59 protein-coding genes and 2 pseudogenes (2 of these 61 cut by a window edge) are annotated in these 54,298 nt (G+C 63.1%); 32 read left to right on the forward strand and 29 right to left on the reverse strand.

Features of this window, described 5'->3' with window-relative positions; genetic code table 11:
- Window positions 1-745, reverse strand: the 5' portion of a protein-coding gene (zapE, locus tag NKJ55_RS12575; RefSeq protein WP_352450178.1) for a cell division protein ZapE. 458 nt of this gene lie to the left of the window's left edge; 745 of the gene's 1,203 nt are visible here — the first part of the coding sequence; its start codon is at window positions 743-745; the stop codon falls past the left edge of the window.
- Window positions 746-828: 83 nt separating this feature from the next.
- Complete coding sequence (locus tag NKJ55_RS12580; RefSeq protein ID WP_352450179.1) at window positions 829-1,368, reverse strand: protease inhibitor Inh/omp19 family protein; 540 nt, start codon at window positions 1,366-1,368, stop codon at window positions 829-831.
- Window positions 1,369-1,671: 303 nt separating this feature from the next.
- On the opposite strand from NKJ55_RS12580, the gene NKJ55_RS12585 reads away from it, so the two are divergent.
- Complete coding sequence (locus tag NKJ55_RS12585) at window positions 1,672-2,682, forward strand: MBL fold metallo-hydrolase (RefSeq protein ID WP_352450180.1); 1,011 nt, start codon at window positions 1,672-1,674, stop codon at window positions 2,680-2,682.
- On the opposite strand, the gene NKJ55_RS12590 is transcribed toward NKJ55_RS12585, so the two are convergent.
- Complete coding sequence (locus NKJ55_RS12590) at window positions 2,679-3,938, reverse strand: flavin-containing monooxygenase (protein WP_352450181.1); 1,260 nt, start codon at window positions 3,936-3,938, stop codon at window positions 2,679-2,681. The two genes, NKJ55_RS12585 and NKJ55_RS12590, sit on opposite strands and share 4 nt — an antisense overlap.
- A 238-nt stretch (window positions 3,939-4,176) precedes the next feature.
- Between NKJ55_RS12590 and NKJ55_RS12595 the strand changes: the two genes are divergently transcribed.
- The 7 genes and pseudogenes from NKJ55_RS12595 to NKJ55_RS12625 all read left to right on the forward strand — a co-directional run bounded on the left by NKJ55_RS12595 (window position 4,177) and on the right by NKJ55_RS12625 (window position 10,211).
- Window positions 4,177-4,338, forward strand: coding sequence for a DUF1328 family protein (locus NKJ55_RS12595; RefSeq protein WP_031195454.1), 162 nt, complete (start codon window positions 4,177-4,179; stop codon window positions 4,336-4,338).
- A 74-nt stretch (window positions 4,339-4,412) separates the two neighbouring features.
- Window positions 4,413-5,297, forward strand: a complete 885-nt coding sequence (gene dapF / locus NKJ55_RS12600) for a diaminopimelate epimerase (RefSeq protein ID WP_352450182.1) — start codon at window positions 4,413-4,415, stop codon at window positions 5,295-5,297.
- Window positions 5,297-6,598, forward strand: coding sequence for a tRNA (N(6)-L-threonylcarbamoyladenosine(37)-C(2))-methylthiotransferase MtaB (mtaB, locus tag NKJ55_RS12605; RefSeq protein ID WP_352450183.1), 1,302 nt, complete (start codon window positions 5,297-5,299; stop codon window positions 6,596-6,598). Before dapF ends, mtaB begins: the two co-directional genes overlap by 1 nt.
- Window positions 6,599-6,609: 11 nt before the next feature.
- Window positions 6,610-8,199: a signal recognition particle-docking protein FtsY gene (gene ftsY, locus NKJ55_RS12610; RefSeq protein WP_352450184.1), complete on the forward strand. Its 1,590-nt coding sequence runs from the start codon at window positions 6,610-6,612 to the stop codon at window positions 8,197-8,199.
- Between the two features lie 60 nt (window positions 8,200-8,259).
- Complete coding sequence (locus NKJ55_RS12615) at window positions 8,260-8,925, forward strand: septation protein A (protein WP_352450269.1); 666 nt, start codon at window positions 8,260-8,262, stop codon at window positions 8,923-8,925.
- Between the two features lie 91 nt (window positions 8,926-9,016).
- Window positions 9,017-9,636 (forward strand): annotated as a pseudogene (locus NKJ55_RS12620) (pyridoxamine 5'-phosphate oxidase family protein).
- A gap of 41 nt (window positions 9,637-9,677) precedes the next feature.
- The gene (locus NKJ55_RS12625) at window positions 9,678-10,211 is read left to right on the forward strand and encodes an NADPH-dependent FMN reductase (RefSeq protein WP_352450185.1); all 534 of its coding nucleotides are present in this window, start codon (window positions 9,678-9,680) and stop codon (window positions 10,209-10,211) included.
- Between the two features lie 106 nt (window positions 10,212-10,317).
- Here NKJ55_RS12625 and NKJ55_RS12630 read toward each other — a convergent pair whose 3' ends face one another.
- Window positions 10,318-10,527, reverse strand: a complete 210-nt coding sequence (locus NKJ55_RS12630; protein ID WP_352450186.1) for a tautomerase family protein — start codon at window positions 10,525-10,527, stop codon at window positions 10,318-10,320.
- Window positions 10,528-10,559: 32 nt separating this feature from the next.
- On the reverse strand, window positions 10,560-11,477 hold the full coding sequence (locus NKJ55_RS12635; RefSeq protein WP_352450187.1) for an SMP-30/gluconolactonase/LRE family protein: 918 nt from the start codon (window positions 11,475-11,477) through the stop codon (window positions 10,560-10,562).
- Window positions 11,478-11,741: 264 nt separating this feature from the next.
- Here NKJ55_RS12635 and NKJ55_RS12640 point away from each other — a divergent pair, with 264 nt between their 5' ends.
- On the forward strand, window positions 11,742-11,909 hold the full coding sequence (locus tag NKJ55_RS12640; protein WP_023721879.1) for a hypothetical protein: 168 nt from the start codon (window positions 11,742-11,744) through the stop codon (window positions 11,907-11,909).
- Window positions 11,910-11,997: 88 nt separating this feature from the next.
- Here NKJ55_RS12640 and NKJ55_RS12645 read toward each other — a convergent pair whose 3' ends face one another.
- The 4 genes from NKJ55_RS12645 to ccmA form a co-directional block, all read right to left on the reverse strand.
- Complete coding sequence (locus tag NKJ55_RS12645; protein ID WP_352450188.1) at window positions 11,998-12,573, reverse strand: DsbE family thiol:disulfide interchange protein; 576 nt, start codon at window positions 12,571-12,573, stop codon at window positions 11,998-12,000.
- Complete coding sequence (gene ccmD, locus NKJ55_RS12650; RefSeq protein ID WP_352450189.1) at window positions 12,570-12,737, reverse strand: heme exporter protein CcmD; 168 nt, start codon at window positions 12,735-12,737, stop codon at window positions 12,570-12,572. Before ccmD ends, NKJ55_RS12645 begins: the two co-directional genes overlap by 4 nt.
- Window positions 12,738-12,863: 126 nt before the next feature.
- Complete coding sequence (gene ccmB / locus NKJ55_RS12655) at window positions 12,864-13,529, reverse strand: heme exporter protein CcmB (protein ID WP_023679814.1); 666 nt, start codon at window positions 13,527-13,529, stop codon at window positions 12,864-12,866.
- Between the two features lie 37 nt (window positions 13,530-13,566).
- Window positions 13,567-14,166: a heme ABC exporter ATP-binding protein CcmA gene (gene ccmA / locus NKJ55_RS12660; protein ID WP_352450190.1), complete on the reverse strand. Its 600-nt coding sequence runs from the start codon at window positions 14,164-14,166 to the stop codon at window positions 13,567-13,569.
- Window positions 14,167-14,448: 282 nt separating this feature from the next.
- Here ccmA and acnA point away from each other — a divergent pair, with 282 nt between their 5' ends.
- Window positions 14,449-17,139, forward strand: a complete 2,691-nt coding sequence (acnA, locus tag NKJ55_RS12665; protein WP_352450191.1) for an aconitate hydratase AcnA — start codon at window positions 14,449-14,451, stop codon at window positions 17,137-17,139.
- A gap of 53 nt (window positions 17,140-17,192) precedes the next feature.
- Here acnA and NKJ55_RS12670 read toward each other — a convergent pair whose 3' ends face one another.
- Window positions 17,193-17,879, reverse strand: a complete 687-nt coding sequence (locus NKJ55_RS12670) for a ceramidase domain-containing protein (RefSeq protein WP_352450192.1) — start codon at window positions 17,877-17,879, stop codon at window positions 17,193-17,195.
- Between the two features lie 175 nt (window positions 17,880-18,054).
- Between NKJ55_RS12670 and NKJ55_RS12675 the strand changes: the two genes are divergently transcribed.
- Entirely contained in the window at window positions 18,055-18,804 is a 750-nt protein-coding gene (locus NKJ55_RS12675; RefSeq protein WP_352450193.1) for a DUF1223 domain-containing protein, read from the forward strand.
- A gap of 613 nt (window positions 18,805-19,417) precedes the next feature.
- Complete coding sequence (locus NKJ55_RS12680; protein ID WP_031212724.1) at window positions 19,418-19,804, forward strand: DUF2794 domain-containing protein; 387 nt, start codon at window positions 19,418-19,420, stop codon at window positions 19,802-19,804.
- A gap of 4 nt (window positions 19,805-19,808) precedes the next feature.
- Here NKJ55_RS12680 and NKJ55_RS12685 read toward each other — a convergent pair whose 3' ends face one another.
- The 4 genes from NKJ55_RS12685 to NKJ55_RS12700 all read right to left on the reverse strand — a co-directional run bounded on the left by NKJ55_RS12685 (window position 19,809) and on the right by NKJ55_RS12700 (window position 24,747).
- Window positions 19,809-20,378, reverse strand: coding sequence for a GNAT family N-acetyltransferase (locus tag NKJ55_RS12685; RefSeq protein ID WP_352450194.1), 570 nt, complete (start codon window positions 20,376-20,378; stop codon window positions 19,809-19,811).
- A 110-nt stretch (window positions 20,379-20,488) separates the two neighbouring features.
- Window positions 20,489-21,268, reverse strand: coding sequence for a Bax inhibitor-1/YccA family protein (locus NKJ55_RS12690; RefSeq protein WP_352450195.1), 780 nt, complete (start codon window positions 21,266-21,268; stop codon window positions 20,489-20,491).
- A 219-nt stretch (window positions 21,269-21,487) separates the two neighbouring features.
- On the reverse strand, window positions 21,488-24,037 hold the full coding sequence (locus NKJ55_RS12695) for an ABC transporter permease (RefSeq protein WP_352450196.1): 2,550 nt from the start codon (window positions 24,035-24,037) through the stop codon (window positions 21,488-21,490).
- Window positions 24,037-24,747, reverse strand: coding sequence for an ABC transporter ATP-binding protein (locus NKJ55_RS12700; protein WP_031212726.1), 711 nt, complete (start codon window positions 24,745-24,747; stop codon window positions 24,037-24,039). The genes NKJ55_RS12695 and NKJ55_RS12700 overlap by 1 nt, the downstream gene beginning before the upstream one ends.
- A 107-nt stretch (window positions 24,748-24,854) precedes the next feature.
- On the opposite strand from NKJ55_RS12700, the gene NKJ55_RS12705 reads away from it, so the two are divergent.
- The 4 genes from NKJ55_RS12705 to NKJ55_RS12720 all read left to right on the forward strand — a co-directional run bounded on the left by NKJ55_RS12705 (window position 24,855) and on the right by NKJ55_RS12720 (window position 26,991).
- Window positions 24,855-25,499 (forward strand): arylesterase, encoded by a 645-nt coding sequence (locus NKJ55_RS12705; RefSeq protein ID WP_352450197.1) that lies wholly within the window; start codon window positions 24,855-24,857, stop codon window positions 25,497-25,499.
- A gap of 137 nt (window positions 25,500-25,636) precedes the next feature.
- On the forward strand, window positions 25,637-26,233 hold the full coding sequence (thpR, locus tag NKJ55_RS12710; RefSeq protein ID WP_352450198.1) for an RNA 2',3'-cyclic phosphodiesterase: 597 nt from the start codon (window positions 25,637-25,639) through the stop codon (window positions 26,231-26,233).
- Window positions 26,234-26,239: 6 nt separating this feature from the next.
- The gene (locus NKJ55_RS12715) at window positions 26,240-26,536 is read left to right on the forward strand and encodes a 4a-hydroxytetrahydrobiopterin dehydratase (RefSeq protein ID WP_023679826.1); all 297 of its coding nucleotides are present in this window, start codon (window positions 26,240-26,242) and stop codon (window positions 26,534-26,536) included.
- Window positions 26,537-26,628: 92 nt separating this feature from the next.
- Window positions 26,629-26,991: a YkvA family protein gene (locus tag NKJ55_RS12720; RefSeq protein WP_031212728.1), complete on the forward strand. Its 363-nt coding sequence runs from the start codon at window positions 26,629-26,631 to the stop codon at window positions 26,989-26,991.
- A gap of 40 nt (window positions 26,992-27,031) precedes the next feature.
- Here NKJ55_RS12720 and NKJ55_RS12725 read toward each other — a convergent pair whose 3' ends face one another.
- Window positions 27,032-27,640, reverse strand: a complete 609-nt coding sequence (locus NKJ55_RS12725) for a methyltransferase family protein (protein ID WP_352450199.1) — start codon at window positions 27,638-27,640, stop codon at window positions 27,032-27,034.
- A 360-nt stretch (window positions 27,641-28,000) separates the two neighbouring features.
- Here NKJ55_RS12725 and NKJ55_RS12730 point away from each other — a divergent pair, with 360 nt between their 5' ends.
- From NKJ55_RS12730 to NKJ55_RS12740, 3 genes are all read left to right on the forward strand, one after another.
- Window positions 28,001-28,507 carry an invasion associated locus B family protein gene (locus tag NKJ55_RS12730; RefSeq protein ID WP_352450200.1) on the forward strand — a complete coding sequence of 169 codons (507 nt, stop codon included), beginning with the start codon at window positions 28,001-28,003 and terminating at the stop codon, window positions 28,505-28,507.
- A 267-nt stretch (window positions 28,508-28,774) separates the two neighbouring features.
- Window positions 28,775-30,007, forward strand: a complete 1,233-nt coding sequence (gene rlmN / locus NKJ55_RS12735) for a dual-specificity RNA methyltransferase RlmN (RefSeq protein ID WP_352450201.1) — start codon at window positions 28,775-28,777, stop codon at window positions 30,005-30,007.
- On the forward strand, window positions 30,004-30,483 hold the full coding sequence (locus tag NKJ55_RS12740; RefSeq protein WP_352450202.1) for a hypothetical protein: 480 nt from the start codon (window positions 30,004-30,006) through the stop codon (window positions 30,481-30,483). Before rlmN ends, NKJ55_RS12740 begins: the two co-directional genes overlap by 4 nt.
- Here the strand turns inward: NKJ55_RS12740 and NKJ55_RS12745 are convergent.
- Window positions 30,455-31,096: a LysE family translocator gene (locus tag NKJ55_RS12745; RefSeq protein ID WP_023679833.1), complete on the reverse strand. Its 642-nt coding sequence runs from the start codon at window positions 31,094-31,096 to the stop codon at window positions 30,455-30,457. The genes NKJ55_RS12740 and NKJ55_RS12745 overlap by 29 nt on opposite strands.
- Before the next feature lie 168 nt (window positions 31,097-31,264).
- On the opposite strand from NKJ55_RS12745, the gene NKJ55_RS12750 reads away from it, so the two are divergent.
- A complete protein-coding gene (locus NKJ55_RS12750; RefSeq protein ID WP_352450203.1) occupies window positions 31,265-32,488 on the forward strand; it encodes an argininosuccinate synthase in 1,224 nt (407 codons plus the stop codon).
- A 925-nt stretch (window positions 32,489-33,413) separates the two neighbouring features.
- Here NKJ55_RS12750 and NKJ55_RS12755 read toward each other — a convergent pair.
- The 3 genes and pseudogenes from NKJ55_RS12755 to NKJ55_RS12765 all read right to left on the reverse strand — a co-directional run bounded on the left by NKJ55_RS12755 (window position 33,414) and on the right by NKJ55_RS12765 (window position 35,585).
- A pseudogene (locus NKJ55_RS12755) lies at window positions 33,414-34,179 on the reverse strand (IS5 family transposase).
- A gap of 76 nt (window positions 34,180-34,255) precedes the next feature.
- The gene (locus tag NKJ55_RS12760) at window positions 34,256-34,678 is read right to left on the reverse strand and encodes a DUF4279 domain-containing protein (RefSeq protein ID WP_352450204.1); all 423 of its coding nucleotides are present in this window, start codon (window positions 34,676-34,678) and stop codon (window positions 34,256-34,258) included.
- Between the two features lie 106 nt (window positions 34,679-34,784).
- On the reverse strand, window positions 34,785-35,585 hold the full coding sequence (locus NKJ55_RS12765; RefSeq protein WP_352450205.1) for a lytic murein transglycosylase: 801 nt from the start codon (window positions 35,583-35,585) through the stop codon (window positions 34,785-34,787).
- A 185-nt stretch (window positions 35,586-35,770) separates the two neighbouring features.
- On the opposite strand from NKJ55_RS12765, the gene NKJ55_RS12770 reads away from it, so the two are divergent.
- The 7 genes from NKJ55_RS12770 to rpsP all read left to right on the forward strand — a co-directional run bounded on the left by NKJ55_RS12770 (window position 35,771) and on the right by rpsP (window position 42,797).
- On the forward strand, window positions 35,771-37,018 hold the full coding sequence (locus tag NKJ55_RS12770; RefSeq protein ID WP_352450206.1) for a flavin monoamine oxidase family protein: 1,248 nt from the start codon (window positions 35,771-35,773) through the stop codon (window positions 37,016-37,018).
- Window positions 37,019-37,108: 90 nt separating this feature from the next.
- Window positions 37,109-38,203, forward strand: a complete 1,095-nt coding sequence (locus tag NKJ55_RS12775; protein ID WP_352450207.1) for a zinc-binding metallopeptidase family protein — start codon at window positions 37,109-37,111, stop codon at window positions 38,201-38,203.
- Between the two features lie 63 nt (window positions 38,204-38,266).
- Window positions 38,267-38,869: a DUF1236 domain-containing protein gene (locus tag NKJ55_RS12780; protein ID WP_352450208.1), complete on the forward strand. Its 603-nt coding sequence runs from the start codon at window positions 38,267-38,269 to the stop codon at window positions 38,867-38,869.
- 147 nt (window positions 38,870-39,016) lie between these two features.
- Window positions 39,017-39,985 (forward strand): CPBP family intramembrane glutamic endopeptidase, encoded by a 969-nt coding sequence (locus NKJ55_RS12785; protein ID WP_352450209.1) that lies wholly within the window; start codon window positions 39,017-39,019, stop codon window positions 39,983-39,985.
- Between the two features lie 409 nt (window positions 39,986-40,394).
- The gene (gene ffh, locus NKJ55_RS12790) at window positions 40,395-42,011 is read left to right on the forward strand and encodes a signal recognition particle protein (RefSeq protein ID WP_352450210.1); all 1,617 of its coding nucleotides are present in this window, start codon (window positions 40,395-40,397) and stop codon (window positions 42,009-42,011) included.
- Window positions 42,012-42,018: 7 nt separating this feature from the next.
- Window positions 42,019-42,345: a chorismate mutase gene (locus NKJ55_RS12795; protein ID WP_352450211.1), complete on the forward strand. Its 327-nt coding sequence runs from the start codon at window positions 42,019-42,021 to the stop codon at window positions 42,343-42,345.
- 50 nt (window positions 42,346-42,395) lie between these two features.
- Window positions 42,396-42,797, forward strand: a complete 402-nt coding sequence (gene rpsP / locus NKJ55_RS12800) for a 30S ribosomal protein S16 (protein WP_352450212.1) — start codon at window positions 42,396-42,398, stop codon at window positions 42,795-42,797.
- A 73-nt stretch (window positions 42,798-42,870) separates the two neighbouring features.
- On the opposite strand, the gene NKJ55_RS12805 is transcribed toward rpsP, so the two are convergent.
- Entirely contained in the window at window positions 42,871-43,134 is a 264-nt protein-coding gene (locus NKJ55_RS12805) for a YMGG-like glycine zipper-containing protein (RefSeq protein WP_023680734.1), read from the reverse strand.
- Window positions 43,135-43,325: 191 nt separating this feature from the next.
- Entirely contained in the window at window positions 43,326-43,736 is a 411-nt protein-coding gene (locus NKJ55_RS12810) for a DoxX family protein (RefSeq protein ID WP_352450213.1), read from the reverse strand.
- A 260-nt stretch (window positions 43,737-43,996) separates the two neighbouring features.
- Between NKJ55_RS12810 and NKJ55_RS12815 the strand changes: the two genes are divergently transcribed.
- The gene (locus tag NKJ55_RS12815) at window positions 43,997-44,404 is read left to right on the forward strand and encodes an ACT domain-containing protein (protein WP_352450214.1); all 408 of its coding nucleotides are present in this window, start codon (window positions 43,997-43,999) and stop codon (window positions 44,402-44,404) included.
- Window positions 44,405-44,701: 297 nt separating this feature from the next.
- On the opposite strand, the gene NKJ55_RS12820 is transcribed toward NKJ55_RS12815, so the two are convergent.
- On the reverse strand, window positions 44,702-45,736 hold the full coding sequence (locus NKJ55_RS12820) for an aspartate-semialdehyde dehydrogenase (protein ID WP_352450215.1): 1,035 nt from the start codon (window positions 45,734-45,736) through the stop codon (window positions 44,702-44,704).
- Between the two features lie 105 nt (window positions 45,737-45,841).
- Window positions 45,842-45,991: a hypothetical protein gene (locus NKJ55_RS12825; protein ID WP_352450216.1), complete on the reverse strand. Its 150-nt coding sequence runs from the start codon at window positions 45,989-45,991 to the stop codon at window positions 45,842-45,844.
- A 201-nt stretch (window positions 45,992-46,192) separates the two neighbouring features.
- On the opposite strand from NKJ55_RS12825, the gene NKJ55_RS12830 reads away from it, so the two are divergent.
- Window positions 46,193-48,025 (forward strand): DEAD/DEAH box helicase, encoded by a 1,833-nt coding sequence (locus tag NKJ55_RS12830; protein ID WP_352450217.1) that lies wholly within the window; start codon window positions 46,193-46,195, stop codon window positions 48,023-48,025.
- A gap of 88 nt (window positions 48,026-48,113) precedes the next feature.
- Window positions 48,114-48,827 carry a DUF805 domain-containing protein gene (locus NKJ55_RS12835; protein WP_352450218.1) on the forward strand — a complete coding sequence of 238 codons (714 nt, stop codon included), beginning with the start codon at window positions 48,114-48,116 and terminating at the stop codon, window positions 48,825-48,827.
- A gap of 279 nt (window positions 48,828-49,106) precedes the next feature.
- On the opposite strand, the gene NKJ55_RS12840 is transcribed toward NKJ55_RS12835, so the two are convergent.
- The 6 genes from NKJ55_RS12840 to leuD form a co-directional block, all read right to left on the reverse strand.
- Window positions 49,107-49,616 (reverse strand): GNAT family N-acetyltransferase, encoded by a 510-nt coding sequence (locus NKJ55_RS12840; RefSeq protein WP_352450219.1) that lies wholly within the window; start codon window positions 49,614-49,616, stop codon window positions 49,107-49,109.
- A gap of 4 nt (window positions 49,617-49,620) precedes the next feature.
- Entirely contained in the window at window positions 49,621-50,724 is a 1,104-nt protein-coding gene (leuB, locus tag NKJ55_RS12845; RefSeq protein WP_352450220.1) for a 3-isopropylmalate dehydrogenase, read from the reverse strand.
- Window positions 50,725-50,861: 137 nt separating this feature from the next.
- Window positions 50,862-51,215, reverse strand: coding sequence for a VOC family protein (locus tag NKJ55_RS12850; protein WP_352450221.1), 354 nt, complete (start codon window positions 51,213-51,215; stop codon window positions 50,862-50,864).
- A 48-nt stretch (window positions 51,216-51,263) separates the two neighbouring features.
- The gene (locus tag NKJ55_RS12855; protein ID WP_352450222.1) at window positions 51,264-51,647 is read right to left on the reverse strand and encodes a RidA family protein; all 384 of its coding nucleotides are present in this window, start codon (window positions 51,645-51,647) and stop codon (window positions 51,264-51,266) included.
- 298 nt (window positions 51,648-51,945) lie between these two features.
- Window positions 51,946-52,875: an Ivy family c-type lysozyme inhibitor gene (locus NKJ55_RS12860; protein ID WP_352450223.1), complete on the reverse strand. Its 930-nt coding sequence runs from the start codon at window positions 52,873-52,875 to the stop codon at window positions 51,946-51,948.
- A gap of 61 nt (window positions 52,876-52,936) precedes the next feature.
- Entirely contained in the window at window positions 52,937-53,542 is a 606-nt protein-coding gene (leuD, locus tag NKJ55_RS12865; RefSeq protein WP_352450224.1) for a 3-isopropylmalate dehydratase small subunit, read from the reverse strand.
- Window positions 53,543-53,709: 167 nt separating this feature from the next.
- Between leuD and NKJ55_RS12870 the strand changes: the two genes are divergently transcribed.
- Both NKJ55_RS12870 and NKJ55_RS12875 read left to right on the forward strand, forming a co-directional pair.
- A complete protein-coding gene (locus NKJ55_RS12870; RefSeq protein ID WP_352450225.1) occupies window positions 53,710-54,135 on the forward strand; it encodes a GNAT family N-acetyltransferase in 426 nt (141 codons plus the stop codon).
- Window positions 54,136-54,214: 79 nt separating this feature from the next.
- On the forward strand, window positions 54,215-54,298 hold the 5' end (the start) of the coding sequence (locus tag NKJ55_RS12875) for an ArsR/SmtB family transcription factor (protein ID WP_352450226.1). Its footprint extends 228 nt past the window's final position; 84 of the gene's 312 nt are visible here — the first part of the coding sequence; the start codon lies at window positions 54,215-54,217; its stop codon lies beyond the right edge, outside the window.

Raw genomic sequence — 54,298 nt, forward strand, 5'->3', positions numbered from 1 at the left:
ACGCGTCGTCGAGCGCATGGTCGGCGGCGGCATCGGCCGGGGTGACGTAGACCGGCATGCGGCTGAGCTTGTCGAGGCGGTAATCCTTGTCGGCGTCAAGCGCCAGCACCTGCGCGTGGCGCTCCAGGATGGCGACAAACGGCAAAAACAACTGACGGTTCAGGCCGTCGCGGTAGAGATCCTGCGGCGCGACATTGGAAGTGGCAACCAGCACCACGCTATTGGCAAACAACGCCGAAAACAACCTTGACAGGATCATCGCATCGGCGATGTCGGTGACGGAGAACTCGTCGAAGCATAGCACCCAGGCTTCCTCGGCCAGCGCGCGCGCCACCGGCGGGATCGGGTCGTCCTCCTTGGCCGTGCCGGTCTTGCGAGCCTGCCGGTGCTTCTGGATGCGGTCCTGCACGTCGGCCATGAAGTCGTTGAAATGCACCCGGCGCTTGCGCCGCACCGGCAGCAGCTCGAAGAACATGTCCATCAGCATGGTCTTGCCGCGGCCGACGCCGCCATGGATATAAAGGCCCTTGACCGCCTCGTGCACCTCGCGCTTGCGGGCGAACAACCACCCCAGCGCGCTTGATTTCTGCGCCAGCCGCTTTGCCGATATCTCTTCGATCAGCCGGTCGAGCGCAGCGGCGATCCGCTCCTGCGCCGGATCGCGCCCGATGGCGCCCGTCTCGACCAGATGGTCATAGCGCTGCTTGACGGTCGCATGGGTCTGGAGGCCGTCACGCAGATGCATTGGTCACGTCGTTCCGGAGCAATTCCAAGAAAAGTGTGTAGCGGTTTTCTGTCCGGAATTGCGTAACAATGGGGGCCGTTCTCTTACCTTGTAAGCGAGATCGGCAGGCCGTTGGAAGTCTGGCCGTCGAATTTCTCGCCGCCCGAGGAATAGAGCCGTGCCAGCGTGCCGCCATTCTCGTCAAAGAGCGTCAGCTGTTTGCCGGCGACGTTCCAGGATTTGATGCCATCGAGCGGCGCCGGGCAATGCAGCGGTCCGGCGCGGTAGCCCGAACCGAATTTGGTCTGCGGCGTCGCCACCTGACAGCTCTGGCCGGACACGCTTGCCTTCCACACGCCGGCGACGCTGGAGGCGGTCAGGTCGGCCGCACCGGCCGGCGCCGTCCCGTCCGGCGGCAGCGAGGCGACCTGCGTGTTCTGCGGCGCGGTTGGAAATTTCGATGGATCGGCCGGGCCGGGTGTCGCCGGAGGCGGCAGCTGGTTTGCGGTCACCTTGCCGGCGGGCGCAGCTTCCAGTGGCGCCGGCTGTTGCTCGTCCATTGATGTGAACCGTGAGGTTGAACAGCCGCTCGCAACGAGCGCGGCCAGCGATACGGCCAGCAGGCCGGTTTTCGAAAATTTCATTCTTCAACCTCCGTCGGATCGGGCTGGGGGTGCCGTCCGCGCAATGTCCCCCTCACCAAGATGGCGAAGGTGGCGAAATTTCAACCCGATATGGTTAAAATACGGTTTGCGCCGGTAATGTTGCAAATTTGTCGCAAAATGCACATTACCTGAATTGCGTTACGCCTTGGCCGTTTGGCCGACACCTCCGGTTGATTCGATACGGCGCGCTGGCGCCAAATCCTTGGCGTTCACCTCAAATGCTTGTGCGGGCCGGCTCCGGCATTATCTCTTGGGATCAGCAAACTGCAGGGAGCCGTTTTCTTGGCCGCGAGAAAGAGAGCCGCCAACCGCTATTACAGCGGGCCGCCCAGCGATCATTTCGACGGCACCTTGTTCTTCAATCCCGACGGACGGCCGCCGGGTCGCTTTGCCGATCTGTTGAAATGGCAATTGAGCCGCGAGCGCTCGAAATGGCCGGCGGCGGATCCGAGCCCGTTTCCACCGGCAAGACCGGTCGAGCGCATCGATGGTTCTGCGCTGCGCCTCACCATGGTCGGTCATTCCTCGCTGCTCGTCCAGACAGCCGGCCTGAACATCCTGACCGACCCGGTCTGGTCGCGGCGTGTCTCGCCGCTCTCCTTCGCCGGTCCGAAACGCGTCAATCCGCCGGGCATCGCCTTTTCGCATTTGCCGCCGATCGACCTCGTGCTGGTCAGCCACAACCATTACGACCATCTCGACCTCGCCACGCTGAAGCGCCTGAAGATAAGACACGACCTGCTGCTGCTGACGCCGCTCGGCAACGACACGATCATCGGCGCTGCCGTGCCCCGTATGCGGCTTTCCGCGCATGACTGGGGCGACCGGGTCGATATCTGCGATGGCGTCGCCGTCTATGTCGAGCCGGTCCACCACTGGTCGGCCCGCGGTACTCGCGACCGGCGCATGGCGCTGTGGGCGGGTTTCGTCGTCGAGACACCCGACGCAAAGATCTATTTCGCCGGCGATACCGGCTTCCACGGTGGCATCAATTACCGGCTGATGGCGCAAAAGCACGGCGGGTTCCGCCTCGCCATCCTGCCGATCGGCGCCTACGAGCCGCGCTGGTTCATGGCGCCTCATCACCAGGATCCGGAGGAGGCGGTGCAAGGCATGCTTTTGTGCAACGCCGCCTATGCCGCCGGCTGTCACTGGGGCACGTTCCGGCTCACCAACGAGCCGATCGACGAGCCGCCCAGAAAGCTCGGCGAAGCGCTCGATGCTGCCGGCCTGCCACGGCAACGTTTTCGCGCCTTGCGGCCGGGCGAAGTCTGGGACGTGCCGGCGGTCTAGCCCGGCGACCGGCCTGACGGCGCAGGCGAACCCAAGGCTTCCATACACCTGGCTATGTGGGCGGCGTCGCGGCCTACATATGAGAGAAGGCCGGAGCCAAAGGTATGCATCCAATGGAGGCCAAGAAAATACAGGCCAGGAAAAGCCGTCACGCCACGCTGTTGAACGGGTGCACCGCGCGAACCGAAAATTGGCAAATCTATCCAGTTGTAGTCGAAGAGGTATCCCGTCCCCCAGATAACCGAGCTGACGTTCTCGCAGGAGATATCCACTGACCGGGCGCCGCCGACTTCCGCCAGGATTGGCGTTGCTGAGCGTTCATTGCCATCGCTGATGTGATCCGCGACTTCAGGTTTCTCTGCCAACGCCTCTGCAGCGGAGACAAAATCGTCATAGGACCTATCGGCTTCAGCCAATATCTGCGAGGCATCCCCGGCCACCAACAGTTTTCCATCGGCGCATCCGAGCACACGTCCCAGCACCGTTCCGCTATCGCGGGCAAAACGGCGGACGTTCATATCGTAACCGCCATTGACACCGGTTACGACCGTCGAGGGGGGATACCGCTGCTCCGGGAAACTGTCGATGGTGATCTCGAAACGTCCCATTTTGTCGAACCACCACAAAACATCCTTGCCGCGATAGCGCCGAGGCACCCGACGATGGGGGCTGACCGAAAGATAGACATTGCGCCCGGATTGCTGGAGCTCATCGGCTATCTGGCTTCCAGATGCGCCGCTGCCCACCACCAGCACCGCTCCGGGGGGAAGTTCGTCGGGGCTGCGGTAGTTCGAAGCGTGAACCTGGTAAACGGATCGAGGCAAATCCCTTGCGGCCGCCGGTACCATCGAACGCTGGAACGGGCCCGTCGCCACTACTACGTTGCGGGCTCTCATGCTGCCGGTGTTTGTCTCCAATGCATAATCGCCGGTATCCCTGTGCCGGAGCCTCGTGACCTCGACACCCTGGCGAACCGGAGCTGCAATTTTGGCCGCATAGTGCTCGATGAATCGCGTGACAGCGGTGTGATGGGCGAACCCCTCCGGTTCGGGGCCCTGATAAGAAAGCCCAGGAAGCTCTATTGCCTGGTTGATGAATTGAAATCGGAGCGAATCCCAACGCTCCGTCCGCCAGCGTTCGGCAATACGAGCGCGTTCCAACACAACATGCTCACGTTCATGTTGTTGAAGATAGTAGCTCATGGCGAGCCCCGCCTGGCCGCCACCAATAATGATTGTGTCCCAACGCTCGGTCATTGGAAATTTACCAAGCCGTCGAGACTCAAACATGCAAGTCCCGAATTTCCTATCCGCCGGCCGCAGCTCATGTGCCAGCTAACACGTCGTTTGGATCATTCAATACTATGACACATTGCATCCGTAGCTGCATATCCCATCCGGGTTCTCCGACCCGCCCCAGCCACCGCCGGCGGAACCCAAGGCCTCGCTGAAGCGTTTGTACGTGTTCAAACCTGTCGGCTGCGAGGTGTCTCTCATGATCAGGTGGATCATCATTCTTTTGATTATCGCGGCCGCGGCGAGCCTGCTCGGCATGCCGGCACTGGCCGGAGCCGCCGCTACCGGCGCGCGCATCCTCATCGGCATCGTGCTGATCATCTTCCTGCTGATCGTGCTTGGCGTCTTCGCGGTGACCTGAAAATCACGCCGCGCTGGTAATTTCTGCCGCTATCCGCCATATAGGCGCCAAACCGGCAAGAGACCTTTCGATCGATGGCAAGCGCGGCCCCTTTCGCCAAGATGAACGGCATCGGCAACGAAATCATCGTTGCCGATATGCGCGGCCGTGCCGATCGCGTGACGCCTGCGGCAGCCGTCGCGCTTAATGCCGATGCAGCGACCAGGTTCGACCAGGTCATGGCGATCCACGACCCCAGGACGCCGGGCACCGCCTTTTTCATCGACATCTTGAATTCCGACGGCACCAGCGCGCAGGCCTGCGGCAACGGCATGCGTTGTGTCGTCCAGGCGCTCGCCGCCGAGACCGGCCAGAAGACATTTGCCTTTGAAACAGTCGCCGGCATCCTCAATGCCGAGGAACATGCCGACGGAATGATCTCGGTCGACATGGGCGGGCCGCGCTTTGGCTGGCAGGACATCCCGCTGGCCGAGGAATTCCGCGACACCCGCATGATCGAGCTGCAGATCGGCCCGATTGATGCCCCGGTGCTGCATTCGCCGTCGGTCGTCTCGATGGGCAATCCGCACGCCATCTTCTGGGTCGACCGCGACGTCTGGTCGTACGAGCTCGAGCGCTTCGGCCCGTTGCTCGAAAACCACCCGATCTTCCCCGAGCGCGCCAACATCACCATCGCGCAGGTGACCTCGCCGGAGACCATGGCCATCCGCACCTGGGAGCGCGGCGCCGGCCTGACCAAGGCCTGCGGCACGGCTGCTTGCGCCGCTGTGGTCGCCGCGGCCCGCACCCGGCGCACCGGCCGCGGCGTCACGCTGACGACGCCCGGCGGCGGCTCGCTGCATGTTTTGTGGCGCGACGACGACCACGTCATCCTGACCGGTGCCGCCGAATGGGAATTTTCCGGCAGCTTCGATCCGTCGACCGGGGCGTGGGCGCGCGACACCGAAAGCGCCGCCTGATGGCTCCTCTTGGCAACAAGGGTATCGAGGTCGTCACCTTCGGCTGCCGGCTGAACACCTATGAATCCGAGGTGATGCGGCGTGAAGCCGAAAGTGCGGGGCTCGGCGGGCTCGAAGGCGGTGCCATCATCTTCAACACCTGCGCCGTCACCGGCGAGGCTGTACGCCAGGCCAAGCAGTCGATCAGAAAAGCCCGCCGTGAGAACCCGGCTGCCCGCATCATCGTTACCGGCTGCGCCGCGCAGACCGGCCCGCAGGATTTCGTCGCCATGGACGAGGTCGATCTCGTCCTCGGCAATGAGGAAAAGCTGAAGGCGCATTCCTATCGCGCGCTGCCGGATTTCGGCGTCAACGACACTGAGAAGGCGCGCGTCAACGATATCTTTTCGGTGCGCGAGACGGCCGCCCACATGGTCGACGCCATCGAGGGCCGGGCGCGCGCTTTTGTCCAGGTGCAGAACGGCTGCGACCACCGCTGCACCTTCTGCATCATTCCCTACGGTCGCGGCAATTCGCGCTCGGTGCCGATGGGCGCCGTGGTCGAGCAGATCAAGCGACTCGTCGGCAATGGTTATGCCGAGATCGTGCTGACGGGCGTCGACATGACCAGTTTTGGCGCCGATCTGCCGGGCGCACCGAAGCTCGGCAAATTGGTCAAGACCATCCTGAAGCAGGTGCCGGACGTGAAACGCCTGCGGCTTTCCTCCATCGACTCGATCGAAGCCGACGACGATCTGCTGGACGCCATCGCCACCGAGCCGAGGCTGATGCCGCATCTGCATCTGTCGCTGCAATCGGGTGACGACATGATCCTGAAGCGGATGAAGCGCCGGCACAGCCGCGACCAGTCGATCCGCTTTTGCGAGGATGTGCGCAAACTGCGCCCCGGCATTGTTTTCGGCGCCGACATCATCGCCGGCTTCCCGACCGAGACGGACGCCATGTTCGAAAACTCGCTGGAGATCGTCGAGGAATGCGGCCTGACGCATCTCCACGTCTTCCCGTTTTCGCCGCGCCAGGGCACGCCCGCCGCGCGCATGCCGCAGCTCCGCCGCGACGTCATCAAGCAACGCGCGGCACGCCTGCGCGCCGCCGGCGAGGCCGCCTATCGCCGCCATCTTGCCTCGCTCGCTGGAACGCATCAGTCGATCCTGGTCGAGCGTGACGGCCTTGGCCGCACCGAAGGGTTTACGCTGGCCGCGGTCTCTGCCGGCGCTCCGGGCGACATCGTCGAGGCTGATATCGCCGGCCATGACGGTATCCGACTGATCGCCGCGCCGCTTGCCGCCCGCGCCGCCTGAGAGCGCAAGACATGGCTGGTTTTTTCAAGAAGATATTTTCGTTCGGCAAGAAGGAAGTCGTCGAGGAGCGGCCCGACGAGACCGCACCGCTGCCGCCGATCAAATGGGACGCGCTGGAGGCGCTGAAGCCGGCCGCCGAGCAAGCCGTTCCGGAGTTTTTGAAACGCGACGAGTCGCGACCCGAAGTCGAAGCCGTACCTCCACCGCCAGTCGAACCAGAGTTGCCTCCGGCACCCCAACCGGCGCCGGAATCGCAGAAGCCTGAGCCGCCGCCGACCATTCCACCCGAGCCGGAAACGCCTGCTGAGGAACCGGAGGAGATCCGGGCCGAGCCGCAGCAGCCAGAAATCGTCCCCTCCCAGCCAGAACCTGCACCCGTCGAAGTGCCGGTAGTGCCCACCGAGGCTCCCTCAGCAGCGCCAGCGCGCGAAGTCCCGCCCGCCGAAATACCGCCCCCGATCCGCCAGCCAGCGCCGGCCGAGACGAAACCGATCTTGACCGAGATCGCGCCCGAACCGGAGGTCGTGCCGGCGCCCCACCCTCCCATCGAGGGGGAGGTAAAGCCCGAGCCAGAAGCCGTTCCGCAACCATCGCCGGAGCCAAAGCCCGCCCCCGGCAAAGTCACCGTAACCAAGAAGGTCGAGCAGAAAGCCGAGCCGCAGAAGGCGCCCGAACCGGCGCCGAGGCGCTCCTGGTTCCAGCGCATGCGAGACGGGCTTGCCCGCTCTTCCAAGGAGTTGTCGGGCAACATCGCCGGCGTCTTCACCAAGCGGAAACTTGACGAGGACACGCTGCAGGACCTGGAGGATGTGCTGATCCGCGCCGATCTCGGCATGGAGACGGCTTTGCGCGTTACCGACGCGCTCTCCGCCAGCCGCTACGGCAAGGACGTCTCCGACACCGAAGTCCGGGCCATCATGGCGGCCGAGGTGGAGAAGGTGCTGACCCACGTCGCCATGCCGTTGGAGCTCGACCTCAGCCACAAGCCGCATGTCATCCTGGTGGTCGGCGTCAACGGCACCGGGAAGACCACGACCATCGGCAAGCTCGCGGCGAAGCTCACCGATGGCGGTCTCTCGGTGATGCTCGCCGCCGGCGACACCTTTCGCGCAGCCGCGATCGAGCAGCTGAAGATCTGGGGCGAGCGTACCAACTCGCCGGTCATTGCCTCGAAGCTCGGCGCCGATGCCGCCGGCCTCGCCTACGATGCATTCGAGCGCGCGAAGGAGGCCGGCTCCGACGTGCTGATCATCGACACCGCCGGGCGGCTGCAGAACAAGACCGAACTGATGGCGGAACTGGAAAAGATCGTCCGGGTGCTGGGCAAGCTCGATCCGGAAGCGCCGCACACCGTGCTGCAGACGGTCGATGCCACCACCGGCCAGAATGCGCTCAACCAGGTCGAGATCTTCCGCAATGTCGCCGGCGTCAACGGCCTGGTAATGACCAAGCTGGACGGCACGGCGCGCGGCGGTATTCTGGTGGCGATCGCGGCAAAGCACAAATTGCCGGTCTATTTCATCGGCGTCGGCGAACAGGTCGACGACCTCGAACCCTTTTCCGCAAGCGAATTCGCCAGGGCGATCGCTGGAGTGGCTTGACGAGCATGATTCCGAAAAGTTGCAGGCTCTTTGGATTGGATCATGCGTAAGAAGGACGCTATGAACCCACCCATCCTCGAAGGCGACCCGTCCGATCCGCGACGCAGGGCGTTGAACCCCGGCCTGAAATTCCTGCTCGAACTCGGGCCTGGCCTGGTGTTCTTTTTCACCACCATCCGCGGCGCGTGGCTTGTCGGGAAGTTTCCGATCCTCGGCCATATCGGCGAGCCTATCCTGATTGCCACAGCGTTCTTTATGGTGGCGACGGCGCTATCGCTCAGCGTTTCGTGGATTTTGACGCGCAGCTGGCCGATCATGCCGTTGGTCTCGGCCATCGTGGTGTTTGTGTTTGGCGCGCTGGCGCTGTGGCTGCAGGACAAGACCTTCGCTTTCATGAAGCCGACAATCATCAACAGCCTGTTCGGCATCACGTTGCTTGGCGGGTTGGCGTTTGGCAGATCGCTGTTGGGCTATGTCTTTGATTCCGCCTTCAATCTCGACGCCGAAGGCTGGCGCAAGCTCACTTTCCGATGGGGACTCTTCTTCCTTTTTCTGGCTGCGCTGAACGAGGTCGTGTGGCGCAACTTTTCTGAGGAAGCCTGGCTTTATTTCAAGGTCTGGGGCACGATTCCCATTACCCTTGTCTTCACGTTAAGCCAAATGCCGTTGATCCTGCGCCATTCGCTCGAGGACAAGACCGGCAAGGAAGAGAAGGCCGGCAAATAGAGCAATTCCAGGAAAGTGTGTAGCGGCTTTCCCGGGAAAAGCGCGTAGCGCTTTCCCTAGGGAATTGCGTCAAAATAAGAGGAGAGGGGGCATGGAATTCATCACCACACGCGACGAGTTGAGGACGATCTACAAGACGCCTCGGCCGACTGACGGCTCGATCCGCAAGGAACTGACGGCATTGGACGGCCACTGCCGTTCCTTCATCGGCAAGAGCCCTTTCGTGCTGATCGGCTCGTCCGACGGCGCCGGCAATGCCGATGTGACGCCCAAGGGCGACAGGCCGGGCTTCGTAACAGTGCTCGACGAGAAGACCATCGCCATCCCCGACCGGCCCGGCAACAACCGGCTCGACACGCTGGAGAACATCCTTCTCAATCCCTCGGTTGGGCTGCTCTTCCTCATTCCCGGCATGAACGAAACGCTGCGTGTCAACGGCGATGTCCGCTTCACCGTCGATGCGGCGTTGCGTGAGCGGCTGGCGGTCGACGGCAAGGCACCGCAAAGCGTCGTCGTGGTGACGGTCAGGCCGCCTATATGCATTGCGCCAAGGCCTTCATGCGCTCCGAACTGTGGAGGCCGGAGAGCTGGTACGACCGCGCGACGCTGCCGACGCTCGGCCAGATCCTGCGCGACCAGTTGGCGCTCGCCGATTCGGCCGAGGCGACCGACCGCTGGCTGGACGAGGAATACAGGGAGACCATGTGGTAGCGTGATCGGCAACGAATCGCCCAAGCCGGTCTTCCATTCCTTTGCTGAACATCCTCGCCATCTCCGGCAGCCTGCGCGCCGCCTCGACCAATTCGGCCCTGGTCGCGGCACTCGCGCAAAACGCGCCGCCGGACTGTCACGTCTCCGTCTACGATGGGCTTGGGCGGCTGCCGATTTTCAACCCCGACGATGAAGGCGAGCGGACGCCGCCGCAAGCAGCAGTGCTGATCGATGCGGTCACCGCCGCTGACGGCGTCATCGTCTCCTGCCCGGAATATGCCCACGGTGTGCCAGGCGGCCTGAAGAACGCGCTTGACTGGCTGGTGTCGCGCGATGCCGCCGTTGGCAAGCCAGCCATGCTGGTGCATGCCTCGCCGCGCTCGCTGTTTGCCCGCGCCGCACTGGTCGAGGTCATGCGGATAATGTCTTTCGCGCTCCATGCGGAAGCAGCGCTCGAAATAGCGCTGCTCGGCAAGAAGCTGCTGGAGGTGGAGGATATCTTATCGCAGCCGGAAAACCGGCTGACGATGCGCGATGCCCTATCCGCCTTCGCGGAGTTCATCCGCTCGCGGTGAACGCCGGACCGTGCTTTCGTCATCCCAGGGTCTCCGCGACGGAGCTTCGCTCCTGCTCCGCCCTGGGATGACGACGCTAGGAGCTGCGGCCAATCTGTGCCGGGAACTATCCCTTGCCCCTCCGCGTCTCGACGTCGGTCTGGCCGACGAACCAGTCGCGGGCAGCGACCTCCTCGAAGACTATCCAGACATCATTGTTGGTCAGGCCGGTGACGCCGGTGATGGCCGCCGTCACCTGGGCGGCGATCGCGGCCTTTTTGCCGGCCGGGTCATCGGCAATCACCTCCTTGACCAGGCGGATATTCACGAATGGCATGGTTCCCTCCCTTGCATACGTTTGGCGGCCGCTCAGTAGGTTTTGGCGCCGTTGACCATGAGCCGGACCATGTAGAGGGATGTGGTGCCGGCGATGTAGAGGCAGTTCAGCTTGTTGCCGCCGAACACGCAATTGGCGACGACTTCCGGTACCTTGATCTTGCCGATCAGCGTCCCGTCCGGATCGTAGCAATGGACCCCGTCGGCGGCACTGGTCCAGATGCGGCCGGCCGCATCCAGCCTGAAACCGTCGAACAGGCCGGCGGTGCAGTCGGCAAAGACCTTTTCGCCTGAGACCGTCTTGCCGCCCTGGTCGACATTGAACACCCGGATGTGCGCCGGGTTTTGGGCGCCATGGGTGCGGCCGGTGTCGGCGACATAGAGCTTGCTTTCGTCGAGCGAGAAGGCGAGCCCGTTGGGCCTGACCATGTCGGTGATCACCGCCTCGGTCTCGCCGGTGCCGGGATCGACCCGGTAGACATGGCAGGCGCCGATCTCGCTTTCGGCCTTGTCGCCCTCGTAATCGGTATCGATGCCGTAGCTCGGGTCGGTGAACCAGATCGAGCCGTCGGACTTGACCACCGCGTCATTGGGCGAGTTCAGCCGCTTGCCGCGCCATTTGTCGGTGATGGTGATGACCGAGCCGTCATGCTCGGTGCGGCTGACGCGGCGGCCGGAATGCTCGCAAGTAACCAGCCGGCCTTGCCGGTCGACGGTGTTGCCGTTGGAATTGCCGGACGGCTGACGGAACACGCTGACGCTGCCGTCGGTCTCGTCGTAACGCAGCATGCGATTGTTCGGGATGTCGGACCAGACCACATAGCGCCCGGCCGCGAACCAGGCCGGTCCTTCCGCCCATCGGCAGCCGGTAAACAGCCTGTCGACCTGTGCATTGCCGTTGAACAGCCGCGAAAAGCGCGGATCGAGAACTTCGTAGAATTCACTGGCCATGGTTCCTCCCGGTAGCAGTCGCTTGGCAAGGCGCGATCAAGCCAGCCCACGATCGATATGGCAAGATCGATGATGCGTCAGAAGCATTATGGAAGCGACTGCTGGCCCGGACGGCAGGTCACATCCCGTTAACCGGCTATGCGCCCAGCGCAATGGTGCATTGCAACATCTTATTTTTGCAACGCACCATAACTATGTCATGCTCCGTATCGATCAAGGGAGGAACAACTGGCCGCGAAACGCGGCGCAAAAAGGAAACTCGCTATGATCATCGACAGCCTCATGAGCCGCGCTCGCGCCAGCATCGCCAAGCGCCGGCATTACAACCGCCTCGTCGCCGAAATCGACAGCTTCAGCAGCCGTGACCTCGCCGACATGCGCGCCGACCGCAGCGAAATGCTCTACCAGGTCCACAAGCAGATCTACGGCTGAGTCTTCGGTCGACCTATCACGTTCGTCATCCTTGGGCGTAGCGACGCAAAGCGGAGAAAAGACCCTAGCATGACGAAACGGCGGGCCATCAGCCCGGCATGGCCAGCGCCTTCTCGATTTCGGGTAACAGCAGCGTCCGCGCCGAGTCCGGCGTCAGCGGTCCTACATGCTTATAGGCGATCTTGCCATCCTTGCCGATGACGAAGGTCTCCGGCACGCCGTAGACACCCCAGTCGATCGCCGTGCGTCCGGCCTGGTCGACGCCGATCGCCTGGAATGGGTTGCCGAGATCGCCAAGGAACCGACGGGCGTTTTCCGGCTGGTCCTTGTAGTTCAGCGCGGCCATGACGAAACGTCTGTCCTGCGACAGCGCCAGCAGCACCGGATGCTCTTCGCGGCACGGCGCGCACCAGGACGCGAAGACATTGACCAGCGTCACCTTGCCGGCGAACTGTTTTGAATCAAGGCCCGGCAAATTGGTGCCTTCGAGCGCCGGCAAGTTGGTCTGCGGCGCCGGCAGGCCGATCAGCGCCGACGGCACTTCCGACACGTCGCGCCCGGACAAAAGCTGCGCCAGGAACAATCCCGCCAGCCCGAGAAAGACCAGCAGCGGCAGCAGCACGATCAGGCGGCGGCGCGCCGGTGTTTGGGTTTCCGTGCTCATGATTTTACTGCCTTATCGGAGCGCCGGCGCACGCCGGATGCCTCCAGCTCGGCAAGCTCTCGCTTGCGGCCGCGCTGGTCGAGCAGAATCCAGCCGATCAGCCCGGCCAGCACCACGGCCGTGATCGCATAGGCGGCGGTGACATAAAGCGCATGTACGCTCATGCTTTTCGCTCCGCGGCGCTTTCCAACCGGTCCGTCTCACGCCGTTCCAACATGTCTTCTCTTAACGCTGCGCCATCGGCTCCGCAATTGTTCGCCGCGCCGCAGGCATGAGCTGAAGCCAACGCATCAATCCGTTCCGTGCCGTAGCGCCAGCGCCGCCGCCACAGGGCCGAGCACGGCAAGAAACAAGGTCAGCGCGGCAAGAATGAGGAAGGGCTGCAGGAATGGATCGGGGTCCGCCACCGCGCCATAGCTTGCCGATACGCCGAAGATCAGCACGGGAATGGTCAGCGGCAGCACGAGCACCGAGATCAGCAGCCCGCCACGCGGCAACGCCACTGCCACCGCTGCACCGGCAGCACCGATGAAGGTGATCGCCGGCGTGCCTACCAGAAGCGTCAACGCCGTGGCGCCGATGCCGGCCGGCTCCATGTTCATGAACAGGCCGAGCAAGGGAGCGGCGATGACCAGCGGCAGCACGCTTCCCGCCCAATGCGCCAGGCATTTCGTCAGAACGGTCAAGGCCAGCATGTGCCGGTCGTTGCCAAGCACCAGAAGATCGAGCGAGCCGTCCTCGCGGTCGGCCTGGAACAGCCGGTCGAGGCCGAGCAGGCAGGCCAGCAAGGCGGCGATCCACAGGATCGCCGGGCCGATGCGGGCCAGCAGCTTCAGCTCGGGACCGACGCCGAAGGGGATGGTCGCGATAACGGCGAGAAAGAAAATCACGCCGGTAAGCGCCCCGCCGCCGGCGCGGATACTCAGGCGGATGTCGCGCAGGAAGAGGGCTAGCATGATGTGAGATGCTTTCGCCTGTGAAGGAATGCCAACATCAGCCGGTCATCCTCAATTCCTTTCCCTCGATCCCCAGCGGCAAATGCGTCGCCGCAACCACGATCCCCCCACTCTCGAGGTGCTTCCCCATCAATTCGCCGAATCTCTCCTCCGAAGCATTGTCCAGTCCTGCCGTCGGCTCATCGAGCAGCCACAATGGCCGGTGGCTTACCAGCAGTTTTGCAATCGCCGCGCGGCGGCGTTGCCCGGTCGAGAGATAGCCGAACGGCAGATGGCCGATGCCGCCCAGCCCGACGGTTTCCAGCGCCTCTTCAACACCCGCGGAACCGGCGCCCGAAAAATCGCGCCAGAAGCACAGGTTTTCCGTAACGCTCAGCGCCGTCTTCATCGCGTTGAGGTGGCCGAGATAGTGACACGCCGAGGCGGCCGACGGAAAGTCTTCGCCACCACCTTCGAACCGCACACGGCCTGCCGCCACCGGCAACAGCCCGGCGACGATCCTGAGCAGCGTCGATTTGCCGGCGCCGTTCGGCCCGGTGACGACCAGCGCCTGGCCATCCCCCAGCGCGAATTCGATGCCGGAAAATACCGTCTCGCCGCCGCGTTCGCCGCCAAGATTTTCGGCGATCAGCCGCATCCGTTCCCCTTCGCCGAAAGTTCAGGCGCGGCTTCGGTGCGCCGCAGCAAAAATGGCAATTCCGTGTCTAGAACTATTCCAGAAAATTCTCTATATCCGCATCATCCGTGCCAGCGGTCGGCACGGGAACCGAATTTGCGCCGAACCAGCGCGCGTGCCGCCTTGAACGGCCCGGACGCTTGGGAACGGATAGCGGAAATGGCCGTACCCGCACCTTTGCGCGTGATTTGCATGCCCACTGGCGTCCGTTCCCTTCCGGCAACCGACAGTTAGGGATCGCACGTGTCCAAATCACTCGACAGCTTCAATTGCCGCCGCACGCTGACCGCCAGCGGCACCGAGTACATCTACTATGACCTTGTCGAGGCCGAAAAGAACGGCCTCACCGGTATTGCCCAATTGCCCTATTCGATGAAGGTGCTGCTGGAGAATCTGCTGCGCAACGAGGACGGCCGTTCCGTTACCAAGGAGAGCATCCAGGCGGTCGCCGGCTGGCTGACTGACCGGGGCACCGCCGGCGTCGAGATCGCCTATCGCCCGGCTCGCGTGCTGATGCAGGATTTCACCGGCGTTCCAGCCGTGGTCGACCTTGCCGCCATGCGCGACGCCATGGCCTCGCTCGGCGGCGACCCGCAAAAGATCAATCCGCTGGTGCCGGTCGATCTGGTCATCGACCACTCGGTCATCGTCGACGAATTCGGCACGCCACTGGCTTTCGCCCGCAATGTCGAGCTTGAATATGAGCGCAACGAGGAACGCTACAAATTCCTGAAATGGGGCCAGCAGGCGTTCCGCAATTTCCGCGTCGTGCCGCCCGGCACTGGCATCTGCCATCAGGTCAATCTCGAATATCTCGGTCAGGTCGTGTGGACCAACAGCGAAGACGGCGAGACCACCGCCTATCCCGACACCTGCGTCGGCACCGATTCACATACCACGATGATCAACGGCCTCGGCGTTCTCGGCTGGGGCGTCGGCGGCATCGAGGCGGAGGCCGCGATGCTTGGCCAGCCGGTCTCCATGCTGCTGCCTGAAGTCATCGGCTTCCGGCTCACCGGCAGGCTGAGGGAAGGCGTCACCGCCACCGACCTGGTGCTCACCGTCACCCAGATGCTGCGCAAGAAGGGCGTCGTCGGCAAGTTCGTCGAATTCTTCGGGCCGGGCCTGTCCAACATGACGCTGGCCGACCGCGCCACCATCGGCAACATGGCGCCGGAATATGGCGCCACCTGCGGCTTCTTCCCGGTCGACAGCGAAACCATCCGCTATCTCACAATGTCCGGTCGCGACGAAAGCCGCATCGCCCTGGTCGAGGCTTATTCTAAGGCGCAAGGCTTGTGGCGCGATGCCGGCTCGGCCGATCCGGTCTTCACCGACCTGCTGGAGCTCGATCTCGGCAGTGTCGTCCCGTCGATGGCCGGCCCGAAGCGGCCGGAAGGCCGGGTCGCACTTGAAGACATTCCGGCCGGCTTCGCCAAGGCCATGGAGTCCGAATACAAGAAGGCCGCCGAAATCGACAAGCGCTATGCCGTCGAGGGCACGAACTACGATCTTGGCCATGGCGATGTGGTCATCGCCGCCATCACCTCCTGCACCAACACCTCGAACCCGAGCGTGCTGATCGGCGCCGGGCTGTTGGCGCGCAATGCCAACCGGCTCGGCCTCAAGCAGAAGCCGTGGGTCAAGACCTCATTGGCGCCGGGCAGCCAGGTCGTCGCCGAATATCTCGAGAAATCCGGCCTGCAGAAGGAGCTCGACCAGATCGGCTTCAACCTGGTCGGCTTCGGCTGCACCACCTGCATCGGCAATTCCGGCCCGTTGCCGGCGCCGATCTCCAAGACCATCAACGATAAGGGCTTGATTGCTGCGGCAGTTTTGTCCGGCAACCGCAATTTCGAAGGCCGCGTCTCGCCCGACGTGCAGGCGAACTATCTCGCCTCGCCGCCGCTGGTCGTCGCCCACGCGCTGGCCGGGACGGTGACCAAAGATCTGACCACCGAGCCGCTCGGCGACGATCGCAACGGCAGTCCGATCTATCTCAAAGACATCTGGCCAAGTTCGGTCGAGATCCAAGAATTCATCGAGAAGAACGTCACGCGCGAATTGTTCGCCCGCAAATATGCCGACGTCTTCAAGGGCGACGAGTACTGGCAGAACGTCAAGGCGCCGGAAGGCCAGACCTATGCCTGGGACGACAATTCGACCTATGTGCAGAACCCGCCCTATTTCGCCGGCATGAAGTCAGGCTTCGGCAAGATCGGCGATATCAAGGGCGCGCGTGTGCTCGGTCTGTTCGGCGACAAGATCACCACCGACCACATTTCGCCGGCCGGTTCGATCAAGGCGGCCTCGCCGGCCGGCAAGTATCTCACCGACCACGGCGTCGGCGTCGCCGATTTCAACCAGTACGGCACGCGCCGCGGCAATCATGAGGTGATGATGCGCGGCACCTTCGCCAATATCCGCATCCGCAACCATATGCTGGGCGAGAACGGCCGCGAGGGCGGCTACACCATCCATTACCCCTCGAAAGAAGAGGAATCGATCTACGACGCCGCGATGCGCTACAAGAAGGAAGGCGTGCCGCTGGTCATCTTCGCCGGCGTCGAATATGGCAACGGCTCGTCGCGTGACTGGGCGGCCAAGGGCACCAATTTGCTGGGCGTCCGCGCGGTCATCGCCCAGTCCTTCGAGCGCATCCACCGCTCCAATTTGGTCGGCATGGGCGTGATCCCCTTCGTCTTCGAGGAAGGCACCTCATGGGCCTCGCTCAACCTCAAGGGCGACGAACTGGTCGAGATCGACGGACTGAGCAACATCAAGCCGCGGCAGAAGATGATCGCCAGGATCACCTACGGCGACGGCAGCGTCAAAGAGGTTCCGATCATCTGCCGCATCGATACGCTGGACGAGCTCGACTACTTCAAGAATGGGGGCATCCTGCAATACGTGCTGCGCGATCTGGCCGCTTAAGGGAGTAGGGCAATAAGGGAGTAGGGCAGTAGGGTGAAGCAAAGAGAAGCGACTTATTCCCCTACTGCCCTACTGCCCTGTCTTGGCTTGCCAAACCGCGCTGTCGCCGCCAGCAGCACGCCGAGCATCAGCCCGTTGAATATGTGCCACAGGAAATGCGTGCCGAGCGGAAAGCCGCCGCAGACCAGCGGATCGATCATCCTGCAGATGACCGACACGACGAAGATCGCCGAACCCGCCAGATTGTACCAGCCGGCGCGATTGCCGCTGGCCGCCACCCAGGCGCCGAAGAAGGCGAGCGCCAGAAACGGAGGCAGATAGCCGGTCGTCCCGTTCGACGCCTGGCGCAGCCAGTCGGGCACGGCAAAGGTCACCAGCCCGGCAACGGCGTAAAAGGCGACGAAGATGGCGATCGCCCTGCCCCATTTCATGCCGAGAAAACGTCGCAGGTTGAACAGCGTGTAGGCCAGCGTGAACCCTGCAATGGGCAGCACGTCGGCCAGGATCATTGCCCTTGTGGCAAAGGTATGGAACAGCGACGAGCCGATGCCGATCGCCACCACCCACCAGGCCAGCACTTCGGCGAAGGTGCCGGTGCCGCGCTTGCGCACCTGCCAGACACCCCATAGCCCGGCGGCAAAAAAAGCCAGATTGCTCAGCGCATTGAGCGGTTCGGCCCAGAATTCCGGCCCCGTCCGTTCGCAATAGAGGTCGACCGGCGCCAGGAGAGATTGCCACATGCTGATTGCCGCCCGAATCGCTTCCATCGTGAAGTGCAAGTCCACCTATTGCGCCCTTGCCAGCGGTTGCAACGGCAAAATTTCACCGCAACGTGACTTCCCGTTGACTGCCGCTTCTGCCACATATTTCGACAACCAGAACAAAGCCGGCGTCACCGGCGGGATCGGAACGGCCATGCCATCTCGAAGACCATTGCGGCTTGCGGCCCTTGCGCTGGCCCTCTCGGCGTTTGCCGGCAGGGCCCTTGCCGAGCCAACCGACAAGCCATTAGGCGTCGTCGAGCTCTTCACCAGCCAGGGATGCAACTCCTGTCCGCCGGCCGACGAATTCTTCGCCGAGCTTGCCGCCAAGGAGGACATCGTCGCGCTCGCCTATCATGTCGATTATTGGGATTACCTCGGCTGGCAGGACACGCTGAGCCGCAAGGAAAATACCGAGCGGCAATACGAGTATATGCGCGCCTTCGGCAGTCGTTCCGTCTACACCCCGCAAGCCGTCATAAACGGCCGCAGCCATGTCAACGGCGCCAGCCGCGAGGAAGTCGACGGCGCGCTGGCCCGCATGGAGAGGGTCGGCGAAGGCATGCGCGTCGGCATCAAGGTCAGCCGGACCAGCGATCGCGTCATGATCGATGCCGGCGACGCCGTTAGCGGCCCCACCGACGCGCATGTCGTCATCGTCTATTTCAACCCGCCACAGACGATAAAGATCGGCAAGGGCGAAAACAGCGGCCGCAGCATGACCTACTGGAACGCCGTCTCCACCATCCAGACCGCCGGCATGTGGCACGGCAAGGCGCAGCGCTACGAACTGCCGATGAGCGAGATCGCCAAGAAGGGCGGCTGCGCCGTGCTGCTGCAGTCGGTCGGCAAGGACGGCATGCCCGGTCCGATCCTGGGTGCAGCCTTTATCCGCAAGCCTTAAGCGGGGACCTCTCCTTCTCCCCTTGTGGGAGAAGGTGGATCGGCGCGCAGCGCCGAGACGGTTGAGGGGTGCTGGAAGAATTGAGGCGGCGGCGATTTCAAGGAAATTGCCAAGCTGGAACACCCCTCATCCGTCGCCTTCGGCGACACCTTCTCCCACAAGGGGAGAAGGGAGAACCGCGCTCAACCTTCTGATGGCAGCCAATCCGGACGGATCGCACCGCCACGGCTCCGGCCAATAAAAAACCGGCGTCAGCTTGCTTCTGACGCCGGTCATTTAGGTTTTGGGATCGTCGCACCCGATCTTTCCAAGGAAAAACCGAGGTTGGTTCGATCCGACGCAGACCCGTGGGCGGGGGGCTTGGGGTTTACGAGCCGGTGCCGGACCGAACCGTCTCAGGCAACACCGGTAAATTCGTCGGACATTGGGGCATGAGCACGGATAAAAAAAGGCAGGATTGTGGCGAAGCATCACCAATTCCAACAGGCGTTTCGCAAACGTGACTGGACGCTGGAGAAACCGCGCGGTGCTGGCCTTGCCCGGCCGGGCCTTGCAATTCGGCAACGAAAGCGCCAACTTTGGTCGGCGTACGATTCATTGCGAGGATCCAGGCATGACTGATCGCAGCAGCGGGACGGAGGATGGGGACGCATCCGCAATATTGATCCCGCTGCATGAGGCAAGACGCGAACGCCTCGACCAGCCGGTGCGGTTCGACCGGCGCGAACTGGACCAGATCCTCAGGCTCTACGGCCGTATGGTTGCCGCCAACGAGTGGCGCGACTATGCCATCGACCATCTCGCCGACCGCGCCGTTTTTTCCGTCTTCCGCCGCACCAGCGAAGTGCCGCTTTTCCAGATCGTCAAGGATCCGAAGCTGGCGCGCCGGCAAGGCGCGTTCGCCGTCATCGCCGCCGGCGGGCGCATCCTCAAGCGCGGCCAGGAACTCGGCCGGGTGCTTGGCGTGTTCGACCGAACACTGAAGCTGGTCGAGGCGTAACCCTTTATTTTTGCTGGCGGAACTTCCGCTCGGGCAGCGATTGCGGATCAGGCGGGATGGACGCCCCGCCATTGATCGGCAGTTGCATGAACACCGTGTCCAGCCAGCGTCCGTGCTTGTAGCCTGAGCCTTCCAGGCGGCCGGAATGACGAAAGCCGAGCTTCTCGTGCAGCCGTACCGAGGCGCTGTCGGGCCGGCCGTCGCCGATCACCGCGATGATCTGGCGAAAACCCGCCGCCTTGGCCGCCTCGATCAGCCCTTGCATCAAGAGCAGCCCGACGCCTTGCCCATTGGCCTCGGGCGCGACATAGACGGAATCCTCAACGACGAAGCGGTACGCCGGGCGCGGCCGGAACGCTCCGGCATAGGCATAGCCGAGCACGGCGCCGGCCTTTTCTGCAACGAGATAGGGAAAGCCGCCCGCCATCAGGTTGTCGAAGCGCACGCCCATCTCGGTGCGGCTTGGCGGTTCGAGTTCATAGCTCGCCGTGCCATTCGTCACCGCGTCGGCATAGATTTCGGTGATCCGGTCGAGATCGGCCGACGTCGCGGCCCGCAAGGTGATGCTGCTCATAATTTAGGCACGTCGTTCATCTGCCCTATATCACAGCAAAAGCCGGCACAAAAGAAAAGGGCGGCCATTGGGCCGCCCTTTCCAAACTCGCTGGTCCAGGAAAACCGTATTTAGCGACGGTCGCCCATGAACTGCAGCAGAAACATAAATAGGTTGATGAAATCGAGATAGAGCCTCAATGCGCCCATAATCGCCTTGCGGCCGGCGACATCAGTCTCGTCGCCCTCGAAGTACATCTCCTTGATGTTCTGCGTGTCGTAGGCGGTGAGGCCCGCGAAGATCAGCACGCCGATCGCCGAAACGGCGAAGGAAAGCGCCGACGACTGCAGGAAGACGTTGATCACCATCGCGATGATCAGGCCGACCAGGCCCATGACCAGGAACGAACCGAACGCCGAGAGATCGCGCTTGGTCGTGTAACCGTAGAGCGACAGCCCGCCAAAGGCGGCGGCGGTGGCGAAGAAGGTCTGCGAGATGCTGGCGGTGGTGTAGACCAGGAAGATCGACGACAGCGACAGGCCGACGAGGCCGGCGTAGACCCAGAATGTCGTCTGCGCGGCCGAAACGCTCATCGACTGGACGCGGAACGACAGGAACATCACCGCTGCCAGCGGGGCGAAGATCACCAGCCATTTCAGCGGCGAGCCGAAGATCGCGTAGCCGAACGAGGTCAGCATCTCGCCGCTTGGCAACGTCGCGACGGCCGAGGCGGGATCGCTGGTGGTGGCCAGCATGATTGTGCCGACCGCGGCAAGGCCGGTGATGAGGAGGCCAAGCCCCATCAGATTGTAGACCTTAATCATATAGGCCCGCAGGCCCTGGTCGATGGCAGCATCGACGCCGGCGCCGGGCACGGCGCGCGTCTGATAATTGCGAACGGGATCAGCCATGGAAATCCTCATATTGCTTCTGCCCCGTCCGGTGTCAGGTCCTTTTGAACCCAGGCGCCGCTGGCGGGGCTCCAGCATGCCTGCGCCGAAATATGATGGTTCTTGGCGTAAAGGACAAGACCGTAACCAAACGTAATGCTCCGTGAAGTGCCGGAGATACGGTTTTATTGGCCTTCCCGCCCGGAACATTACCGAGATTTAATCGAAACCGGCTCTGGCTCAAAGATTCCGCAGCACCGGCGCCGCCTTGTGGCCCAGCACCCGCCACGTGCCGGCAAGGCCTATGCCGACCGTGACCACCAGCGAAAAGCCGATGGTCGCCACCGCCACCTCCGGCATGAAGTGCGATGGCAGCGTCATGATGCGCGCGACGACGAACCACGCCGCCACACCGCCCGCTGCCAGCGCGAAGATCGCAGTGGCAAGGCCGATCAGCATGTATTCCAGCGAAAACGCGGCGATCAGCGTTTTCCTGGTCGCACCCAGGGTCTTCAGCACCACCGCGTCGTGAATGCGAGCCCGGTTGCCGGCGGCGAGCGCCCCGGCCAGCACCAGCACCGAGGCGATCAACGCCACGCCCGCTGCTGCCCTGATTGCTGTGCCGAGCTGCGCCACCAGCCGGTTGACGATTTCGAGCGCGTCCTTGACCCTGACCGTCGTCACCGCTGGAAAGGCACGCGTGACGGCGTTGAGAAGATGCGCATCGTCGGCTGCCGACGCATTCGTCTCGGTCAGCGTCGCCAACCAGCCATGCGGCGCATCGGCGAATGTGTTGGGCGAGAACACCATGACGAAATTGATGCCCATGGTTTCCCATTCGACCTGGCGGAAATTGGCGATCTTGGCCGTGATGTTGCGGCCGAGCACGTTGACGGTGATGGTGTCGCCGAGCTTCAGCCCGATCTCTTTGCCTTCCTCGGCGGAAAACGAGACCAGCGGCTCGCCGGCATAGTTCTCCGGCCACCAGCTGCCCTCGGTCAGCGTCGCATTCTCCGGCAGCTTTGCGTCATAGGTCAGGCCGCGATCGCCGCGCAGTACCCAGGCGCCTTCGGCCGGAACCTTGACCTTGTCGACATCGACGCCGTTGAGCGCCATCACCCGGCCGCGCAGCATCGGCACCTTGATCAGCTTGCCTTGCGGTGCCTCTTTGCCGAGCAGCGCGGAGAAGGCATCGACGTCACCGCTCTGGATATCGACGAAGAAGAAGTTCGGTGCCCTTTCCGGCAGGCTGCCCGAGATCTGCCGCCTGAGATTGCCGTCGATCAGCGCCAGCGTCACCAGCAGCGTCAGCCCGAGTCCCAACGACAGCACCACGGACGGCGTCAAGGCGCCAGGCCGATGGATGTTGCCGATGGCGAGCCTGAGCGCGGTCGAGCGCACGCGCGGGCTTTTCTTCGCCGCCCACTGCACCAGCGAGCCGACCACACGCAGCACCAGGAACGAAAAGATCGTGGCGCCAACGAAGATCGAGGCAATACGGCGGTCGCCGGAAAACAGGATCGCCAGTACCGCGAGCAGCAGCGCGATGCCCAATGCCGCGGCGATATAGAGCGGGCGTGGAAAACCGCGGCCCTCGAAACCCATTTCGCGAAACAGCGCCGTTGCCGGCACGTCGCGGGCGCGGCCGAGCGGCAGCAAGGCGAAAGCCAGCGTCACCAGCAGCCCGAACAGCGCTGCCATGCCGAGGGCGCCGGGATAGAACCCACCTTCCGCCGGCACTGGAATGACCGATTGGAGTGCCGCGCTGGCCGCGAACGGCATCAGCGCGCCCAGCACAAGGCCTAGCGTGATGCCGAGGGCGGCGATCATCAGGATCTGCACCAGATAGACGGCAAAGACGAACCCTCCCGAAGCCCCCAGGCTCTTGAAGGTGGCGATGACGCCGCGCTTGCCGTCGAGATAGGCACGCACGGCATTGGCCACGCCGACCCCGCCGACCACCAGCGCCGTCAACCCGACCAGCGTCAGGAATTGCGAGAACCGTTCGATGTTGGAGGACAGCGCCGGCGCTGCGTTGCTGCGGGTGCGGATCGACCAGCCGGCCTGCGGGAACTGGTTTGCCGCCTGCTCCTGGATCGCCTTGATCTGTGCCTCAGTGGTGCCGCCGGGCAGGCGGACCTTATAGGCGTTCTCGACCAGGCTGCCCGGCTGGATCAGGCCGGAAGCGGCAAGCCCGTCGGTCGACACCATCAGCCGCGGCGCAAAACCGAAGCCATCCGACACTGCATCCGGCTCGTTGACCAGCCTGGCGCGCAGCTCGAACGTCGCGCTGCCGAGCTTTAGCCGGTCACCGATGCCAAGGTTCAGCCGCTCGAACAAGAGGTCCGGGGCGGCGGCGCCGAAGACGCCGGATTTTTCGCCGAACAGATCCTCTCGCGACAGCACCGGCTCGGTCTCCAGCGCACCATAGAGCGGATAGGCGCCGTCGACCGCCTTGGCCTCGACCAGCGCCTGGTCGGAGCCGTCCTCGAGCCTCGCCATCGAGCGCATATTGGCGCTGTGCGAAACCGTGCCAAGCCGGTCGAGGAAGCTGCGTTCGGCTCTGGTCGGATCGCGTTGGTTGAGCTGGAAGCGGAGATCACCGCCGAGCAGCGTCTGGCCCTGGTCGGCAACACCGGCGGAAATAGCCTGCGCCACCGAATTGACGCCGCCGATTGCCGCGACGCCGAGCGCGATGCAGGCAAGGAAGATCAGGAAGCCGGACAGCCCGCCACGCATTTCGCGCAGCGAAAACCGAAAGGCGAGCCTCAGCGTTCGCGCCAGCGGCATCACGCGGTCACCTTGCCAGCCCTGGTGGCCGGCTTAGGCGCGTCTTCGATCAGCCCCGACCGCATCGACACCTGGCGCGAGCAGCGCGCCGCGAGTAGCGGGTCATGCGTGACCAGCACCAGCGTCATGCCGCGTTCGGCCGCCTTGGCAAACAGCAGGTCGGCGACGTGCCGCCCCGTTGCCTGGTCGAGATTGCCGGTCGGCTCGTCGGCGATCAGGATGCGCGGCGACGGCGCCAGCGCCCGGGCGATCGCCACGCGCTGCTGCTCGCCGCCAGACAATTCGCCGGGGTAATGGGTGACGCGATCGCTGAGACCGACCGCCGCCAGCTCGCGCGCCGCCACGCCGAATGGATCGACATGGCCGGCAAGCTCCAGCGGGACAGCAACGTTTTCCAGCGCCGTCATATTAGGGATGAGATGGAAAGACTGGAACACGATGCCGATGTTTCGTCCCCGAAACGATGCGATCTGATCTTCGCTTTTGCCGTTGAGCAGCTCGCCGGCAATTCGGACCGTCCCCGAATCGACCCTTTCAAGCCCGGCCAAAACCATCAGCAATGTCGACTTTCCCGAACCTGAAGGTCCAACGATGCCTGTCGCTTCGCCGCCCGCCACATCGAGGCTGACGCCCTTCAGCACATGGACCGAGGATGCACCTTCGCCGAGCGTCAGCGATACGTCTTTCAGCGAAATGACGGCTTCTTCCAAAATCAAATCGTCCTATATGGGGGATGAAGGCTAGAGCATCCGATGCTCGACAAAGACGAAAACCTGCCTTCGCCAACAGATGTTCCTGGTCATATGGGGCCTGCCGCATGGCTTTCAAACACACCTTTGCCGCAGCCTTCGCCCTTTTCCTCGCCATTTGCGGCGCCATTTCGTCGGCGCGCGCCGAACCGTTCACCATTGTCGGTTTCGGCGACAGCTTGATGGCGGGTTATGGCCTCGGGCCAGGTCAGGGCTTCACCGAGAAGTTGCAGGCGGCGCTGCGCGCCAAGGGCTACGATGTCACGGTCGCCAATGCCGGCGTCTCCGGCGATACGACGAGCGGCGGCCTGTCGCGGCTCGACTGGTCGGTGCCGGACGGCACGCAGCTGGTCATCCTGGAGCTCGGCGCCAATGACATGCTGCGCGGCGTTTCGCCCGCCATAGCGGAAAAGAACCTGGACGCCATGCTGGCAAAGCTGAAGCAGCGCAAGATCGCCGTTTTGCTGGCCGGAATGCGCGCGGCGCCCAATCTCGGCGCCGACTACCAGAACGCCTTTGACGCGACCTTTCCGAGACTGGCTGAAAAATATGGCGTGCCGCTCTATCCTTTCTTTCTCGAGGGCATCGCCGGTCAATCCGTCCTGCAACTCGAGGACGGCCTTCATCCAAACGCCCGAGGCGTCGACCGCATCGTCGAGGGTATCCTGCCCAGTGTGGAGAAGACCATTGAAGCGGTCCGGGGCAATTCCTGAAGGCAAGGGTTCGTCGTCGCAACACCTTCCGCAGGGGAAGCTTTTAGGCAGGCCTGCGACCAACAAACCCCTTGCCCCGTTTGAATATCGATGATTCGCTAGGGGCAAGAGTTCGATTCGAGGACAGGAGGCTTCCCATGCCGCGTCTTTTTACCGCCCTCGAGATACCGCGTGATGCCGCTCTTTCACTGTCCCTGCTCAGGGGCGGCCTGCCCGGAGCCCGCTGGATCGATGTCGAAAACTATCATCTGACGCTGCGCTTCATCGGCGATGTCGAGGGCCATGTCGCCGACGACATCGCCAATGCGCTTGACCGTGTTCACCGCCCGTCCTTCCCGCTGACGCTGTCCGGCGTCGGCGCCTTCGGCCAGAAGAAGCCGCATGCGGTGTGGGCCGGGGTCGCCGCTTCGCCCGATCTTTCCGCATTGCAGGCCGAGATCGAGCGCATCTGCCAGCGGCTCGGCATCCCGGCCGACCCGCGCAAGTTCATGCCGCATGTGACGCTGGCCCGCCTGCGCAATTCGAGCCCGCTCGACGTCGCCCAGTACCTGTCGGCACGCGGCAATTTTTCGACGCTGCCGTTCCGGGTCGGCCGCTTCGTGCTGATGTCGTCGCGCGATTCGGTTGGCGGCGGGCCTTACGTCGTCGAGGAGGCCTGGCCGCTTTCAGGTGCCGACAACCGCGTCGCCAGCCGTTTGGTCGGCGCCGCCGACGCTTCGCGGATCATGCGGTAGACGGACATGGCCAGGGAGAAACTAGCAAAAGAGGCGATCCGCGCCGAACTTGCCGGCCTCGACGGCTGGTCGCTGGCCAAGGATGGTGGCTCGATCACCCGCAGCTTCACCTTCAAGAATTTCTCCGAAGCCTTTGCCTTCATGACCCGCGTTGCCCTGGCCGCGGAGAAGATGGACCACCATCCCGACTGGTCGAACGTCTACAAGACGGTAAACGTGACCCTCAACACGCACGACGCCGGCGGCCTGACCGCGCTGGATTTCGATCTGGCCAGGAAAATGAACCGCTATTTCGGCGGCTGAGCCTATCTGCACCTTGCAGCGAGGTTCGGCTTTCACCACATTTTGCGTCGCGGTCACGCGTGAAGTCACGCGACGGCCGCAAGGAGAGGTTGATGGCGCAAAAATCCGGTTTTGATTTCTTCGGCCTCGGCAGCAAGCCGGGCAACGAGAGCGAAGTGCGCGAAAAGTTCTGGCGTACGGCGAAGAAGGCCGCCCGGCAGATCCCGTTCATGGAAGAGGTGGTCGCCGCCTATTACTGTGCCATGGACAAGAAGACGCCGCTGCGCGCCAAGGGCACCTTGCTGGCTGCGCTCGGCTATTTCGTGCTGCCGACGGACGTCATCCCCGATTTCATCCTTGGGCTAGGCTTCACCGACGACATCGCCGTGCTGACCGCCGCGATTACCGCCGTCAGCGCCCACATCACGCCGGCGCACCGGCTCGCCGCCAGGCAGGCCATCGCCGACAAGAGCTGAGCCGGTACGGCGCAAAAAATCGCGCGAGACTTTCCGGCCGTCAAACCCACCGCCGCACCCGCGCCTTGTAGGCGCGATAGGCATCTCCGAACTTCCGCTCGAGATAGCGCTCTTCCGGCGCGATAACGCCGGTATTGATCACCCACAGCAGGGGGATGACGAGCGCGATAGCCCAAAGACTTCCGGCCGCGACGCCGAGGCCCAGATAGACGAGGGTCGTTCCCAGATAGAACGGATTCCTGGTGCGCCGATAGATACCGTCGACGACCAGCGCCGTCGTCGGCAAGGTCGGTGGTATGTTGGTGCCAGCGGCCTGAAAGCGGCCCGCCGCCATAAAGATGAACACGAAGCCGCACACCGCGAGCACAGCGCCGGTCAGATAGCCGGCGAGCGCCTGCCCGGCCATGACCGGGAGCGGCACGAGCACCTCGAGCACGGTTGCCGCCACCAGGAAGCCAAGGAAGATCAAAGGCGGCAGCGCAATGACCCCGGCCACGTCGGGCGCGCCCGATCCGCCCGCCGTCTCCCCGGCATCCGACCGGCGCACCGCGCCACCGGCCGTCCGCCGCATGGCGACACGAATGCCGAACACAATCGCCAGGACGGCTGTGCCGCCCGCGAGGATCAGGACTGTCTCGGAAACGGCCATGGCCAAATCTCCCGTAAGCCGCCAGGGAGGGCACCCTGGCCGAGCGCCGTAGCGGCGAACGCAGACATGGTACCGCCTGCAGGGAAATTCGTCACGCACCTCAAAAAGCGAGAATCGCGGCAAGACCTAGCTGCTTGAAAAGTCAAACTCTTGCCGTTTTCGTGGCCTCCAAGTCGCGGCAGGGACATTGCGCCAGCCGCTTTTTCGAGCGGCAGCGCGAAGACGGCGGCGGTTTCCTGGCGTGAACATCCTTTTCTCAGGGGAATTTCACCGTTTGGTAACCCAGATTAAATCAAAATGAAGCGACGGGCAGGACGCCGAGCCGGCCTGCCGCCGCACCAGTGGAATACGGGAAAAGCGATGCGCGGATTGATTGCTATAGTTTCCAGCCTGACCCTGGTGGCCTTGACGGCGCCTGCGCTGGCGCAGTCGGCAACCAAGATCGGCCAGCATAATGCCTGGGGCACCTACAGTTATCAGGCGTCGGGCGGCGGCAAGGTCTGCTATGTCCTGACGGTGCCAACCGACAAGCAGCCGCCGACGCTCGATCACGGCGACATGTTCTTCTTCGTCAGCCAGCGGCCGGGGCAGCAGGTGTCCTACGAGCCGCAATTCATCGCCGGCTATACCTTCCAGGAAGGTTCCAAGGCCACCGTCACCATCGACAAGAAGTCTTTTTCGATGTTCACGCGCGGCAAGTCGGCCTGGGTCGAGAACGCCGCCGAGGAGCCGGTGCTGATCGCCGCGATGAAGACCGGCACCGACATGAAGGTGTCGGCCAAGTCCGGCCGCGGCAACACCACCACCTACGTCTTCTCGCTGAAGGGCATCTCGGCGGCGCTGGCCTCGATCGCCAAGTGCAAGTAGGCGGTTAGGCGCGATCTTCCCTTCTCCCCTTGTGGGAGAAGGTGGATCGGCGCGCAGCGCCGAGACGGAAGAGGGGTGTTGGACGGAACGCCGTCGGCGCCAAGCTGGAACACCCCTCATCCGACCGAGCTTCGCTCGGCCACCTTCTCCCACAAGGAGAGAAGGAAGAACCCCGGCATGACTCCGCCGCTAACCTGTGCTATGCGCCGCGCTTCATTTCGGGCACGATGCTGTATTCGGCCGCAAATCGCTTATATTGGCGCAACAATGACCCTTTCATTCGATCTTACCGCCGAAGGCGCGCGTGACGCGTTGCGCACCCGCACGACGCCTGAAAAACCGTCGCTGATCGGCTTGACGCGAGCCGAACTCGGGGCCGCCCTCGTCGCCGCCGGCATCGTGCCGGAGCGCCAGGCGAAAATGCGCGCCCAACAGCTCTGGCATTGGATCTATGTGCGCGGCGTTTCCGACTTTGCCGGCATGTTCAACATCTCCAAGGATCTGCGCGCCGCCCTCGACACGCATTTCACCGTTGCCAGGCCCGAGATCGTCGAGGAGCAGATTTCCTCCGACGGCACGCGCAAATGGCTGTTCCGCTTTCCGCCGCGCGGCGCTGGCCGGCCGGTCGAGATCGAGACCGTCTACATTCCCGAAGAAGGCCGCGGCACGCTCTGCATCTCTTCGCAGGTCGGCTGCACCCTGACCTGCTCCTTCTGCCACACCGGCACGCAGAAGCTGGTGCGCAACCTGACCGCCGAGGAAATCCTCGCCCAGCTTTTGATCGCCCGGGACCGGCTCGGCGATTTCCCCGACCGCGATACGCCCGACGGCGCCATCGTGCCGGCCGAGGGCAGGAAAGTGTCCAACGTCGTCATGATGGGCATGGGCGAGCCGCTCTACAATTTCCAGGCGGTGAAAAAGGCCCTGCTGATCGCATCCGACGGCGACGGGCTTTCCCTGTCCAAGCGCCGCATCACGCTGTCGACCTCCGGCGTCGTGCCCGAAATCTTCCGCACCGGCGAGGAGATCGGCGTCATGCTGGCGATCTCGCTGCACGCCACCAATGACGATTTGCGCGATCTCTTGGTGCCCATCAACAAGAAGTATCCGCTGAAGGATCTAATCGCTGCCTGCCGCGCCTATCCAGGCCTGTCGAACGCTAAGCGGATCACCTTCGAATATGTCATGCTGAAGGACGTCAACGATTCCATCGACGACGCCAAGGCGCTGATCAAGCTGCTCAAGGGCATTCCGGCCAAGATCAATCTGATCCCGTTCAACCCGTGGCCGGGCACCAACTACCAGTGCTCGGACTGGGAAACGATCGAGAAATTCGCCGATTACATCAACAATGCCGGCTATGCCTCGCCGATCCGCACGCCGCGCGGCCGCGATATCCTCGCCGCCTGCGGCCAGCTCAAGTCGGACTCCGAGCGCATGCGCAAGGTCGACCGGCTGGCGCTGGAAGCGATGATGATCGCGGGGCATGGCGAGGCGTGAATCGCGTCGGCGCCTATCTGATCCGCTTCGCCGTCATCCTTGTCGGCTACGGCGTTGCATCGCTGGCTGCCAGCGCCTTCCTCAACATCATGTTCCTAGCGTCTCTGGGGCTGATGACGGACGAGACACAGCCGGTAGCGCAGGCCTCGCTGTGGTTTTCCGTCCCCTTCGTCGCGCTGTTCGTCGCCTATTTCGCCTTCATGCCGGCCGCCATCGCCATCCTCGTCTCCGAGATCCTTGGCCGGCGTGACTGGCTGTTCTATGCGCTGGCGGGTGCTGTGGTCTCGGCGGTCTTCCTTGGCTTCGTCCACCAGACGGCCGATGCCAATTTCGAGGTTACCAATACCAGCGTCATGCTGGCGGTGATCGGCTGCGGCATGGTCGGCGGTATTTTCTACTGGCTGAGCGCCGGGCGCTCGGCCGGAAGCTGGCGTCAGATCGGACGCCCTATTTCGCCTGGGCCGTCAGGATCTTGAGCGCGAAGGCCGAAAAAACTCCGGCAAACAGATAGTCGACGACGCGGGTCACACGCGGGCTGGATTTCATCGCGGCCGAGAATTTTTCCGCCGCCAGCACCATCGGCGCCGTCACCGGGATCGCCAGCACGACGAACATCGCGCCGAGGAAGAACAGCTTTCCCGGCGCGTCGGGATCATGCGCGGAGACGAATTGCGGCAGGAAGGTCATGAAGAACAGGATGATCTTCGGGTTGAGCAGATTGACCCCGAGCCCCGCCGCCCAGCTGCGGAACAGCGAGATCTGCGGCCCGCTCTTCTTCTCCGGTGAAAACGCCGACCCTTTTGTGATCGCCTGCCATGCCAGGAAGACCAGATAGCCGGCGCCGAAAATCTTCAGCACGAAGAACGCCATCGGCGAGGCGACGATCAGCGCCGAGACGCCGACCACCACCAGCGTGGTGTGGATCAGCGTGCCGCACAAGGCGCCGGCCATCGAGGCAAAGCCGGTGGCACGGCCCTGGCTCAGCGTGCGCGACACGAACAGCGTCATGTCAGGCCCGGGCGTAATCGCCAGGATGAAGGTGGCGATGGAGAACTGGATAAGCGTCGTACTGTCGGGGATGAAGGACATGGCTCGTCTCGTAGCGGCAAAAGACGGCGCAGCCATACCGCAAGAGCCGTGTCCTCGCCAGCCTCTTGGAGATGAAGCATCTGGTCCAGGCATCGTTCGTCCCTTGCGCTGGCCTAAAACGCCGTGATACCTCGCCCGCGAAGAACCCCTGTCGCGGAACTGCCCACCATGTCGAAAGCAAAAGCCGTCAAGAAAGTCGTGCTCGCCTATTCCGGCGGCCTTGATACCTCGATCATCCTGAAATGGCTGCAGACCGAGCTCGGCGCCGAGGTCGTGACCTTCACCGCCGATCTCGGCCAGGGTGGCGAACTGGAGCCGGCCAGGCGCAAGGCCGAGATGATGGGCATCAAGGACATCCGCATCGTCGATGTCCGCGAGGAGTTCGTATCCGATTTCGTCTTTCCGATGTTCCGCGCCAACGCCGTCTATGAAGGCACCTATCTGCTCGGCACCTCGATCGCCCGGCCGCTGATTTCGAAACATCTTGTCGAGATCGCAAAAGAGACCGGCGCCGATGCCATCGCCCATGGCGCCACCGGCAAGGGTAACGACCAGGTTCGTTTCGAGCTCTCAGCCTATGCGCTCAACCCCGACATCAAGGTTATCGCGCCCTGGCGCGACTGGTCGTTCAAGTCGCGCACCGATCTCATCAATTTCGCCGAGCAGCACCAGATCCCGGTGCCGAAGGACAAGAAGGGCGATGCGCCGTTCTCAGTCGACGCCAACCTGCTGCATTCGTCTTCCGAGGGCAAGGTGCTAGAAGACCCGTGGAGCGAGCCGCCGGAATTCGTCCACCAGCGCACCATCTCGCCGATGGATGCGCCCGATGAGGTCACCGAGATCGAGATCGAATTCCTCAAGGGCGACCCGGTTGCGCTCAACGGGAAGAAACTGTCGCCGGCAACGATGCTGGCGGCGCTGAACGATCTCGGCCGTGACAATGGCATCGGCCGGCTCGACCTGGTCGAGAACCGTTTCGTCGGCATGAAATCGCGCGGCGTCTACGAGACCCCCGGCGGCACCATCCTGATATCGGCCCACCGGGCCATCGAATCGATCACGCTCGACCGCGGAGCCGCCCATCTCAAGGACGAGTTCATGCCGCGCTACGCCGAGCTCATCTACAACGGCTTTTGGTTCGCGCCCGAGCGGCTGATGCTGCAGGCGATGATCGACAAGAGCCAGGAAGACGTCGAAGGCACGGTGCGGCTGAAGCTCTACAAGGGCAACGTCATGGTCAGCGGCCGCAAGTCGAAGAAGACGCTCTATTCCGATGCGCTGGTTACCTTCGAGGACGACCGTGGCGCCTATGACCAGAAGGATGCAGAAGGTTTCATCCGCCTCAACGCGCTGAGGCTGCGGACACTGGCGGCGCGTAATCGCAAGGGTTGATATTCCCAACAGGCCCAATGCTTAGATGAGTTAGGAACCCGGTGAGGACACCGGGTTTTATTTGGCGTCTCTAATATAATAGAAGCCGCGATTTCAGATCGTTTCCTGTTTGACCTTTCCGTGATTTGATCTTACTTCTCTTGTGGGTCGGAGGGCTTTGACAGTGAAAAACAGACTTTTTCTTCTGCTTGCGGCGGTGGCCGTCTTTACCGCGTGTCAATCCACGCAAGTCCCGGCGGGGCAAACATCCAAGTTCCATACCTGCAAAAGTTTTGACGGCCCCTTCCAGATTCCCGCTTCCCAGAAATGCCCGTTGAGCGGCTACGCGCAGGGTCCCAGAGTCCCGACGGTCATCGGGGACAAGCCAAAAGCGGCTACCCCGGCGCCGCGGAATTCCAAATTCCGTACCTGCAAAAGTTTTGACGGCCCCTTCCAGATTCCCATTTCCCAGAAATGCCCGTTGAGCGGCTACGTGCATTATTGAGCGTGATGTGCCCAGGCGCTTGGCCACGCTTGGAGCTGGTTTCCTGCCCGCGTTGGCTGTCCTGGCGAACTTGGCCGTCGCCAAAGCCAACGATGACCCCCCTCCCTCGACCTTCCCGCGCTGGTCGAGTGCAGGGCTGACGTTCCGACATATAGTGGTTTTGCCCTTTGGCTGACCGACCGCCCCGATGCGCCCGCAAAGCTCGGCTGGAACGACGTTTCTTCCGGCAATCCTTTCCTCAAGCAATATGAATTGCCGGCCCCGCTTCGCGTATTCGGGCGCGAAACGGCGTCCGTCGTCCTTACCGCGACCGGGCCGATGGCGGTGTTTGACGAAGTTTCCACGCCCGGGGCTTGGCCGGACTTTCGGTCGAATAGCGCAATTCCAGGAAAAGCGTGAAACGGTTTTCCGTCCGGGATTGCGTTAAAACAAAGCTCTAGACTAGGACGTAGACTCGTTACCGCGTAGCCAGATACGGACGGAGACGAGTTTGAGGGCAGCGAGGTAGTTTTCTGCCAGCTTGTCATATCGAGTTGCGATGCGACGGAACTGCTTGGCCTGGTTGAAGAAGCGTTCGACGAGGTTGCGGGCCTTGTAGAGGAAGGGGCTGAAGCACATCGGGTCCTTGCGGTTGGCCTTGGGCGGGATGTTGGCCCATGCCTTTTGCTCGGTGACGGCATTGCGCAACGCGTTGGCATCATAGCCCTTGTCGGCGAGCAGCATGGCACCCTCGGGCAAATCCTTGATAAGTCCGCTGCGTAGGCGATGTCACTCATTTGACCTGCCGTGAGCGTCAGCTTGATCGGCCTGCCTTCGGCGTCGACAAGAGCATGGATTTTGGTCGTCAGCCCGCCTCGGGAACGACCGAGACAATGATCTCGATTCCCCTTTTTGCCGTCGCACCCTGCTGATGGACGCGAACAATAGAGGTGTCGATCATCTGCACCGTGCCGTCATGGGCCTCGGTAATGGCGTCCATCAGCCGATCCCAGACACCTGCTATCCGCCATCGAACGAAGCGGTTGTAGCCAGTGGTGCGAGGCCCGTAGCGCTCGGGCAGATCGCGCCATGGCGCACCCGATCGCAGCACCCAGAAGATGCCGTTCAGCACTCGGCGGTCGTCTACGCGCGGCACGCCTCGCGGCTTGTTGGGCAACAGCGGCTCGATCGCCCGCCATTCGAAGTCGGTCAGATCGTATCGGCTCATGCCCTTATGAATCAGACCCCGCTCAAGTTTGGAACCAGCCAGTCGGCAAACGACCCAATGCGGACAGGACGGCTGCTCACACCTCACTTCCATGTTGGTGAGCTTCGTCCTCAACGAAAAGGTCGAGGCCCCAGCCAACACCGCGATCCGCGAGCACCCTCATCGCGGACGGCTCAAGCCAGATGCCGCACTGCTCGTCGTAGGACGTATAGAACCCGCCATAGATCGTAATCTGCTTCGGCCGCACTTCCTGCCGCAGCCGGGCGAAGGCTTCCTCCCGACCTCGCATCTGCTCGATCAGGTAGTTGACCGCATTCTCGTGCTCGGCCCCACTCCGGAGCCTTTGCCGCGGACCATCGAGGCTCCATCCATTCTTCTTGCGCGGGGAACCGTTACGCATCGGGTCGCCCTTGCGGACTATGCGTGTCGGTTCGAGGCTTAGGATCGCAGTCACCCTCTCGGGGTCCGCATCGAAGTCAGAGATCGAGAGCGAGATCATCGCCTGTCCTAGGTTCGAAAGGGCAAGGCAAGCCCTGCGCAGTTGCGAGACTCTTCATGCTCGCCTCGCGCTTCCAAACCGAGCCCAGTCGTTTTTGCGTTTCCTGTCAGTCGGCATCGATCGCCGTGGCCATGCGGGCGATGGCCTGTTGATAGACGCTCGCCGAATTCCAGCCGGCAATTGCGCCGATATTCGCCTGCGCGCTGGCGCCCGGTCGCCAACCATGACCCTTGAGGAAGTTGGCGGTAGAAGCCAACGCAGTGGCCTTGTCACGCAGGTTTTTGTTGCCTACGCCATATGTCAAAACATTTCCGGGCAGGAACTGCGTGTGACCAATCTCGCCATGCGCGGCACCGACCGACGAGGCGCTCAACGCTCCGCGATCAACCAGCTTCAGGGCCGCAATGGCATGCGGGTAGAAGAACTCCGGACGGCGGCAGTCATAGGCCAGCGTTAAAATGGCGGAGACCGTATTCTGGTTGCCCATGGCGGAACCGAAGCCGGTCTCCATGCCCCAGATGGCGAGCAACACGCCCGGCGACACGCCGTAATTCCCTTCGATCTTGTCGAACAGCGCAGCATTGGCCTTCTTCAGCGCACGGCCCCTGGCAATGATCGCGGACGCGCCACGGCGCTTCATGAAAGCTTCCACTGAGCCGCTGAAAGCCTTATGGATGGCGCGATCGACGGAGATCGTCTTTGTCGCGTAGGTTGCGCGAGCCAGAGCGGCCAGACCCTTCGAGCCGACACCGTCGGCCTTCGCCTCCGCGGCGAACTCCGGTTTCCATGCCTCGAAGCCGGCGCCGCTCTTGCCACAGCTGGCCGCCGCCTGCGCGCCCGTCGCCAGCGCAAGCACCGCCACCACCGTGGCCACTACAAACATCTTCCCCTTGGCAAGAAATGCCATGCTGCTCTCCTGGTTGCCTGAATCACGTTCCCAATTGCGAACTTGCCTGCGAAACACCTGCTTGTCACTGTCCCGGCGCTGCGCCGATGCACTCAATACAGCAGGAACCTCAAATCCACCACACTGGCGGACGCCCGGGAATTTGCCTACGATCAAGTAATTATTGTGGCGGGGACAGAATAAGCATGGAAGACGTTGATGTCGTGATCATCGGCGCCGGTTCAGCCGGGCTTTCGGCTTCCAAGACCCTGCGCGCTGCCGGTTTTTCCTTCAAATTGTTGGAAGCGATGAACCGCATTGGCGGCCGCGCCTGGACCAGCGACCAGCATTTCGGCGTGCCGTTCGACATCGGCTGCGCCTGGCTGCATGCCGCGGACCGCAATCCCTACTTTCCCGAGGCGAAGGCCGCTGCCTGGACGCTTCATCACCACGACATGAATGTCGATCATCTCTATTACCGTGAGCGAAAGGCAAGCGAAGCCGAGGAGGCGGCGATGAAGGTGGCCGACGCAAGGCTGTTCGAACTGGTGGCGGCACATCAGGTGAGGGAAGGCGACGACGACCGCCTTTCGGCATTGCTCGCCAAGGGACACGCGCCGCGCGCCGCCGCAACCTTCGCCGGGCCGATGGATTTCGGCGCCGACGAGGACGAGATATCGATCCGCGACTTTCAGGTCGCCGCCGATCTCGATCCGAATTATTTCACCAGGGAAGGCTTCGGTACGCTGGTTGCCCGCTTCGGCGCCGACGTGCCGGTGGAGCTGTCGACGCCGGTGCGCAAGATCGTCTGGGATGGGCCGGGCGTAGCCTGCGTCATCGATCGCGGTACCATCCGCGCCAAGGCGGTCATCGTCACTGCCTCCCCGGCAGTGCTCGCCTTCGAGGAGATTGCGTTCTCGCCTGCACTCCCCGATGCGCATTTCGCCGCCTTCTTCGACCTGCCGATGGGCATGCTGACCAAGCTGCCGGTCGAAATATCCGGTACAAGACTCGGCCTGGAGCCGTTCGACGATTTGCTGATCGAGCGGTTGGCCCGGCACGACATTTACTTCCTCTGCTTTCCCTTCGACCTCGATTTGATGGTCGGTTTCGTCGGCGGCGATTTCGCTTGGGAGATGTCAGCGGCGGGCGAGGCGGCTGGCATCGACTTCGTCGTCGACCGGCTCTGCGGCATCTTTGGCGGCGACATACGAAAGCATGTCGGACGCGCAATGATGACCAATTGGGGCGCTGAGCGGTTCGTGCGCGGCGCCTATGCGGCGGCGCGGCCCGGCCGCTCGCAAGCGCGCGCCACGCTGATGCAGCCCGTGGCGGAAAAGATCTTCTTCGCCGGCGAGCATTTGGCCGGTCCGCTGATGCAGACCTGCGGCGGCGCCAGATTGTCGGGCGAGGCAGTGGCCAGGGAGGTCGTCGCCCAGCTTGCGGCAAAATAGCATCGGCCGGCAGGAACGTGGGCAGCTGACAGGCGTTTGGCGTTCTCCTGCTCGTATCGTCCTCCGCATTTCGAATGATTTGAGACGCCAATGAAGCTTTTCGACTGCCCGCATTGCGGCCACCGTCTCTATTTCGAGAACGCGCAATGCCTGAACTGCGCCAGCCTCGTGCTCTACGATCCCGAGCATGCGCGCTTCGCGCTGTCCGGCGCCGACGTCTTCCATTGCACCAATGCCGACGAATGCGCCTGCAACTGGATGGCGGAGCCCGGCCACGCCTTCTGCCGCGCCTGTGCGCTGAACCAGCTGATCCCGGATCTGTCGGTCGACGGCAACCGCCGCCGCTGGATCCGTGTCGAGGCGGCAAAGAAGCGTGCCGTCTATTCGCTGCTCGCCTTCGGCCTGCCGGTCGCACCCAAGCAGGACGTTGGCGACGAGATCGGTCTCGCTTTCGATTTTCTTGCCGATCCGATCGGCGGCGGTCCGGGCGGCGAACGTATCCTGACGGGTCATGACAACGGCCGGATCACGCTCAACGTCGCCGAGGCGGATTCGGCAGAGCGCGAACGGCGTCGCGTCGAGATGGGCGAGAACTACCGCACGCTGCTCGGCCATTTCCGCCATGAGTTCGGCCATTATTACTGGGACCGCCTGATCCGCGACGATTCGCAAAAGCTTGCCGGTTTTCGCGCTTTGTTCGGCGACGAGCGCGCCGGCTACGAACAGGCGCTGAAGACCTATTATGCCGATGGCGCGCCGCCCGACTGGCAGCAGCGCCATATCTCGGCCTATGCGACGTCGCACCCATGGGAGGACTGGGCCGAGACATGGGCGCATCACATGCACATCACCGACACGCTGGAGATGGTGCATGCCCTGAATTTCCCGCTCGGCCGGCTGGAAACCGTTGAAGCCAACGAGCTGCCGCGCGCCGATACCGGCGGCAAGCTGCAGCCGGCACCATCGGAACCCGCCTCCAGGCCAGAGCCTTTCGAAAGGATTCTCGACCGCTGGCTGGTGCTGTCGGAGGCATCCAACTCGATCAACCGCTGCATGGGCCTGCCCGATCTCTATCCCTTCGTCATCTCGGACGTGGCGGCGCAAAAACTTGCTTTTGTTCACGAGCTTTTGACCGACCTGCCGAAAACGACTGGAACAAATCGTGAGCCGGCCGAAGCCTTTTAGCCGGAACGCATGCGGCTTTGCTTCGTTTTCCGTGCCAAGGGACTGTGAAACGGAGAGAAGACCATGAAACGCATATTGTTTCCGGCGGTGGCCGGAGCGCTCATAGCGATGTCGGGCTCTGCATTGGCCGACACCGCCGTCTCGGCCATCACTGATCTCAATGTACGCGCCGGCCCCGGCCCGCAATATCCGGTGATCGGCGTGCTCGCGGCCGGCCAGTCGGCGACGCTCGACGGCTGCATCGCTAACAGCAAATGGTGCACTATCGCCGAGGCTAACGGCCAGGGCTGGGTCTATTCCGACTATGTGACGGCCGATTTCGGCGGCAGCCGTGTGGTCCTGACACAGCGTCCGGCCGGCGCCGACATTGCCGTCGTGACGCCGCCCGCCGATAGCGTCGAGTATTCCGACAGCTATACCGGAGCAATCGTCGCCGGCGAGGCGATCGAGCCTATCCGGAGACCGCCGGCCGAGATCCGTACCTATGTGCGTACGCATCGGCTCGATCCGGTCTATCTGGAGGGCGAGGTGGTGACGGGCGCGACGTTACCTGACACCGTCGAGCTGCGCGAGATTCCGGACTATGATTACCGCTACGTCTATGTGAACGGCCAGCCGGCACTGGTCGATCCGGGCAGCCGGCGTATCGTGTACGTCGTGCGCTGACGATACAAACAGGGCGGTCGCCCTGTAATGGCGGCCGCTCGCACTCCCGACATTGCCACAAGCCGGCATTGCCGCTGCAATACCGGTTTCCACATTGGGGCCGATGTTCTAGACCTTGCGAGCCGAAGCACCAGCCAGCGAGCCCGCGTGACGATCGACCCAACCGCCTTCCAACAGTACCGGCACACCGCCAACAACAAGACCACTTTGCCGCGGCTTCTGCTTGGAGCGGTGGTCGTCATCCTGTTCTGGCTCGGAACCACTGCCGCCGTGCTGTTCGGCGGCACCTATGCCTTTGCCGTTTGGCAGGCATCGTCTGGCACCGCCCCGCCAGGTGGAGGAGCGGTGCAGGATTTCATGGCCTCTCCTGCGGGCATCCTCGCGGCGCTGGCTTCATTTGCCGGAATCTGGCTCGGCCTTTGGGCTGCCATGCGCTGGATCCATCGCGAGAAGCTGACAGCCCTGATTGGCGTCAGCCGGCGCATTTCTTGGTCGGGGTTCCTGAAAGGACTGACCGCGGTGCTGATCACCTCGCTGCTTTCCGAGATCCTGCTTTATGGTTTGCAGCCCGACATCGCGCGCGGCGCGATCGGCCTGTCCGCGTGGCTTTCGTTCCTGATCCCGATCGCCGCCCTGACCTTTCTGCAGACCTCGTCGGAGGAGATGCTGTTTCGCGGTTATCTGCTCAGGGGCCTGGCGAGCCGGTTCCGGAACCCTTTCATCTGGGCGCTGCTGCCGGGATTGCTGTTCACCTCCCTGCACTGGAGCCCAGGTTCGAGCGCTGCCATCAATGCCTGCGTGCTGGCCTCGATCGCCGCCTTTGCGCTGCTGCTAACGCTTCTGGTCTATGCAACCGGTAATCTCGGTGCCGGCTTTGGTGCCCATCTCGGTAACAATCTGACCGGCTTCCTGCTGATTTCGCACCAGCAAAGCTATAATTCCTTCGCCCTGTTCAACGCCAAGCCGCTCGAAGCCGCCGGCTGGACGACTTCAGACGCCGTCCTCATCGCTTCGATCGGCATCGTCAGCAGCCTGTTGACCGTTCTGCTGCTTTTACATCCGCGCTCACCGCTGAAGGTCGAGCCGGATATGGCGCGCGCCGGCAGCGTGCGCTGATGTGCATTGCCTGGTCGTCCTGAGCTATTTGACGCAAAGCTTGACCAAAGCTTGACTCTGCGGCCGATTTCCTGTCTACACGCCGCGAATTCCGCGACGAGTATTCCTCCGAGCAAACCGACCGGGACGCCGAAACCTCTTTGAGGTGAAGTGCTGTAAATCGATCCCGGAGGCCAACACCCGGCAGCGCTGTGCGCCCCCGGGTGCTTTTTGGCTTTGGGCTTTGCCCGGACCGGCTTTTGCTTGGACAGTTGGCGCGAACGCATTACCTCTCGGGCATCATCCGGGTGCCAGGGAAAAGGAAAAAGAATGTTTGAATCGCTACAGGAACGCACAAGAGGCGTGGAGGGCCGCAGGCCCGACGGGGATCAGCATGAATCCAAGGCGCTCTCGCACGGCGGTTTGACCAATGTTTGAGTCCCTGCAAGAGCGCCTTGGTTCGATCCTGAACGGCCTCACCGGCCGCGGCGCCTTGTCGGAGGCTGATGTCTCGGCGGCGCTGCGCGAGGTGCGCCGTGCGTTGCTCGAGGCCGACGTGGCGCTGGAAGTGGTGCGTTCCTTCACCGACAAGGTGCGCGAGAAGGCCGTCGGCGCCGCCGTGGTCAAGTCGATCAAGCCCGGCCAGATGGTCGTCAAGATCGTCCATGACGAGCTGGTCGAGATGCTCGGCGCCGAGGGCGTCGCCATCGACCTCAATGCACCGGCTCCGGTCGTCATCATGATGGTCGGCTTGCAGGGTTCCGGCAAGACGACGACCTCGGCCAAGATCGCCAGGCGCCTCGCCGACCGTCAAAACAAGAAAGTCTTGATGGCCTCGCTCGACACGCGGCGTCCCGCCGCGCAAGAGCAGCTCCGCCAGCTCGGCGAGCAGGTCAAGGTCGCCACATTGCCGATCGTCGCCGGCCAGACGCCGGTCGATATCGCCCGCCGCGCCGTGCAGGCGGCCAAGCTCGGCGGCCATGACGTCGTCATCCTCGATACCGCCGGCCGCACCCATATCGACGAGCCGTTGATGGTCGAGATGGCCGACATCAAGAAGATGTCGTCGCCGCACGAGATCCTGCTGGTCGCCGATTCGCTGACCGGCCAGGACGCCGTCAATCTGGCAAAAAGCTTCGACGAGCGCGTCGGCATCACCGGCCTCGTGCTGACCCGCATGGACGGCGACGGCCGCGGTGGGGCGGCGCTCTCGATGCGCGCCGTCACCGGTAAGCCGATCAAGCTGATCGGCACCGGCGAAAAAATGGACGCGCTGGAGGAATTCCACCCCAAGCGCATCGCCGACCGCATCCTCGGCATGGGCGACATCGTCAGCCTCGTCGAAAAGGCGGCCGAGAACATCGACGCCGAACAAGCCGCGGCGATGGCCAGGAAGATGCAGTCGGGCAAGTTCGACCTGAACGACCTCGCCGGCCAGCTTCAGCAAATGTCGAAAATGGGTGGCATGGGTGGCATCATGGGCATGATGCCCGGCATGGGCAAGATGAAGGACCAGATGGCCGCCGCCGGGCTCGACGACAAGATGTTCGGTCGCCAGCTCGCCATCATCTCGTCGATGACCAAGGCCGAGCGTGCCAACCCCGATATTCTGAAGCACTCGCGCAAGAAGCGCATCGCCGCCGGCTCGGGTACCGACGCGGCCGAAATCAACAAACTGTTGAAGATGCATCGCGGCATGGCCGACATGATGAAGGCGATGGGCGGCAAGGGCAAAGGCGGCGGCCTGATGCGCGGCATGATGGGCGGCCTCGCTTCCAAGATGGGGCTCGGCGGCATGATGCCTGGCGGCGCAGGCGGCATGATGGGCGGCGGCATGCCGGACCTCTCAAAGATGGACCCCAAGCAGCTCGAAGCCTTGCAGAAGCAGGCCCAGGCGGCCGGGCTCGGCGGCATGAAGGGCCTGCCCGGTGGTCTTCCCGGTGGCGGTGGCCTGCCTGGGCTGCCCGGTGGCATGAAACTTCCCGGCCTGCCGGGCGGTGGCGGGCTGCCAATGCTTGGCAAGAATGGCCTCGGCAAGAAGAAGTGAGGGCGCCATGAACGAAGAGAAGGACATGGCGGACGCGCGTGCGGCGCTGGCCAATTATCGCGCCTCGATCGACAATATCGACGCGGCGCTGATCCATATGCTGGCCGAGCGCTTCCGCTGCACCAAGGCAGTCGGCGTGCTGAAGGCGGAACATGGCCTGCCGCCTGCCGACCCGGCGCGCGAGCAGGAGCAGATCGCCCGTCTTCGCCAACTGGCGAAGGACGCCCATCTCGACCCGGATTTCGCGGAGAAATTCCTGAACTTCGTCGTCCGCGAAGTGATCCGCCATCACGAGCAGATCGCCGCATCCAACGGCGTAGCGAAAACCGGCTGAGGACCAGCCACCAACCGATCAACCAAATCAGAGCTTTTAGGAGAAAAGAAATGCCACTGAAAATCCGATTGGCCCGTGCGGGCTCGAAGAAGCGTCCCTATTACCATGTCGTCGTCGCCGACGCGCGTTCGCCGCGCGACGGCCGTTTCATCGAGTCGCTCGGCTCATGGAATCCGCTGCTGCCCAAGGACGGCGAACGCGTCAAGGTCGACGCCGAGCGCGTCAAGCATTGGCTGTCGCATGGCGCCCAGCCGACCGACCGCGTGCTGCGCTTCCTCGATGAAGCCGGCATCGCCAAGCGCGAAGCGCGCGCCAACCCGAAAAAGGCCGAGCCCGGCAAGAAGGCGCAGGAGCGCGCAGCCTTGCTGAAGAAGGCGCAGGAAGATGCCGCCGCGGCCGTTGCCGCCGCCGCAGCCGCGCCGGCCGAGGCGGAAGCCGCCAGCGCCGAATAAAATCATCTCCACAACCACGAAACGGCGGGCCCTGCCCGCCGTTTTGCTATTGCATCCATATGATGCGGCCCGATCAATAGCCTTCCGGGCAACTCGCAACGTAGACACGACCGTTACGATCGCGATAACGGCATTGGCCGCTTTCGCTGGCACGGCCGATCAGTGCACCGGCCAAAGCGCCGGCCGCACCGCCGATCACCGCGCCCTTGGTCGGGTTGCCGGCCACAGCAGCGCCGACCGCCGCACCGCCCAGGCCACCAACTGCCGCGCCTTGCTCAGTACGGGAGCAGGCACCGAGCGGGACCAGCAAGGCCATCAAGATCATCACCTTTTTCATTGTCGTTCCTCTCCAACAGGGTGCCGTCCTCGCCGCTGCACCCCCTAACTCGCAACCAGGCGATTTGATCCAAAGAAGAAGATCGGCTGCCGCCCGGCGGCGCTCAATTTGATCCAAAGAGTAGAAAGGCGGCGGCAGACCGCGCCCGCTCTGGCAGCGTGGCCACCATCGAACGGCTTTCGATGTCGCCGCTATTGGCTGAACGGGAACAACGCGCGCACCCTTGGATCGCGCAGATACAGGCCACCCCAGACGACGGCGCCGAGATAGACGCCGAACAGTATGTGCGAGAACAAAGGGCTGCCGATACGCACATGCGTGGCGACGGCGCCGCCGAGATAGGCGGTGAGCAGGATGGCGCCGAGCACTGAGGTGCGTGGCAGCGCGTAAAGCGCTGTCGAGACCAATCCAATGGTGCCGAGCATGCGCGAGACATTGGCATCGGCCGGCCAGCCGAGCTGCACCATGGTCTGCGTGACGATTTCGAGCGGCGGTAGCTTGATGACGCCGTCGAAGATCATGAACAGCACGATGACGGCGCTGAGCACGCGGCCGGCCCACAGGGCACGCGGTGAGACGGGTGCTGCCTGAGACATGGTCATTGATGTCCCCTCCGGTCGTTGTGAGCACTGGCTCCTTCGCCAGCTCGAACCAAGGACGCGGCCCATGACGGCGGTCCGACATGCCTCCAGTTCTTTTTCACTCCGGGGGACGGCGACCTCGGATGTACAAGTTCAGCCGGCAACGAACCTGGTCAAGTCCACCTTGCGAGGTGAGATGGAGGGCGTTATTGAAAATCCGTAGGGGTGTCTTCCGACGCTCGACGGCAGCCGCCGCCTGATCGCACAACGAAAAGCAACCGATGGCCGGAGAGACCGACCTGAAACAGTTGCTGGCGGCAATGACGCCGGAATTGCTTGCCGGCGTTCATGTCTTCACCACGTTGCCACCCGATGCGCCCGTTCCCGACAGGCTCCACCCGGTGATGCTGTTTCGCGAGCGCGAGGGCATGACGCTGATCGTGCTTGAAGACCATGCCAAGGCCGCTGGACTGAAAACCGTGTTCCGCTGCCGGATGCTGACGCTGAACATCCATTCGTCGCTGGAAGCGGTCGGCTTCCTCGCCGCCATCACCGCGCGGCTGGCCACCGCCGGCATCGGCGTCAATCCGGTCTCGGCCTTCTACCACGATCATCTGTTCGTGCCCGCCGACCGGGCGGAGGAGGCGCTGGAGTTGCTGTTGGACCTGGCGGAGGAGAACCGGCTGTGACGCCGTCGCCTTGCTGCCTATTTGAGACGCCTGTGCCCCTCATCCGCCTGCCGGCACCTTCTCCCCGTGAACGGGGAGAAGGGCGCTAACGGCCGAAGGCCGAGCCCGCGACTGCGGGCCGCCGGCCTTCCGGCGCCCCCGCGGAGGCCAGCCGCGACAGCAGCGATACGGCCGTGAGCGGAAAAGCAAGCTGAGCAAAAATCGCGGCCGAAGGCCGAGCCTGCGACCGCAGGCCGCCGGTCGTCCGGCGCCCCCGCGGAGGCCAGCCGCGCTAGCGGCGATACGGCCGTGAGCGAACTATGCCGCCTTCTTCTTCGGCTGGATCAGCCCGCGCTCGACCAGCAGCTCGGCGATCTGCACCGCATTGAGTGCCGCGCCCTTGCGCAGATTGTCGGAGACGATCCACATCGACAGGCCGTTGTCGATGGTCGAGTCCTCGCGGATACGCGAGATGAAGGTGGCGTCCTCGCCGGCCGATTCCAGCGGCGTGATGTAGCCGCCGTCCTCGCGCTTGTCGATGACCTGGCAGCCCGGCGCCTCGCGCAGGATCTCGCGCGCCTCATCGGCGGTGATCGGCTTCTCGAACTCGATGTTGACCGCTTCCGAATGGCCGATGAACACCGGCACGCGCACGCAGGTCGCCGTCAGCTTGATCTTCGGGTCGAGCATCTTCTTGGTCTCGGCCACCATCTTCCACTCTTCCTTGGTGAAGCCGTCGTCGAGGAAGACGTCGATATGCGGGATGACGTTGAAGGCGATACGCTTGGTGAATTTCTTGACGTCGACCTGGTCGGCGACGAACACGGCGCGCGTCTGCGTGAACAATTCGTCCATGCCTTCCTTGCCGGCGCCGGAGACCGACTGGTAGGTGGCGACGACGACGCGCTTGATGGTGGCGAAGTCGTGCAACGGCTTCAGTGCCACAACCAGCTGCGCCGTCGAGCAGTTCGGGTTGGCAATGATGTTCTTGCGTGTGAACAGCGAAATCGCGTCCGGGTTCACTTCCGGAACGATCAGCGGCACGTCCTGGTCGTAGCGGAAGGCCGACGAATTGTCGATGACGACGCAGCCCTGCTTGCCGATCTTCGGCGACCATTCCTTGGAGACGTTGCCGCCGGCCGACATGATGCAGATGTCGGTGTCGGAAAAATCATACTGGTCGAGCGTCCGGACCTTCAGCGTGCGGTCGCCGAACGACACTTCCGTGCCCTGGCTGCGCCGCGAGGCCAGCGCAACCACCTCGCTCACCGGAAAGCCGCGTTCCTCCAGTATGTTGAGCATTTCCCGGCCCACATTGCCCGTGGCGCCGACGATCGCAACCTTGAAACTCATCGAAATCTCCTGTCCCTCTCCGCTCGGTTTCTGGAGAAAACCCGCCGGCCGATGCGGGTTTCAACCCCCGGGCCGGACCCGGGAGGGGTGGTTAGGCCAAGGGAATCAGACCGTTTTGGTGGTCGTTTTGCCGGTTTTTTTGAGCAAGAACGTGATTTTGCTGGAACGAGGAGACGCAGCGACGCGCCCGGCCCAATGGTTCGCATTGGGGCCGGGGATGTCGAAGGCAGAAAGCGCCATCAAAAGGCCGCGCATCGAAAACTATCCCGTTCGGTGCCGGCTTTTACGCGGTTTACGTCTAGAGTCAATCGCAAGCAGGCCGACCCGCCCGCCCTGTACAATGACGGCGGCACCAAGTACGAACGAGCATCGTCTGGCTCGTGGCGCCCGTCTGTGGCGCATGCCGACATTTGACCCGTCGCCGGGTATTCAGAATCCGAATTTCGAAAGAGCAAGATGTCCAACTTCGAAGCTATTGTTCCCGCGCTAGCAAAGGCGCTGGAAAAACGCGGCTATGTCGAGCTGACGCCGGTGCAGAACGCCGTTCTCGAGCTTGGCCAGGCCGATGCGCTGGTTTCGGCCCAGACCGGCTCCGGCAAGACCGTCGCCTTCGGTCTGGCTTTGGCGCCGACCCTTCTCGATGGCGCGGAGCGCTTTTCCCACGCGGCGGCACCCCTGGCGCTGGCCGTGGCGCCGACGCGGGAGTTGGCCCTGCAGGTAACGCGCGAGCTGGAATGGCTCTACGAACTGACCGGCGCCACGGTGGCGTCCTGCGTCGGCGGCATGGACATGCGCACCGAACGGCGCGTGCTGGAGCGCGGCGCCCATATCGTCGTGGGCACGCCCGGCCGCCTGCGCGATCACATCACCCGCAATTCGCTCGACATGTCGGCGCTCAAGGCAGTGGTGCTCGACGAGGCCGACGAGATGCTCGATCTCGGCTTTCGCGAGGATCTGGAATTCATCCTCGATGCCGCACCCGCCGATCGCCGCACGCTGATGTTTTCCGCGACCGTGCCGCGCTCCATCGCCACGCTGGCCAAGAGCTACCAGCGCGATGCTGTGCGCATCTCGGCCTCCGGCGAGGAAAAGCAGCATCTCGACATCGAATACCGGGCGCTGAGCGTCGCCCAGGCGGACCGCGAAAACGCCATCATCAACGTGCTTCGCTACTACGAGGCCAAGAATGCATTGGTGTTCTGCAACACCCGCGCCGCCGTCAACCATCTGACGGCGCGCTTCAACAATCGCAACTTTTCCGTCGTGGCGCTGTCCGGCGAGCTTAGCCAGAACGAGCGCAGCCACGCGCTGCAGGCGATGCGCGACGGCCGCGCCAAGGTCTGCATCGCCACCGACGTCGCGGCACGCGGCATCGACCTGCCCAATCTCGAGCTGGTGATCCATGCCGACCTGCCGACCAACCCGGAGACGCTCCTGCACCGAAGCGGACGCACGGGTCGTGCGGGACGCAAGGGCGTCAGCGCGCTGATCGTGCCCAACAATGCCCGCCGGCGCACCGAACGGCTGCTGCAAAGTGCCGGCCTTGCGGCGACATGGGCAAGCCCGCCGTCGGCCGACGACGTGATGCGGCGCGACGATGAGCGCATTCTCGCTGATCCGGTCTTCAGCGAGCCTATGAAGGATGAGGAGCGCGGCTTCGTCGAGGTGCTTCTCGATCAGCACGGGCCCGAACAGGTTGCCGCCGCCTTCGTGCGGATGTGTCGCTCCAGCCACTCGGCGCCGGAGGATCTTCTCGACGTGGCACCGTTCACGCCGTCGGCCGAAAAATTTGCGCGCCGGGATGAGGCACCGAGCCGCCGCGACGATTTCGGCGACAGCGTCTGGTTCTCGCTGTCGGTCGGACGCCGGCAGAATGCCGAGCCACGCTGGCTGATCCCGATGCTGTGCCGGACAGGCGGCATTTCCAAGCGCGAGATCGGCGCCATCAAGATGCAGCCGGAGGAAACCTTCGTGCAGATCGCGGCGGACTGGGCCGAGCGTTTCCTCGCTGCGATCGGCCCCGATCGCAAGCTGCAGGGCAACATTGCGGTCAAGCGGCTGGATGGCACGCCGGATTTGTCGCGGGCCGGCTACCAGGAACCACGACCCGACAAGAAGCCGCACCGCGGCAAGCGCACCTTCGATCAGAACACGCCCAAATTCGAGAAGCGCGCACCGGCCGACCAGCGCCCGGCATTCGAGGCGAAGCCCTGGGCCGGGAAACCGGCCAAGGCGAAGTTCGAAGGCGGACCTGCGAAACACAAGAAATCGAAGAAACGGCCGGGGTAAATAGCCACCACTCTCCATTTCCGCACGCCCCTTGCGGTCTGCCGGAACTTTGCACAGTCTGGGGCGGGGAAATGGGGGTGGGCAGGACATGCGCGGCGAAGTTCTTCATTACGACGAAGACCAGGGTTTCGGCTTCATCACCGGAGCCGACGGCAACCGCTACACTTTGGCGCGCGAAGATTTGCGCCGCGAAGCATCGGTTGCCGGAGGTACGACCGTCGAATTCCAGCCGGCTGGCGGACGGGCACGCGATGTTTTTTCGATCCGCTCCCAACCTGCCAGCGCGCCCGCCGACGCCTCCACTGCAACCGCCGCCCCAACTCAGGCCGGCAATGCGCCCGCGGCACGTCAGCCGCAACATTTCGGCCGTTCCGCTGAACAAAGTCCGGCCGAATCGGCTGGCCTGTGGAGCTACTTCTGGCGGGGTCTGACCGAGAATTACTTCAACTTCGCCGGCCGTGCCCGCCGCAAGGAGTATTGGGGCTATTGTCTGTTCTGGACGATCGCGCTGATCGTGGTCATGGGACTCGGCGTCTTTATCGACGACGCCATGGGCAATCTCGACAACAGTGAATTGCCGGCAGTGACGGTCGGCCTTTCCGGTCTCTTCCTGCTGGCGACAGCCCTGCCATGGTTCGGGCTGAACGTGCGTCGCCTGCACGATACCGGCCTGACGGGATGGCTCTTTCTGCTTTTCCTGGTCCCGACCTTCGGCAGCCTGATCATCCTGGTCTTTGCGCTGATCCCGACGCAGCCGCGCGAAAACCAGTGGGGTCCGGTGCCGGTAGGTGTCAGGGTTTAGTACCTCCACGATTGGGTCGCCGGCCGCCACGCCTGCGTCATCCTAGGGCGGAGCGACGCGAAGCGGAGCGCAGACACTGGGATCCATGACGCGACATAAGTCGAGGAACGCAGCGGTTCAGAATGGCGCTCATATCCACCACGAAGAAGCGCTCGGTTCTGGTCGGCCGAGCACTGCCGCCGGGTAACGGCATGGATCCTGGGGTCTGCGCCGCGTCGCTTCGCTCCTTGCTTCGCCCCAGGATGACAAAAGGGGAGATGTTTCGGCCAATCTCCAAATTTAGGGCTTCCAAGATCGCGTCGAGGAACCACCCGCGATCGCCAGCAGCGCCTCGCCGGATAGCCTGAGAAAGACCTTCTGCTCGTGACGCTCGGCACCAAATTGGGCATAGAAGCGCAGCGCGCCTTCGTTCCAGTCCTTCGTGGTCAGGTCGATGCGGCCGATGCCTTCGCGCAGCCAATGGCCGGCGAGGAATGCCATCAGTGCTCGACCGACACCGCCATTGCGGGCATCATTGCGTACGAATAGGTCCTTGAGGAACAGCAGCCGCTCGAGATCGATGCCGGGATGCGCGATCGCAACCGAGGCCAGCCCGCAAACTTCACCATCGACGAAGGCGAGCGCAAAATGCGGATAGGCCGGACCTTCGTCGCCAAGCCATTTCTGTGCCGCCGATAAAGCTTGGCTGGCGTCGAGTGGCGGCTGCCGGTAATGCACCGCCATTTCGCAAAGCATGGCGGCGAGTGCCGCCGCATCCCCGGTCGTCGCCCAGCGGACGTCGACCGACACGGGATCAGCCCAGAAACTTGGCGATGATCGCGTCGCCCATCTCGGTCGTGCCGACCTCGGTCATCCCCGGCGAATGAATATCCCTGGTACGCAAGCCCTGATCGAGCACGGCGGCGATCGCGCCTTCCAGCCGGTCGGCCTCTTCAACCATGCCGAAGGAATAGCGCATGCACATGGCGAAGGAGGCGATCATGGCGATCGGATTGGCGATGCCCTTGCCGGCGATGTCGGGCGCCGAGCCGTGCACCGGCTCGTAGAGCGCCTTGCGCTTTTTGGTCTTGACATTAGGTGCGCCGAGCGAGGCCGACGGCAGCATGCCGATCGAGCCGGTCAGCATGGCGGCGATGTCGGACAGCATGTCGCCGAACAAATTATCGGTGACGATGACGTCGAACTGCTTCGGCCAGCGCACCAGCTGCATGCCGCCAGCATCGGCCAACATGTGATCGAGCTTGACGTCGGCATACCTGGCCTTGTGCGTCTGGGTGACGACCTCGTTCCACAGCACACCCGACTTCATCACATTGCGCTTTTCCATCGAGGTGACGTGGTTCTTGCGCGTGCGTGCCAACTCGAAGGCAACGCCCGAAATGCGCTCGATCTCGGACGTATCGTATATTTGGGTGTCGATGCCGCGCTTCTGGCCGTTGCCGAGGTCGATGATCTGCTTAGGCTCGCCGAAATAGACGCCGCCGGTGAGCTCGCGCACGATCAGGATATCGAGCCCCTCGACCACGTCCTGCTTCAGCGAGGAGGACGCCGCCAGTGCCGGATAGCAGATTGCCGGCCTGAGATTGGCAAACAACTCCATGTCCTTGCGCAGCCGCAGCAGACCCGCCTCCGGGCGCACCTCGTAAGGCACCGCATCCCATTTCGGCCCGCCGACGGCGCCGAACAGCACCGCGTCCGACGCCATTGCCTTGGCCATGTCGGCATCGGAAATCGCCGCGCCATGCGCGTCGTAGGCGCAGCCGCCGACAAGGCCCTCATCGGTGACGAAATCGCTGCCGAGCTTGTCGTTCATGGCGGAAATCAGCTTCTTCACCTCGGCCATCGCCTCGGGGCCGATGCCGTCGCCGGCAAGCAGGAGAAGATTTTTCGAAGCCATGGGGAACCGTCCTGATTGTGTCGTGAGCCGCGGCCTTGCTAAACGCCAAGCGGCCGGCGCGCAAGCCTGCGGTTCAGAGCATCGGACCCAAAAGTGGAAACCGGTTTTGGGAAACTCCGATGCTCAAGACAAAATGCCTAGAGATGCGAAAGGATATTGACCAGCCTGCCGAACGGGTCGCGTACGAAGAAGCGCCGCACGCCCCAGGGTTCGTCCGCCGGACCGTATTCGATGGCAAAGCCGGCCGTCCTCATGCTTTCAAGCGCGGCATCGACGTCGTCGACTTCGATAGAGATGTCCGGCACCGGCGTTCCTGATCCCCCTTCGGCCATGAAACTGATCTGCACGGACATCGTCTCTTGCGAGCCGTAGGTAGCGATCCAGCCCAAATCCATCTTGAGATCGAGGCCGAGCACATCCTGATAGAAGGGCTTTGCCGCCGCGATATCCTGCGTGTCTATGTTTGCAACGATGCGCCTGACCTTCGCCATGGGCCGATCCTCGTGCTGACCGTGTCGTTTTCGCAACCGTGACAGGCATCAGGCTGTGCGCCGCAGCGCCGTCACCTCGATCTCGATCTTCATCTCCGGCTTGTTGAGCTGACACACGATCATCGTTGCCGCCGGCCTGATCTCGCCAAAGACCTCGCCGAGGATCGGGAACACCACATCCACGAAAGCCGCATCGGTAATATAGTAATGTGCCCGCACCACATCGGCCATCTCGAAGCCGCCGTCCCCGAGCGCCTTGGCGATCGTCGCCAAGCAATTGCGCGTTTGTGCCTCTACGGTCTCCGGCATCGACATGGTCGCATAATCGTAGCCGGTCGTTCCGGACACGAAACACCAGTCGCCCTGCACCACGGCGCGCGAATAGCCGGCGGTCTTCTCGAAGGGCGAACCGGTGGAGATCAGTTTTCGCATGGCTTCCTCGCAGTGGTTGCGGCCATCCTGAAGGTATAGGGTCCACCCGGCCATGGGCCAGAGGCAACCGATTGTTGTTACGACGTGGAAAGCGCAGACCTTGGAGATTGGCCAGAACATCTCTCCAGTCGTCATCCTGGGGCGAAGCAAGGAGCGAAGCGACGCGGCGCAGACCCCAGGATCCATGCCGTGACATCCGAGCGACACAACGGTTCTTCGGCCGATGTTACGGCATGGATCCTCGGGTCAAGCCCGAGGATGACGAAAGCAGGGTAGTCGCCGCGCCGCGCAAAAAAACCTAATTCGCCGACCCCAGCGCCTTGTCCAGCGCTTCCTTGACGTCGGCCGGCCATGTACTCACCGCTGGCCACGCGTCCGGCTCGGGCTTGTCGCCGCGGCGGGCGAAATAGAGCTTCCGGTTGACCGGGTCGACCGCCATGAAGCCGTCATTGCCGCCGCAATCATGCGGCACGCAGCCGCTGGCAAAAAAGGCGCCCGACGCGGTTTTTTCCGTGCCGCCGCCGACCAGCAGGCTGGTCGCCATGTCGGGCATGTCCTTGCCAAGCAGTGTCTCGGCTAGTTTGTAGACCGCTTCATTGTGGAAGGCGTCGATGATGTTGTCGTATTTCGACGGATCAACGTCCTTCCAGTCGGTGCCCAGCTCCGGCATGTAGGTCAGATTGCCGGACGTCGTCAGTCCGTCCGTCGGCGACCATTGCAGCGCCGGCTTGGAATCGCCCGGCAAAAGATAGGGCACGAAATAGATGGCGCTGTCGGAGATCGCGGCCGGCGGCGCGCCGCATTCATCCTGCTCGACCGTGGTCGTCTGGATCGTGCCGCCTTCCGGCTTCCACACGATCACCTTGGCCGGGCCGCATTGATTGCCGCCGTCGCCGACATCGACCAGCGCCACCTTGACGCCGCCGACCTCGACGATCTTGTCGAAGAAGACGTCGTAATTGCGCGCCAGTTCCTTGCCGTCGAAGGCGAGCACCCGTTCCCCGTACTCTTCCTCCTGAGTGATGGTCAGCTGGCCGCCCTCGAACGGGACCGGCGCCTGTTTGTCATTGTCGGCTAGGGCCGCATTGCTCACCGGGCCCTGGTCGGCGGCCCCGCCGGACGCATCGTCAGCCGGCACGAGCACCATGTCGGTCTGTGCATGCGCGCCTGCCACCGGCATCAGAATCCACGCCAGCGCGCAGGCTCCGGCAAGAAGCGAACGTGTCATGACTGTCCCCTCCGTTCAGCCGCCACGAACCCGGCCTGTCGCGGCCAGGTCATCCTACCGCTCAGGCCCAGGGGCGCTCAGCAGCGTTCTTCTTCTCGAACGAAGCGATGGCGCCGGCCTTCTCCATGGTCAGACCGATATCGTCGAGCCCGTTGAGCAGGCAGTGGCGCTTGAATTCGTCGAGGTCGAACTTGACCACGCCCCCGTCCGGCCCGCGAATTTCCTTGGCTTCGAGATCGACCGACAGCGTCGCGTTGGAACCGCGCGAGGCATCGTCCATCAGCTTCTCCAGGTCTTCCGCGCTGACGGTGATCGGCAAGATGCCGTTCTTGAAGCAGTTGTTGTAGAAAATGTCGGCGAACGAGGTCGAGATGACGCAGCGGATGCCGAAATCGAGCAGCGCCCACGGCGCATGTTCCCGGCTCGAACCGCAGCCGAAATTGTCGCCGGCGACCAGGATCTGCGCCTTGCGGTAGGCCGGCTTGTTGAGCACGAAGTCCGGGTTTTCCGAGCCGTCGTCCTTGTAACGCATTTCGGCGAACAGGCCGGTGCCGAGCCCGGTGCGCTTGATCGTCTTGAGATAATCCTTGGGGATGATCATGTCAGTGTCGACATTGACGATCGGCATCGGCGCGGCGACACCGGTGAGCTTGGTGAATTTTTCCATGGTTCTTGCCCGTCTTCTTCTCGTTGCGGGGAATTGCTGGCGCCCGGTTTACACAATGCCGCGGGCAAATAAAAGACGGCTGTTTTTGGACTTCCGTCGTCGATCGAAACACAAGTTCGGTACAAAACAGCTTCAAAACCACCTGCCCATGGTGCACTTTTGTCGACATGACAACGCGATCCACGATCCTTTACGCCAGCGAACCGGGCCTCGGCATCGCCGAGTTCCGCCGCGTTCTGGTGGAATCCGGCCTCGGCGAGACACGGCCCGTCGATGATCATGCCCGTTTGAAGGCGATGCTCACGAGTGCCGACCTGGTGCTCACCGCGCGCATCGATGCACCGGGCAAACCGCTGGTTGGTGTCGCTCGCGGCATCACCGACTTTTCCTGGGTCTGCTATATCTCCGAGCTCGCTGTTTCTGCATCGGCGCAAGGGCTGGGTATCGGCAAGGGCCTGATGGATGAGGCACGCCGGCAACTCGGACCTTCCGTTGCCATCAGCCTGATCTCCATACCCGACGCCGTCGGCTTCTATGAGCGTATCGGCATGGAGCGCATGCCCAACGCATTCTGGTTCGGCCGCAAGCGCTGAAATCCACTCCCAGCGACCTCAACCCGCGCATTCTGCCTCTTGACATGCAACCAAATGGTTGCATATTAGAGTCATGAGCATGGATGCTGTCTTTCGCGCCTTGGCCGACCCGACACGCCGGCGATTGCTGGACAGCCTTCATGCCAGGAACGGGCAGACGCTG

Source organism: Mesorhizobium sp. M0106, assembly GCF_040322715.1.
GTDB lineage: Bacteria > Pseudomonadota > Alphaproteobacteria > Rhizobiales > Rhizobiaceae > Mesorhizobium.

Excerpts from the sequence above, each read along its gene's own strand:
- NKJ55_RS12580 (WP_352450179.1), bottom strand. The coding sequence starts at position 1,368 with ATGAAATTTTCGAAAACCGGCCTGCTGGCCGTATCGCTGGCCGCGCTC.
- NKJ55_RS12590 (WP_352450181.1), bottom strand. The coding sequence starts at position 3,938 with ATGACCGAGCGTTGGGACACAATCATTATTGGTGGCGGCCAGGCGGGG.
- NKJ55_RS12595 (WP_031195454.1), top strand. The coding sequence starts at position 4,177 with ATGATCAGGTGGATCATCATTCTTTTGATTATCGCGGCCGCGGCGAGC.
- dapF (WP_352450182.1), top strand. The coding sequence starts at position 4,413 with ATGGCAAGCGCGGCCCCTTTCGCCAAGATGAACGGCATCGGCAACGAA.
- mtaB (WP_352450183.1), top strand. The coding sequence starts at position 5,297 with ATGGCTCCTCTTGGCAACAAGGGTATCGAGGTCGTCACCTTCGGCTGC.
- ftsY (WP_352450184.1), top strand. The coding sequence starts at position 6,610 with ATGGCTGGTTTTTTCAAGAAGATATTTTCGTTCGGCAAGAAGGAAGTC.
- NKJ55_RS12615 (WP_352450269.1), top strand. The coding sequence starts at position 8,260 with ATGAACCCACCCATCCTCGAAGGCGACCCGTCCGATCCGCGACGCAGG.
- NKJ55_RS12630 (WP_352450186.1), bottom strand. The coding sequence starts at position 10,527 with ATGCCATTCGTGAATATCCGCCTGGTCAAGGAGGTGATTGCCGATGAC.
- NKJ55_RS12635 (WP_352450187.1), bottom strand. The coding sequence starts at position 11,477 with ATGGCCAGTGAATTCTACGAAGTTCTCGATCCGCGCTTTTCGCGGCTG.
- NKJ55_RS12640 (WP_023721879.1), top strand. The coding sequence starts at position 11,742 with ATGATCATCGACAGCCTCATGAGCCGCGCTCGCGCCAGCATCGCCAAG.
- NKJ55_RS12645 (WP_352450188.1), bottom strand. The coding sequence starts at position 12,573 with ATGAGCACGGAAACCCAAACACCGGCGCGCCGCCGCCTGATCGTGCTG.
- ccmD (WP_352450189.1), bottom strand. The coding sequence starts at position 12,737 with ATGAGCGTACATGCGCTTTATGTCACCGCCGCCTATGCGATCACGGCC.
- ccmB (WP_023679814.1), bottom strand. The coding sequence starts at position 13,529 with ATGCTAGCCCTCTTCCTGCGCGACATCCGCCTGAGTATCCGCGCCGGC.
- ccmA (WP_352450190.1), bottom strand. The coding sequence starts at position 14,166 with ATGCGGCTGATCGCCGAAAATCTTGGCGGCGAACGCGGCGGCGAGACG.
- NKJ55_RS12670 (WP_352450192.1), bottom strand. The coding sequence starts at position 17,879 with ATGTGGCAATCTCTCCTGGCGCCGGTCGACCTCTATTGCGAACGGACG.
- NKJ55_RS12675 (WP_352450193.1), top strand. The coding sequence starts at position 18,055 with ATGCCATCTCGAAGACCATTGCGGCTTGCGGCCCTTGCGCTGGCCCTC.
- NKJ55_RS12680 (WP_031212724.1), top strand. The coding sequence starts at position 19,418 with ATGACTGATCGCAGCAGCGGGACGGAGGATGGGGACGCATCCGCAATA.
- NKJ55_RS12685 (WP_352450194.1), bottom strand. The coding sequence starts at position 20,378 with ATGAGCAGCATCACCTTGCGGGCCGCGACGTCGGCCGATCTCGACCGG.
- NKJ55_RS12690 (WP_352450195.1), bottom strand. The coding sequence starts at position 21,268 with ATGGCTGATCCCGTTCGCAATTATCAGACGCGCGCCGTGCCCGGCGCC.
- NKJ55_RS12695 (WP_352450196.1), bottom strand. The coding sequence starts at position 24,037 with ATGCCGCTGGCGCGAACGCTGAGGCTCGCCTTTCGGTTTTCGCTGCGC.
- NKJ55_RS12705 (WP_352450197.1), top strand. The coding sequence starts at position 24,855 with ATGGCTTTCAAACACACCTTTGCCGCAGCCTTCGCCCTTTTCCTCGCC.
- thpR (WP_352450198.1), top strand. The coding sequence starts at position 25,637 with ATGCCGCGTCTTTTTACCGCCCTCGAGATACCGCGTGATGCCGCTCTT.
- NKJ55_RS12715 (WP_023679826.1), top strand. The coding sequence starts at position 26,240 with ATGGCCAGGGAGAAACTAGCAAAAGAGGCGATCCGCGCCGAACTTGCC.
- NKJ55_RS12720 (WP_031212728.1), top strand. The coding sequence starts at position 26,629 with ATGGCGCAAAAATCCGGTTTTGATTTCTTCGGCCTCGGCAGCAAGCCG.
- NKJ55_RS12725 (WP_352450199.1), bottom strand. The coding sequence starts at position 27,640 with ATGGCCGTTTCCGAGACAGTCCTGATCCTCGCGGGCGGCACAGCCGTC.
- NKJ55_RS12730 (WP_352450200.1), top strand. The coding sequence starts at position 28,001 with ATGCGCGGATTGATTGCTATAGTTTCCAGCCTGACCCTGGTGGCCTTG.
- rlmN (WP_352450201.1), top strand. The coding sequence starts at position 28,775 with ATGACCCTTTCATTCGATCTTACCGCCGAAGGCGCGCGTGACGCGTTG.
- NKJ55_RS12745 (WP_023679833.1), bottom strand. The coding sequence starts at position 31,096 with ATGTCCTTCATCCCCGACAGTACGACGCTTATCCAGTTCTCCATCGCC.
- NKJ55_RS12750 (WP_352450203.1), top strand. The coding sequence starts at position 31,265 with ATGTCGAAAGCAAAAGCCGTCAAGAAAGTCGTGCTCGCCTATTCCGGC.
- NKJ55_RS12760 (WP_352450204.1), bottom strand. The coding sequence starts at position 34,678 with ATGATCTCGCTCTCGATCTCTGACTTCGATGCGGACCCCGAGAGGGTG.
- NKJ55_RS12765 (WP_352450205.1), bottom strand. The coding sequence starts at position 35,585 with ATGGCATTTCTTGCCAAGGGGAAGATGTTTGTAGTGGCCACGGTGGTG.
- NKJ55_RS12770 (WP_352450206.1), top strand. The coding sequence starts at position 35,771 with ATGGAAGACGTTGATGTCGTGATCATCGGCGCCGGTTCAGCCGGGCTT.
- NKJ55_RS12775 (WP_352450207.1), top strand. The coding sequence starts at position 37,109 with ATGAAGCTTTTCGACTGCCCGCATTGCGGCCACCGTCTCTATTTCGAG.
- NKJ55_RS12780 (WP_352450208.1), top strand. The coding sequence starts at position 38,267 with ATGAAACGCATATTGTTTCCGGCGGTGGCCGGAGCGCTCATAGCGATG.
- ffh (WP_352450210.1), top strand. The coding sequence starts at position 40,395 with ATGTTTGAGTCCCTGCAAGAGCGCCTTGGTTCGATCCTGAACGGCCTC.
- NKJ55_RS12795 (WP_352450211.1), top strand. The coding sequence starts at position 42,019 with ATGAACGAAGAGAAGGACATGGCGGACGCGCGTGCGGCGCTGGCCAAT.
- rpsP (WP_352450212.1), top strand. The coding sequence starts at position 42,396 with ATGCCACTGAAAATCCGATTGGCCCGTGCGGGCTCGAAGAAGCGTCCC.
- NKJ55_RS12805 (WP_023680734.1), bottom strand. The coding sequence starts at position 43,134 with ATGAAAAAGGTGATGATCTTGATGGCCTTGCTGGTCCCGCTCGGTGCC.
- NKJ55_RS12810 (WP_352450213.1), bottom strand. The coding sequence starts at position 43,736 with ATGACCATGTCTCAGGCAGCACCCGTCTCACCGCGTGCCCTGTGGGCC.
- NKJ55_RS12815 (WP_352450214.1), top strand. The coding sequence starts at position 43,997 with ATGGCCGGAGAGACCGACCTGAAACAGTTGCTGGCGGCAATGACGCCG.
- NKJ55_RS12820 (WP_352450215.1), bottom strand. The coding sequence starts at position 45,736 with ATGAGTTTCAAGGTTGCGATCGTCGGCGCCACGGGCAATGTGGGCCGG.
- NKJ55_RS12825 (WP_352450216.1), bottom strand. The coding sequence starts at position 45,991 with ATGCGCGGCCTTTTGATGGCGCTTTCTGCCTTCGACATCCCCGGCCCC.
- NKJ55_RS12830 (WP_352450217.1), top strand. The coding sequence starts at position 46,193 with ATGTCCAACTTCGAAGCTATTGTTCCCGCGCTAGCAAAGGCGCTGGAA.
- NKJ55_RS12835 (WP_352450218.1), top strand. The coding sequence starts at position 48,114 with ATGCGCGGCGAAGTTCTTCATTACGACGAAGACCAGGGTTTCGGCTTC.
- leuB (WP_352450220.1), bottom strand. The coding sequence starts at position 50,724 with ATGGCTTCGAAAAATCTTCTCCTGCTTGCCGGCGACGGCATCGGCCCC.
- NKJ55_RS12850 (WP_352450221.1), bottom strand. The coding sequence starts at position 51,215 with ATGGCGAAGGTCAGGCGCATCGTTGCAAACATAGACACGCAGGATATC.
- NKJ55_RS12855 (WP_352450222.1), bottom strand. The coding sequence starts at position 51,647 with ATGCGAAAACTGATCTCCACCGGTTCGCCCTTCGAGAAGACCGCCGGC.
- NKJ55_RS12860 (WP_352450223.1), bottom strand. The coding sequence starts at position 52,875 with ATGACACGTTCGCTTCTTGCCGGAGCCTGCGCGCTGGCGTGGATTCTG.
- leuD (WP_352450224.1), bottom strand. The coding sequence starts at position 53,542 with ATGGAAAAATTCACCAAGCTCACCGGTGTCGCCGCGCCGATGCCGATC.
- NKJ55_RS12870 (WP_352450225.1), top strand. The coding sequence starts at position 53,710 with ATGACAACGCGATCCACGATCCTTTACGCCAGCGAACCGGGCCTCGGC.